Genomic DNA, 45667 nt, shown 5'->3' with positions numbered 1-45667 from the left:
ACCTACCTGAAGCTGAACCGCGAGGAAGAAGAACAACTTTACCGTGAATTGGGTAAAATGGACAAAAAGGAGGTTGACGCCATTATGCAAATAACCACCAGCTGGCATGAAAAAGGCCGTGCGGAAGGCCGTGTGGAAGGGCGTGTGGAGAAAGCGCGGGAAATCATTTGTAAATATCTGTCCCGTAAGTTTGGGGATAAGTCGGCCGGCTTGAAGCAAAAGGTCGAGCGGATGACCGATTTAGAAACGCTGGACTATATCCTGGAGCAGCTGTTTGCCGCCAGCACCCTGGAAGAAGCTCGGGTCATCATCAATAACGGCGTTAAAGGAGATAAACTGCCTTAAGAAATATTAGTGGGGGGGCTTCCCCATATTTGGCCCTGGACCGTGACCATAAATGGGGATTATTCAGTGACCAATAATGCCCCTTTTTAGGAAAACGACAGAGCCGGATTTTTATTGGACACGGACTTTTTGATTGATTTAATATCCTGTGTTCTAAAAAAATGCCGGACTCTTGGAGACGCATGCTTCGCACCTGTTAAGTTCCTTAAAATTTAATATTTTCATATCGAGGAATGCTGGCAAGCTTCTCATGATTTTTGCGTTTTTACCCCACAAATCATTGCCCGCCTTACGGAAAAATGTTACAATAATGCCGCGAAAGAGCCAGTCAGGGTCTTTCCCCGCAAGCATCCAGGGGGGTGAAATCGATGAAGGCGGCACTTGCAGAGACCGCCGCTGCCGGCGAAAAAAATACACCTTCCCCACGTTGAGAATCAGTAACCCGCTGGAACCAACCGGAGACTGAGATCAGAAGCGGACTCTCTCCCCCCGTATTCTGTGTTCGTGCCCTTAAAAAACGCCGGACTCCTGGAGACGCCGCTGGCCGCGGCGGAGCTTGCGGTTTCCGGGTGGTGATTGGTAACGCTGGGGATATGACTGAACCAGTAAAAGGTGGTCGGCATGTGTGGAGTACCGAAGCAATTATTAGCCCGGCTTGTCCTTGGGCTGCTTATCTTTCATCTAATCGTTCCTTCTCCCGCCCGGGCCGCCCAGGGTCTGACCGTCTATTCCCCGGCCGAACAGAAGGGGAAACCGGCGCAGTTTATCTGGCAGTTGTCCGGGGTGGGCCGCCTTTCGGGGGACATAATGGTTGGCCCCAACGGCCTTTTATACCTCCCCGTAGGCAACAAACTGGCGGCGGTGGACACCCGGGGGCGGGTGGTCTGGGAGGCGGCCGGTCCGGCGGGGGGAAGGATGGGCCGGCCGGTTTTCGGTCCCGCCGGTTCTATTTTTTTACCGGGGAGTACCGTGGTGCAGGAAATAAAAATTAACGGGGCGGCAGGATGGAGTTTCAGTGCCTTCCAGGGTTCCACGGCACCCGGGCCTGCCTGGTTGTCTTCAGGTCCGCGGGGTTACCTTTACCTGCCCCTGCCTGCAGCATTGTACGCCGTGGACACCATTGGCCGGTATAAATGGGCGTTGTTACACTGGGATGCCGGCGATCTGTACCGGGCCGTCCCCCTTAAAGACCGGGCAATTGACGGTTGTGCCGGCGACGAGCGGGCGGTATACGTGGTTTGCAGCCGCAGGCAGGCTGGATCGACCCTGCTGGCTGTGGACGGTGCCGGGAAAATCCTCTGGCGTTACTGGCTGGGAGAGATAAAGGAGGTCCACCTGGTTCCGGGAGGCGACGGCGTTCTCTATGCAACGGTTAATCCGTCGAAACTCGACAGGTTGAATAAAGGGAAGGTATATGCTTTCCGGCCGGAGGACAGCGGCCGGCCCGCCTGGAGCCAGACCATACCCTTCGACGACCTGACCGCTCCGGTTCTTTCCCCGGATAAAACCCTTTATTTCACTGCCGGGGGACGTATTTATGCCCTGGATGCGCAAACCGGGCAGCAAAAATGGTATCAGCCGCTCTTGAATCTGATTTCAGCCCCGGCGGTGGACGGCAGGCGGAACAGGATTTATGCCGGAACTTCCGACAAACGCCTGCTGGCGGTCAATACCGAAGGGCGGTTGATCTGGGACCTGGATCTGGACGGGGCCGTCAGCAGGCCGCCGCTTGTGGGCCCGGACGGTTACCTGTACGTAGTCACAGACAAAGGGAGCTTGTACAAAATACTGGATACCGGCAATCCCTAGTTACGCAAATCCAAGATGCAAAAGAATTGCCCGGCGCACCAGTTTCTGAACTTTGCCGTCGGTGAGCACGCCGCATTGCTCCGCCAATCTTTCTTTGGCAAACAAATTGCAGGATAAAAACCGGGGTTGGGACGGCATAAGCGGCGCATGCCCCGCCATTAAGCAGGAGATTGTAAGGCCTACTTCGTTATGTTATACTTAATGTAATACAGGGCAGGAGTGTGATGTAAATGACCACTGGAAATTCTAAAATCACAGCCGTAAGGTTGCCTTTGGGGATCGTCCAGAAAATTGACGCCCTGGTGGGTAAAGGGAATCGCTCCCGGTTTATAGCCGCGGCCATCGAAAAAGAGCTCAAACGCAAAGCGCGTCTTGCCCATATCGCGGGTGCGGAAGGTTTTATCGCCGACGATTTAGACACCCTGGCTTTTGTTAACCGCTTAAGGGCTGCAGACGAAAGGAGAAAATAATGATTTCGGAAAATGACAGAGCGGGATTTTTATTGGATACGGACTTTTTAATTGATTTAAACCGGGGCCGGCGGAATAATTTAAGGGTCAGGGCAGAAAAGCTGCTCCTCGAGATTAACCAGGAAGATCTCTTTATTTCCAGCGTTGTGGTCACAGAATTTATGACGGGTGTACCGCAGCCGGTGCAGGAGCAGGTGGAGAAAATGCTGCGGGAACTTTACTTTTACCTTACTCCCACTTTCGAAGAGGCGGCTTTGGCCGGACGGTTGAGGCAGGAGTGGCTTTCCAGGGGTTATACCCTGGCCATCGCGGATGTGACCAACGCTGCCCTGGCCATTTCCAGGAACCTGGTCCTGGTTACCAGAAACCTTTCCCACTACCCCTTCGAACAATTAGTAATTAAAGGCTGGTAAAATAGTTTAGTTTCTATGGGTATACGTGGTTTGCAGCTTTATTTCACTGCCGGGGGACGTATTTATGCCCTGGATGCGCAAACCGGGCAGGAAAAATGGTACCAGCCGCTCTTGAATCTGGTTTCAGCCCCGGCGGTGGACGGCAGGCGGAACAGGATTTATGCCGGAACTTCCGACAAACGCCTGCTGGCGGTCGGCACCGGAGGGCGGTTGATCTGGGACCTGGATCTGGACGGGGCTGTCGACAGGCCGCCGCTTGTGGGCCCGGACGGTTACCTGTACGCAGTCACAGACAAAGGGAGTTTGTACAAAATACTGGATGCCGGCAATTCCTGGCGCCGTTCAAGTAGGTGTTCCTGATATGAGGCGATTTCATCTCCAGTTTGTCCTGCTGATGGCGGGAATGATTGCAGGGATTATGTTCATTTTGCCTCCCCGGGTGGCAGCGGGGGAGTCGGCCGGAACAGAATGGTTTAAGGATATACGGAACCACTGGGCCAGAAGCCATATCCTGCGCCTGGCCGCCCTGGATCTGGTCCGGGGTTATCCCGATGCCACCTACCGGCCCCAGCGCCCCCTCACCCGGCTGGAGCTGGTGGCCCTGGTGATGCGGGTGGGCGATTTCGAAAAGGCCGCGGCAGAGGCGGCCCGCCGGGGAACCCGGAGGCACACCGTTGAGGCTGCCGGCACGCCTTCGCCTGCTGGAAGCCCTATCCCCCGCGTTCCCTGGGGCCAGGATTCCTTTACCCTGGCAGTAAAAAAGGAATTTTTGCCCCCGGAGTGGGTGGCATCCTTTAATCCGGATAAACCGGTAACCCGGGCCGAAGTGGCCGCTTTACTGGCCCGGAGTTTTTACCTGGCCGTACCGGAAGAGGGAGACACTTCCGGCAGTGCCCCTTCCACCGGTGACTTTCCCGACATCGACCGGGCACCCGCCCTGTACCAACCCTACATCCGGGCCGTGGCTGCAGCCGGGATCATGTCCGGGTATTCCGATGGCACTTTCCGTCCCGCCCACATATTGAACCGCGCTGAAATGGCGGTCATTCTTTCCAGCCTGCTGGACCGCAACTGGGTTAAAGTGCCGGCGGGCCGTCGGCTGGAGGGTTGGGTTTCCAGTGTGCGTATGGACCCGAAAGGCCTGGAACTGGAGCTCACCTCCCTGGCCGGGGTGCAGAAGTTGCGGGTAAGTCCAGATTATCATTGCTTCGCCGGCGGCAGGGAATGCACGCTGCTCCAGGCCGGCAACCACCGGGTGGAAGTTATCCTGGACGGCCGCCGGCAGGTGCGCTGGGTCAACCTGCTGGAGGAACGGAAGACAGCAGGTAATACAGAGAAAGTAACCGGTTCGGTGAAGTCCGTAGTCCTGGGTGAAGATAACCTGCTGGTATTGAACGATTTGAACTGCGAGGATCGCATTTTTTCTCTGGCCTGGGATGCGGTGCTGGTGGGGAAAAGGGCCAAACAGGATTTCCGCTCCCTCAAACCGGGCGTCTTCGTGGAAGTGGAGCTTGACGGCGGCCAGGTAAAGCGGGTTACCCTGCTCGAGGTAAAAAAGATCTCGGGTACCGTAGGTACACTCACCGGCAAAACGCTGGGGCTGCTGGGCAGGTCCAGCCAGAAGGGCAACCCGGATCGCTTCGATTACTGGGACCGGGCCAGGATAGTGGACAGGGAAGACCGGCGTGCCGGGGGCGTTATGCGGGGAGACCGGGTGGAAATTACCTACCTCGATCCCATCCCTGGGGAGATTCAGGACGAACGGGTGCTGCAAATTAAGATAACCTCCCGTCCCGGCCTGAAAAAACAAACGGGCAAACTGCAGGCCATCAAAACAACTGGAGGGACTTACCGCATTGTTCTGGAAAAGGACAGGGAGTATGATGTGGACCCCGCGGTGAGGGTAACTGATCCCTCGGGCAACAGAATTGCCTTTTCCGACCTGGACCGGTACATCAAATCCCGGATTGAGCTGTGGCTGGATGGAGCCGGCGTGGTTATGGAGATCCGGATTGCAGGTGAATAGCATACTTCGCACCTGTGATGCTGGAAAAGGGAGAGGTGGCGAAAGCCCGTCAGTATTTGGCCAGAATCGATGATCCGGAATTTGAAAAGGAGCATGCCGAAAAGCTTGAAGCTCTGGAAAGGGAAATAGAGCGTAAGGAAAATGCTGTTCTCCTGTCGGAAATGCCGGAAATGATTATGCGGGCGTATGAGGAAGATGAGCGCCGGAAAATAGAAGAGAAACCTCTGCCCGTGGACGCTCCCCTCTCCCGGGAGTTGAAAAACATGCCCGCCCACTGGCTGGAGGGTGCCTGCATATATTACGGCTTCGAGCCCGCGCGGCAGCGCCGGCAGCGGGAAGAGCAACTGCGGCAATTTCTTTCCCGACGCGATAACCTGGAAAAGGCGGTGGGGGAACTGGAAGAGGAGGAAAGAGAGCTTTTAAAATACCTTTTGCAGCGGGGCGGCTGGAGCCGGTTGAATGCTGTTACCCATAACATTTACGCCACCGGAGGCAATTACGCCCACTCTTATTACTCCTTCAAAAACATGTCCCTGACCATGCCAGCGAACAGGCGCAAGTCATCGAGATTATTTCGTAAAATCCCATACAGGATTTCGGGGTCGATTCTGGCGTAATCGTGAACGATAACGTTACAAAATTGCGCCATTTTTTTTAAGTTCTCCAGCCTGGCAGGGGGAAGAAACCCCGCTTCCGTAAGAACAACCATGATGTCTTTATAGTCCTGGGGCTCGCGAAGCTGAGAGTCGGCAATAATATGGTTGCCGATATCCAGGCAGGCTTCAACAGCCAGGTGAAGGGTTCGCTCAATGTATCGCCTGATTATTTTGTTTTGTTTCAATTCCTTTAAGCTTACCTGCTGCTGAAGACAATTCACCCCCTCCGGTTGTCAGCGGGGCTATCCTGACAGCCAGCCGTTACAGAATTGCTCCTATTTTCGGCAGGAATCGCCGGCCCCCTGCCGAATTATGACCGGAAGGGAAAGCCAGCCGTGGAGAACATTTTAAACATCCCGTACGCTGCTGGAAACGAGGTGAACTAGCACACTGACCGACGGAGGACGGATCGCCCGGGCCACGGTGCTGGTCATGGGCGCCACCATTTTGAGCAAAATCATGGGCTTCGGCCGGGAAGCGGTCCTGGCGGCGGCCTTCGGCGCCAGCGCGGCCACCGATGCTTATCTGGTGGCCATGATCATCCCGGTTCTTCTCTTCGGCCTGGTGGGCACCACCATTACAACGGTGGGCATTCCTTTTTTCAGCGAGTACCTGCACCGGGCGGAGAAAAGGCCCGAGCTGCCGGAACTGATCTGGACCTGCTTCCATGCCGTCACCGGTATCCTGCTGGTCGTCGCCCTGCTGGGAATACCGGCGGCTCCCTGGCTGGTGGTCATCCTGGCCCCGGGGTTCGGCCCGGAGCAGGCGGAGCTTACCACCCGGCTGGTGCGGGTGCTGCTGCCCATGGTGGTGATCATGGGTATGGTGGGCTGGGCCCAGGGGGTGCTCAACGCCCACCAGCACTTTGCCGCCCCGGCCTTCATGGGCATCCCTTACAACATCATCATGATCACAGGCATCCTTTTAGCCGGGGCTTACGGGGGTATTGCCGGTGTGGCCTGGGCCACGGTGCTGGCCACGGCCAGCCAGTTTTTCATCCAGGTGCCGGCCCTCTACCGGCGGGGCATCACCTACCGCCCGGTCTTCAACCGTCGCCACCCGGCCTTGAAAAAAATGCTCTGGCTGGCCGGGCCGGTGCTGATCGGGGTGGGGGCAAACCAGCTGAACGTAATTGTGGACCGCATGCTGGCTTCCGGCCTGGCCGAGGGCAGTATTTCTGCCCTGAATTACGCCCAGCGGGTTTTGAACCTGCCCCAGGGTCTTTTTGCCGTCCCCCTGATTACCGTCCTCTACCCCGCTTTGACCGAGCGCAGGGCTTTAGAGGATGCCGCCGGGTTCCGGGCCGGATTGGTCCGGGGCCTGCGGGTGCTGGCCTTTGTGCTGGTTCCCCTGACGGTGGGCATGATGGTTCTCCGGGAAGACCTGGTGCGGTTTATCTTCCAGCGGGGCGCCTTTGACAGCCGGGACGCCGCCATGACGGCCGTGGCCCTTTTCTTTTACACTCCCGGCCTGCTTTTTTTGATGTGGCGGGAGTTCCTCAACCGGGCCTTTTACGCCCTGCAGGATACCTGGACTCCCATGACCACCGGCCTGGCGGCTGTAGCCGTGAACATTGCCCTGAACCTGATCCTGGTCCGGTACCTGGGCCTGGCCGGGCTGGCCCTGGCCACTTCCGCTGCCGCCGGGGTGGGCTGCCTTCTTTTGTTCTGGCTGCTCCGCCGCCGGCTGGGACATATCGGCGGCAGGGTCCTGGTGGGGCAGGTGGGGCGTGTTCTGGTGGCCTCCCTGCTGATGGGGCTACTGGTGTGGTGGCTGGACGGGCGGGGCCTGGCTCTGGCGGGCTGGCCGCTGCTGGAAGGGCTGGTGGGGCAATTCATGGGTGACAGCCCGGGCGATTTTGTGCTGCAGGGCCTGCGCCTGGGGGTACTTATCGCTGCCGGGGGGTGTTTTTACTTCCTGAGCTGCTGGCTGCTGCGGGTGGGCGAGGTATACTACGCCCTGGAACTGGCCCGGAACATCCTGTGCCGTTTCCGCCCGGCAGCCAGAGGAAAGGCGTAAGAAGTGCGGTTCCTTCCCTGATGCTGCCATTGGGCCGCAAATCAAGAGGGCGACGGCCGCCCCGCAGTGCCGGGGTTGGCCGCCGCCCTTTATTTTGGCCCTCTAGTTGTTGATTGCAAAGAGGGGGTTGATAACCAGGCCGGTAATCAGCTTGGGGTAGAAGAAGGTGGATTTCTGGGGCATTTTTTCACCGCTGGCGGCTACAGCCGTGACTTCCTCCACCAGGGTGGGATTTAAAAAGAAGGCCAGCTGGTATTCACCTTCATCCACGGCTTTCAGTGCCTCCACCTCTTCCCTGGTGTAGGTAAGGTGGCTTTCTTTGGCCCTCTGTTCGCCACCGATGCCCAGCAGGCGGTCCAGGATCAGGTGATGCAGCACCGAAACGTCCAGCCCCTGCCAGGCGGCGGAATGATCAGCGGGCATCAGGCGGGTTAATGCCCCTTCATCCCGCAGGGTAAGGAAGTACAGCCGCCCGCTGCCGCAGTACAGGCCGAAACAATGGCGGCGGGTGCGGGGGTCGGCCGCGGGCCGGACGTCCCCGGTGAAGCCTCCCCGGGAGGCCAGTTCCCTGATGAAGCCTGTAAAATTGCTGCGGTCGGGAGCCAGGGGGAAGGCATCCACCTGGAAGTGTTCCTGAATCCTGCCCAGGAGTTTATCCACATCCAGGTTGACCACATTGCGCACCAGGCGGTGGGTGGGCAGCACCACCAGGCCGGGGTCGTACAGGTTGACCAGGGTCATCATCACGTAATCGTAAGGCCTTGCGCCTTCCGGGTCGCCTTCTTCCCGCCGCCTTTCCCGGCTGTAAGCCAGGGCAGTTTCGTAACGGTGGTGGCCGTCGGCAATGTAGACGCGCTTGCCGGCCATGGCCTGCTGCACCTGCTCAATAATTGCGGGATTTGAAATTACCCACATCCGGTGACCGTGGCCGTTTTCATCGGTGAACTCCAGATCGGGCCGGCGGTTCCTTTCCCCCCTCAGGAGGCCGTCCACGGTCATTTCCTCATCGGCATAAAGGCCGAAGATGGGACTGAAGTTGGCCCGGCAGGCCCGCATCAAGTCCAGACGGTCGGCCTTGTGCTTGGGCAGGGTTTCTTCATGGGGCAGGATTACGCCCTTCTCGTAGGGTTCCAGCTTCACGGCGCAGAACATCCCGCTGCGCACCAGGCGCCTGCCCCCCACATCGAATTCCTGCTCGTACAGGTAGAGGGACGGTGATTTGTCCGGCACCAGCACGCCTTTTTCCAGCCAGGCGTTAAAATCAGCCGCCGCCCGGGTGTAGCGGTTGTTGTTTTCGTTATCACCGGGGTAAACCTTCCCGTATTCCAGGCGGATGATGTTGTATGGGTGGCGCTGGTAGTAGCCGTCCTGAGCTTTTGCGTCAATGACATCGTAAGGGGGGGTTACCAGATCGGCCAGAGGTCCCACGCCGGGAGCATAGCGCAACCCCCTGAAGGGTTTGATTTGGGCCAATTTTTTCTCACTCCTTGTCTGGCTGTTTTTTTCTCGTCCAGCGGTTGCTGTCCCGCTGCCGGTATTTCTGCATCATGCGGAGAAAGGCATCTTCCAGGTCAATGCCCAGGGAGTTGGCATAGCAAACGATGATGAAAAGCACGTCGGCCAGCTCCAGGGCCAGGTCTCCCGGGGGATCCCCGGGTTTTTTGGGTTTCTGGCCGTATAAATGGTTGACCTCCCGGGCCAGCTCGCCCACCTCTTCGGTCAGGCGGGCCAGCATGGACAGGGGGTGCCAGTAGCCTTCTTCAAACTGGCTGATCCAGCGGTCCACTTCCTGCTGCATTTCCCTGATTTCCACACCAATCTCTCCCACGTTCATATTTTTAAGGCGTTTCGTACAGTGATTTTAACCGGTTCTTACCTCTGCCATTATAACCCGCCGGACTCCAGGTGAAAAGAGCTATTTATGCGGGTTTCATAGGTAAGGGCCATATTATTCAAGAGATGGTCATATTTTCCCCTGCCGGAACATATTGTTTACACAGCAGGAAGGAGGGAAAAGCCTTGGAACCGGCACGCGGCCCGCGCTGGCTGATCTTGCGCCGCAAGTACCTGTTATTTGTTCTGGGCCTGCTTCTTTTCTTACTGGCTCTCTGGGGACTGAGGGGGGGACTGGCTCCCGAGCCGGAAATAGCTCCCGAACAGCTGCTGGCGGAAGCCCTGGAGAAAACGGCCTCCAGCAAAAGTTTTCGCTACCGGGTGGAAGCCAGGCTGGGCGAGGACGGGGTTCTCAGCCGGGTGGAAGGGGAGCGGCAGGCTCCGGATCGCATACATATCAAGGGCACCATGTACAACAGCCCCGTGGAGTTCATCCAGGTGGGGGATACCACCTACATGCGGGATCTGTGGACCCGGAACTGGCTCACCCTGGAGGGAAACCACCTGGCCCAATCGGAGCTGTTTGTGGCCGAATTTAACCCCCTGGGTTTCTTAAAATTTAAAGATGTGGCCGGAGCCCGCTACGGGGGCAGGGAAAAACTGGAGGACAGGCAGATGCTGGTGTTGGAATGCCAGCCCCTTCTGGACAATTCTTACCTGGAATTGAAATACACGGATTTTTACTGCAAGTTATGGATTGATCCCGGGGACCACCGCATTCGCCAGGCTGTCCTGGAGGCCAGGGGGCCGGATAATAAAGCGGGCCTTTCGGTGGGCCTGAAGCTGTGGGATTATGACCGGGAGATGCAGATCAACCCGCCGGTATAATTTTCGACGAATAATTGACGCTGCCCCATTTTTCTTTTATTATAAATTAAGGATTTCTCAGTGAGCGGCACTGCTGCTGCATTTTTTATTTTCAGGAGTGATTTTACTTGCACGGAGATATGGAAAGGGTACTGATTACCGAAGAGGAGATTGCCCGGCGGGTGCGTGAGCTGGGGGAGGAAATTTCCCGGGACTATGCGGGGAAGGAGCTGCTGGTGGTCGGCATTTTGAAGGGCGCCGTCATTTTTATGGCCGACCTGGTGCGCTGTCTGACCATCCCGGTACGCCTGGACTTTATGGCCGTTTCCAGTTACGGTGCCTCCAGCGAGTCTTCAGGGGTGGTGCGCATATTAAAGGACCTGGAGCAGAATATCGAGGGGCTGGACGTGCTGATCGTCGAGGATATTGTCGACACCGGCCTGACGCTGAACTACCTGCGGGAAAACCTGCTCACCCGCGGGCCGGCCAGCCTGAAGATCTGCACTCTCCTGGACAAGCCCAGCCGGCGCAAGGTTGATGTGCAGGTTGATTACAATGGTTTCGTGATCCCCGATGAGTTTGTGGTCGGCTACGGCCTGGATTACGACGGCCGCTACCGCCACCTGCGGGATATTCTGGTTTTAAAACGGGAAGTCTACAGCGGTAAAAAAGAGGGCGATAATTAAACCGGATATTTTTTAAGCTCTGGAACCGGGAGGTTATCCACACCATGTCCATTCAAGACCGGCAGGAGATGGTTATTGTCCTGGACTTCGGGGGGCAGTACAGTCACCTCATTGCCCGCCGCATCCGGGAACTGAGGGTTTTCTGTGAAATGCTTCCCTATAACACGCCTCTTAAAGAAATAACGGGGCACCGGCCCCGGGGAATAATTTTTTCCGGGGGGCCGGCCAGCGTTTACCAGCCGGGAGCACCTGCCGTGGATCCGGCCATATATGATCTGGGCATACCCATCCTGGGCATTTGCTATGGGATGCAATTGATGACCAGGCAGCTGGGAGGGGTCGTCACCCGGGCCGAACACCACGAGTACGGCAAAACCGACCTGGAGATAATTGACAGCCGGGACCTGTTCTGCGGCCTGGGGCCTGTTGAGCAGTGCTGGATGAGCCACGGCGACCGGGTGGAAGCCCCACCGCCGGGGTTTGAGGTCGTCGCCCGCACAGAGCAGGCTCCCGTGGCCGCCATGGCCGATCGGAAGCGCAAGCTTTATGCCGTCCAGTTTCACCCGGAAGTCATCCATACACCCAGGGGCCAGGACATCCTGCGCCACTTCCTTTATGACGTTTGCGGCTGCCAGGGCAATTGGACCATGGGCTCCTTTATTGAAGAGTCCATCAGGGAAATCCGCGCCCGGGTTGGGGACAGGCGCGCCATCTGCGCCATCAGCGGGGGCGTGGATTCCTCGGTGGCTGCCGTGCTGGTTCACCGGGCCATCGGCGACAGGTTGACCTGCATTTTTGTGGATCACGGGCTGCTGCGCCGGGGCGAGGCCGCCCAGGTGGTTGAAGTCATCCGGGGGAAGTTTCACATCCCGCTGATCCATGTGGACGCCAGCCAGCGTTTTCTGGGCCGCCTGAAGGGAGTAACCGACCCGGAACAAAAACGCAAGATCATCGGCGAGGAATTCATCCGGGTCTTTGAGGAGGAGGCCGCCAAGCTGGGCGAGGTGGACTTCCTGGTCCAGGGAACCCTGTATCCCGACGTGGTGGAAAGCGGCACGGCCACGGCGGCGGTTATCAAGTCCCACCACAACGTGGGCGGCCTGCCCGAGAACATGCATCTGGAACTGATAGAACCCCTGCGCTGGCTTTTTAAAGACGAGGTGCGGGAGCTGGGCAGTGAGCTGGGGCTGCCCGAAGAGGTGCTGTGGCGCCAGCCTTTCCCGGGGCCGGGGCTGGCCGTGCGTATACTGGGGGAAGTTACCCCGGAAAAACTGGAGATCCTGCGCCACGCCGACGCCATTGTCAGGGAGGAAATTTACCAGGCCGGCCTGCACCGGCAGATCTGGCAGTACTTTGCCGTGCTGCCCGACCTGCGCAGCGTGGGAGTGATGGGGGATGGCCGGACCTATGCCTATACCGTGGCGGTGCGGGCCGTCCACAGCCAGGACGGCATGACAGCAGACTGGGTGCGCCTGCCCTATGAGGTGCTGGAGCGCATATCCAGCCGCATCGTCAACGAAGTGGCAGGGGTAAACCGGGTGGTTTACGACATTACTTCCAAACCGCCGGCCACCATTGAATGGGAGTAAAAAGGTTATTGACAACCGCGTTCCTGCCTTGCTAAGATACCCTTGAAGGGTGGATATATTTCCCGTGAAAAATAAAGCCCGAGAAAGTGTACCTAGGGTTCCACACCCGGAAAGGGTGGTTCGGTCCGAGCGGTACAGGCCCGGAGGAGTTCTTTTCCGGGTTACACCGGCAGGGAGAAAAGCCCAGGCGGTAGGTTTCTCACACCCATGGAAACCTGCCCGCCTGGGTTCTTTGTTTGGTCCGGGGTGCGGGACGTTTGCAGCGGGGAAGCAGGGCTGCCGGGACAAGCCATAATCCAGTTTTGAAGGAGGAGATAAGAAGTGCTGGAAAAATTTTTTAAACTGCGCCAGTACAATACCAGTGTGCGCACGGAGATTATTGCCGGGCTGACCACCTTTATGACCATGGCCTATATCCTGTTCCTCAACCCCAACATTCTGGCCGCCACCGGCATGGACAAAAACGCCGTTTTTTTCGCTACTGCCGTCAGCGCCGGCCTGATTACCATCGCCATGGGTCTGCTGGTTAATTACCCCATTGCCCTGGCGCCCGGCATGGGCCTGAACGCCTATTTTGCTACCGTGGCCGCCCAGCACGTGGGTATGCCCTGGCAGGTGGCCCTGGGTGCGGTGTTCATTTCCGGCATCATCTTTATTATCCTTACCGCCACCCGGGTCCGCCAGTTGCTGGTGGTAGCAGTTCCCAATTCCATCAAGCAGGCCATAATTGCCGGCATCGGGCTGTTCATCACCATGCTGGGCCTGAAGATGGCTGAATTCATGGTCATTAAAGCCGGCCCGGTAATCCCGCCCACCATGGAAGCCCTTTCCCGGGAGGGCGGCATCGCCACCCTGCATTTCTTTGAGTGGAACATTTTCCTGGGTAGCTTTGCCAATCCCACTGCTCTGCTGGCCCTGATCGGGCTGGTCATAACCGCCCTGCTGATGGCCAAGAGGGTCAAGGGAGCCCTGCTTCTGGGGATTATCCTCACCACCCTCATCGGCATTCCCCTGGGCGTTACCCAGGTACCGGCTAATTTCCAGCCCTTTGCCCTGCCTGACTTTTCCCGCCTGGCGGTGGGCAAGCTAGATCTGGCCGGGGCATTAAGCGTGGGTATCTGGACGGTGGTTTTCACCTTCACTTTTGTCGAGCTGTTCGACACCTTTGGTACCCTGGTCGGTACCGCGGGCAGGGCCGGGCTTCTTGATGAAAATGGCCAGTCCCCCCGTCTGGGCCGGGCCATGATGGTTGATGCCTGCGGGGTGGCTTTCGGTGCCCTCATGGGTACCAGTACCGTTACCGCCTACATTGAAAGTGCGGCCGGTATTTCCGAAGGTGGCCGCACCGGTCTTACGGCCATAACCACGGGTATTTTATTCCTGCTGGCCCTGATCCTGGCGCCCATTGCCGGCCTGATACCGGGAGCGGCTACCGCCCCGGCGCTGATCATCGTCGGCCTGCTCATGGCCCAGGCCATCAAGGGAATTAACTTTGAAGACTTCACCGAGGGAATGCCGGCCTTCTTGACCATAGTCCTGATGCCCTTTACCGGCAGCATTGCCAACGGTATTGCCGCCGGGATCATCTTTTACACCCTGCTCAAGGTGGTAAGCGGGCGGACCCGGGAAGTGCACTGGCTGATGTGGATCCTCACTATTCTGGTGCTGGCCCGCTATCTGTTCCTGGCCGAACACTAATTTTGTAGATATGGGGTGAAACCATGACCAGACCGCTGGTTGGCATCGTTGTGGGCAGCGACTCCGACCTGCCCGTGATGAAAGAGGCCGTGGACATGCTGGAGAAATTCGGCCTGCCCTGTGAAGTGAAAATATCTTCTGCCCACCGGGCGCCGGAGCTCACCGCCGAATACGCCCGCTCGGCAGTAAAACGGGGCCTGGCGGTGATCATCGCTGCCGCCGGTGTGGCCGCCCACCTTCCGGGGGTTATTGCCGCCCACACTCCTCTGCCCGTCATAGGCGTGCCCATTAAAAGCGGCCCCTTAAACGGGGTGGACGCCCTTTATTCCATAGTCCAGATGCCCCCGGGTATTCCCGTGGCCACGGTAGCCATCAACGGAGCCCGGAATGCGGCTATCCTGGCGGCTCAGATTATCGGCGCCAGCAACCCGGAGGTGCGGGAAAAGGTGCAGCGCTACAAGGAGGAGCTGGCCCGGGCGGTGGAGGAAAAAGCCCGACGGCTTGAGGAACTGGGTGTGGCCGGTTATCTGGAGCAAATGGGAGGGGCTAAGGGATGATCGAGCGTTACACCCTGCCGGAAATGAAAGCCATCTGGTCTCAGGAAAACAAGTTCCGCAAGTGGCTCGAGGTGGAAATCTATGCCTGCGAAGCCATGGCCGAAATGGGGCTCATCCCGGAGGAAGCCTTCCGGCAAATCCGGGAGCGGGCTCGATTTAACGTCAAGCGGATTGAAGAAATAGAAGCCGTGGTCAACCACGACGTCATTGCCTTTCTCACCTGTGTGGGGGAGTATGTGGGCGATGCAGCCAGGTATATCCACCTGGGCCTCACCTCCTCCGATGTACTGGACACGGCCCTGGCCGTGCTGATGAAGGAAGCCGGCCAGCAGATTTTGAAGCGCCTGGAAGAGCTCCGGGAGGTGCTCCTGGAGAAAGCTAAAGAGCACCGCCATACCCTGATGATAGGACGCACCCATGGCGTGCACGCGGAGCCCATTACCTTTGGCCTGAAAATGCTCCTCTGGGTGGCCGAAACGGAGCGGAATATTGAACGCATGAAGCGGGCCGTCGATGTGATCAGCGTGGGCAAAATTTCCGGAGCGGTGGGTACTTATGCCAATGTTGATCCCCGGGTGGAAGCCCATGTCTGCCGCCGCCTGGGCCTGCGTCCGGCCCGGATTTCTACCCAGATCCTTCAGCGGGACCGTCACGCCGAGTTTATGACCACCCTGGCCGTCATCGGCAGCTCCCTGGACAAGTTTGCCACGGAAATTCGCAACCTGCAGCGTACAGATATCCTGGAAGTGGAGGAATACTTTGCCAGGGGACAGAAGGGTTCTTCAGCCATGCCCCATAAGCGCAATCCCATCACCGCCGAGCGCATCAGCGGCCTGGCCCGAATCCTGCGGGGTAATGCCCTGGCTGCCCTGGAAAACGTGGCCCTCTGGCATGAGCGGGACATTTCCCATTCTTCGGTGGAACGGGTGATCATTCCTGACAGCACCATCACCCTTGATTATATGCTCCACAAGATGACGGCCATCATGAAGAATCTCCTGGTATACCCGGAGAAAATGCGCCGGAACCTGGAGCGCACCCACGGCCTGCTGTTTTCCCAGCGGGTGCTCCTGGCCCTGGTAGAAAAAGGCCTGTCCCGGGAGCGGGCCTACGAGCTGGTTCAGCGCAACGCCATGCGCTCCTGGCGGGAAGGCGTCAGCTTTAAGGAGCTTTTGATGGAGGATGCGGATATTGCTTCTGTTCTCACCTCCCGGGAAATAGAGTCCCTGTTTAACTATGATTATCACCTGCGTCACGTTGACGACATCTACCGGCGTTTCGGCCTTTAAATTTGCTCAATGGGGAGGATTGGCATGCAAAAGGGAGAATTGCTTTACGAAGGCAAAGCCAAGAAGGTATACCGCACAGACGATCCCGGTGTCTACCTGGTGGAATATAAGGATGATGCCACCGCCTTCAACGGTTTGAAAAAGGGTGTCATTTCCGGCAAGGGCGAGTTAAATAACAAAATTTCAGCCCACTTCTTCCGTCTCCTGGAAGGAAAAGGAATTGCCACCCATTTTGTGAAACAGGTGGGCGAGCGCGAAATGCTGGTCCGGGCGCTGGAGATCATCCCGGTGGAAGTGGTGGTCCGCAACATAGCTGCCGGGAGCCTGGCCAGGCGCCTGGGGATGGACGAGGGTACAGCCCTTCCCCGCCCGGTGGTGGAGTATTACTATAAAAGTGATGAACTGGGCGATCCCATGATAAATGACGATCATATTGCCGTGCTCAATCTGGCCACCGGGGAAGAAATGAGCGCCATTAAAAAAGTAGCCCTGTCGGTCAACGAAATCCTGCGCTCATACCTGACCCCGCGGAACCTGGAACTGGTGGACTTTAAACTGGAATTCGGCCGCCATGAAGGAAAAATTCTCCTGGGAGACGAAATTTCTCCGGATACCTGCCGTTTCTGGGATACCCGGACAAAGGAAAAGCTGGATAAGGACCGTTTCCGCCGGGATCTGGGCGGTGTTGAGGAGGCCTATCAGGAAGTTTGGCGCCGGCTGGTTGGTTAAACCGGCCGGCCGCAAAAACGGGGGGAGGGAGAACGGTGCGAACCGCAGGAATGTGGTGGAAGGACAAACCAAAGGAAGAATGCGGTGTTTTCGGGATCTACGCCCCCGGAAAGGATGTGGCCCGCCTCACTTATTATGGGTTGTATGCCCTGCAACACCGCGGGCAGGAAAGCGCCGGCATGGCCGTAAGTGACGGCAGGCAGCTGCGGCTGCACAAGGCCATGGGGCTGGTGCCGGAGGTGTTTCAGCAAAGGGATCTGAATGAATTGAAGGGCCATATAGCCATCGGCCATGTGCGTTATTCGACCACGGGTTCCAGTTCACCTATAAATGCCCAGCCCCTGGTTTTCAGCTATGCCGGGGGCATGCTGGGCCTGGCCCACAACGGTAACCTGACCAATGTCGGTGAATTAAGGGCCAGGCTGGCTTCCACGGGTTCTGTTTTTCAGACCTCCACCGACAGCGAGGTTATTGTCAATCTCCTTGCCCGTTACGGCCAGGCCAGTCTGGTCGATGCCATCATGAAGTGTATGATTGACCTCAAGGGGGCCTATTCCCTGGTCATCCTCACCGGCGATAAACTCCTGGCAGTGCGGGATCCCCACGGTTTTCGTCCCCTTTGCCTGGGCACCCTCCCCGGCGGAGGCCATGTGGTGGCCTCGGAATCCTGCGCCCTGGATACCGTGGGTGCCCGCTGGGTGCGGGATGTGGCCCCGGGGGAAATAGTGATCATTGATGAAAACGGTCTGGCCAGCCTGCAGGGTGTGCTGCCCCGCCGGCGGGCCCACTGTATATTTGAATATATTTATTTTGCCCGGGCCGACAGCCTGATGGACGGCTTCAACGTCAACCGGGTGCGCCGGGAGATGGGGCGGCAGCTGGCCCGGGAATATGCCATAGATGCCGACCTGGTCATCCCCGTTCCGGATTCCGGGATAGCCGCTGCCCGGGGTTATGCTGAAGCCTCGGGGATACCCTTTGAAGAGGGGTTGATGAAAAACCGCTATATCGGGCGGACTTTCATTCAGCCCACCCAGGACCTGCGGGACCTGGGAGTGAGGCTGAAGCTCAACCCCATCCGGGATGTGCTGGCCGGCAAGAGGGTGATCATGGTGGATGACTCCCTGGTCCGGGGCACAACCAGCAGCAAATTGATCGCCATGCTGAGGGACTGCGGGGTGAAAGAGGTGCACCTGTGTCTCTCTTCTCCTCCCGTGGTGCACTCCTGCCATTACGGTATTGATACCTCCAACGAGGAGGAACTGGTGGCTGCCCGCATGCCCCTGGAAGAGATTCGTCGCCTGATCAATGCCGACGGCCTGTATTACCTGAGTATTGATGGTCTCCTATCGGTTTTTGGTGAACGACGTGACGACTTTTGTACCGCCTGTTTTACAGGAGATTACCCGGTAGCCGTAACGCAGTCCGGAAAAGCGGGAAAATTCAGCCTGGAATAGGAGGCGAGGCGCTGTGTCCCCGGAAAAGAAGCAGGGGCTTACGTATGCCGAAGCGGGAGTGGATATCGCTGCCGGCAACAGGGCGGTGGAGTTAATGAAGGAGAGCGTACGCAGCACCTTCCGCCCGGAAGTGCTTGCGGAAATCGGGGGATTTGGAGGGCTCTTTGCCCTGGACACCACCCGCTATCGCCACCCGGTTCTGGTATCCGGCGCCGATGGAGTGGGTACCAAGCTGAAAATTGCCATGCTCATGGACCGTCATGATACCATTGGTATAGATGCCGTGGCCATGTGCGTCAATGACATTCTGGTCCAGGGAGCCGAGCCCCTGTTTTTCCTGGACTACCTGGCCGTGGGCAGGCTCGTGCCTGAAAAGGTGGCGGCAATTGTATCCGGTGTGGCCGAGGGCTGCCGGCAGGCCGGTTGTGCCCTGATCGGCGGGGAAACAGCGGAAATGCCCGGCTTTTATGCTCCCGGGGAGTACGACCTGGCGGGGTTTGCCGTGGGAGTGGTGGAAAGGGAGCGCATTATCGACGGCTCTTCCATCCGCCCCGGCGACCGGCTGATCGGCCTTCCTTCTTCCGGGCTGCACAGCAACGGTTATTCCCTGGCCCGGCGGGTGCTGCTGGAGGTGGCCGGGTACGGCGTGGAAACCTACCACGAGGATCTGGGGCGCACGGTGGGCGAGGAAATGCTGGAACCCACCCGTATTTACGTTCGCACGGTGCTGCCGCTGCTGGAACAGTTCGACATCCGGGGGATGGCCCATATAACCGGTGGCGGTCTTACCGAAAACATACCCCGCATCCTGCCCCGGGGTACAGCGGCGGTTGTGGAGCGCCGGTCCTGGCCCGTACCTCCGGTATTCTCCCTCATCCAGTCCATAGGACGGGTAGCGGAGGAAGAAATGCTGCGTACCTTCAATATGGGCCTGGGCCTGGTGATGGTTGTTCCGGAGGAGCAGGCCGGTGCTGTGCTGGAATACCTGTTGCAAAGGGGTGAAAAAGCCTACCTCGTGGGTGAAATAGCCGGGGGCGAGCGGGAAGTAAAATATGTTTGAGTCGGGGGGAGGTATATGAAAATATTACGTTTGGGCGTCCTGGCTTCAGGAAGGGGCTCCAATCTCCAGGCCATCCTGGACGCCATTGACGCCGGGCAACTGGCGGCCGAGGTGGTGGTGGTGATCAGTGATAACGGGGAGGCCAGAGCCCTGGAACGGGCCCGCCTCCGCGGCATACCGGCCATTCATATTAACCCGGCCCGATTTCCCGATAAACATACTTATGAGGAAGCCATTGTGGACACGCTAAAAAAACACCAGGTTGAACTTGTCTGCCTGGCCGGTTACATGCGCCTGGTGGGCAGGGTAATGCTGGAGTCATTCCCCAACCGGATTATGAACATTCACCCGTCCCTTTTACCGGCTTTTCCCGGGTTGCACGCCCAGCAGCGCGCCCTGGAATACGGCGTCCGGTACAGCGGCTGTACGGTGCACTTTGTAGATGAAGGGATGGATACCGGCCCCATCATCCTGCAGGCCGTGGTTCCGGTATTAGCCGGCGATACCCCCGAGACTCTGGCCGACCGCATTCTGGAGCAGGAGCATCGCATTTATCCCGAAGCCATAGCTCTATATGCCGCTGGCCGGCTGGAATTGAGGGGCAAGCGGGTATATATTAAGGAGTCGTGAAGGAGGTTCAATATGCGTGCCCTGATCAGCGTCTCGGATAAAACAGGGGTGGTGGATTTTGCCCGGGGGCTTGTCGAACTGGGGGTGGAAATCGTTTCCACCGGGGGAACCGCCCGGACCCTGAAAGAAGCCGGTCTGCCTGTTACTTATATCTCGGAAGTGACCGGTTTTCCGGAGATTTTGGACGGCCGGGTGAAAACGCTGCACCCTGCCGTTCACGGAGGTATCCTGGCCCTGCGTACTCCGGAACACCTGAACCAGTTGGAGGCTCATCACATTACGCCCATTGATATAGTAGCCGTCAACCTGTACCCGTTCAGGGAAACCATTGCCCGTCCCGGAGTAACCCTGGAGGAAGCCATTGAAAACATCGATATCGGCGGGCCGGCCATGGTCCGGGCAGCAGCAAAAAACCACCGTTACGTGCTGGTGGTGGTTAATCCAGCCCGTTATCCCCAGGTGCTCAAAGCCCTGGCAGAAGGGAATATCAGCCCGGAGCTGCGCCTGGAACTGGCCCGGGAGGCTTTTGCCCATACTGCGGCTTACGATAGCGCCATTGCTGCTTACCTGCAGAAGCAAAGCCAGGGGGATGAGACCTTCCCGCCGGCCTGGCACATTTCCGTTGAACTGGTCCAGCCCCTGCGTTACGGGGAAAATCCCCACCAGAAAGCCGCCTTTTACCGCGATCCCACCGTTACCGGCCCCTGTGTGGCCAATGCCGTACAACTCTCCGGTAAGGAACTTTCCTTTAATAATATCCTTGACCTCAATGCCGCGCTGGAACTGGTGCGTGAATTCATCGATCCCACCGTGGTAATTATCAAGCACAACAACCCCTGCGGGGCGGCCAGTGCCGATGAGCTGGCCACAGCCTACCGCCTGGCCTATGAAGGCGACCCCGTGTCTGCCTTTGGTGGCATTGTGGCCTGCAACCGTACGGTGGATGAGGAAACGGCCAGGCAGATGGCCTCCATATTCCTGGAAGCCATAATTGCTCCTGATTTCACTCCGGAAGCCCTGGATATTCTGGCCCGGAAGGCCAACCTGCGCCTTTTGAAAACCGGCCCCCTGACCGGCCCTTCCAGCGACCGGCTGGATATCCGCAAGGTTAACGGCGGGTTACTCATTCAGGAGGCCGATCTGGAACTCACCCGCCCCGATGAGGTCCGGGTGGTTACGGAAAAACAGCCCACCGCGGAGCAGCTGGCCGAAATGGCCTTCGCCATGGCCGTGGTTAAACACGTCAAGTCCAACGCCATAGTAATTACCAGGAACCGCCAGCTTATCGGTGTGGGAGCGGGGCAGATGAACCGGGTGGGTGCAGCCCGGATTGCCCTGGAACAGGCGGGCAAGAAAGCCAGGGGTGCGGTACTGGCCTCCGACGCCTTTTTCCCCTTCCGGGATACGGTGGACGAGGCGGCTAAAGCCGGGATTGCAGCCATTGTTCAACCCGGAGGTTCCGTAAGGGATGAGGAATCCATCGCCGCCTGCAACGAACACGGTATTGCCATGGTTTTCACCGGTATGCGCCACTTCAAACATTAGTGCCAAATGGAGGGACTGGATACATGAAAGTGCTGGTGGTGGGCGGCGGCGGCCGGGAGCACGCCCTGGTGTGGAAATTAAAACAAAGCCCCCGCGTGAAGGAGATTTACTGTGCCCCGGGCAATGCCGGTATTGCTTCCCTGGCCCGCTGCGTGCCCATCGGGGCGGAGGACATCCCCGCCCTGGTGGCTTTTGCCAGGGAGGAAAAAATTGACCTGACGGTGGTGGGACCGGAAGGTCCTCTGGCCCGGGGCATTGTGGATTCCTTTAACCGGGCAGGACTGGCCATTTTCGGCCCCACCGCCCGTGCCGCTGCCATCGAAAGCAGCAAGGTGCTGGCCAAAGAAATCATGGCCAGGTACGGTATTCCCACGGCGCGTTTTGCCACCTTCACCGATCCCGGCGAGGCGGCTGGCTACATCAGGCAGCTAAACGCTCCCTGTGTGGTCAAAGCTGACGGGCTGGCTGCGGGTAAGGGAGTAATTGTCTGCCAGACGGTGGAAGAAGCCCTGCAGGCGGTAAAAGAGATTATGGTGGACGGCGCCTTTGGCGATGCCGGCAGGCAGGTGGTGGTGGAGGAATACCTTACCGGCCAGGAGGTGAGCGTTCTCGCTTTTACCGATGGGGAAGCAGTCCATCCCCTGCTGCCTGCCCAGGATCACAAGCAGGTATACGACGGCGACCGGGGTCCCAATACCGGCGGTATGGGTGCCTATGCTCCTGCTCCCGTCTTAACGCCGGAAAATTACCGGGTTGTTCTGGAGGATATCCTTATCCCTGCGGTAAGGGCCCTGGCTGCCGAAGGGCGGCCTTACCGGGGGGTGCTTTACGCAGGGCTAATGGTCACCGGCGAAGGTCCCAAAGTCCTGGAATTCAATGCCCGCTTTGGTGACCCGGAAGCCCAGCCCCTGCTCATGCTTCTGGAAACCGACCTGGTAGAAATTATGGAAGCCGTGCTGTCGGGAAACCTGGCAGGGAAGGAAATTCGCTGGCGGCCAGGCTCGGCCGTGTGCGTGGTGCTGGCCTCAGGAGGTTACCCCGGCGCCTACCGCAAGGGTTATCCCATCTCCGGCCTGGAACAGGTACCTCCGGATGTAGTGGTCTTTCATGCCGGCACGGCCATGGAGGAAGGCCGGGTGGTTACCGCCGGAGGCCGGGTTTTGGGGGTAACCGCTGCGGGGGAAACCCTGCCCGAGGCTATGGAGAAGGCCTATGCCGCCGTGGAAAAAATACACTTTGAAGGCATGCACTACCGCAGGGATATCGGGCACAAAGCCCTGGGGCTACGGGCGCAGCTCCTGTAATATTAAAGCGCAGCAACTGGAGGTAAATGACCCGGCTCTATTCGAATTTTCAGGGGTACCGGAGGATGAAGGTGCCCCTTTAATTTTGTAAAGAAGAAAAGGATTTTTTCCCCGCCTGTCGAAGTCTACTGGAAAGAACCCTGTTCCCTTTGGGAATAATCTGAATAAGACCAGGGGGAGTGGCCAATGGCATATTCGGGTAAACTGAAGGACCCGTCACTGGACGAGTTATTTCAAGCGATCCTTACACTACGGGATGTGGATGAATGCTACCAGTTTTTCGAGGATATTTGCACCGTTGCCGAACTTAAAGCCATGGCCCAGCGCCTGGCCGTAGCCAAGATGCTGCAGGAAAACCGTACCTATACGGAAATCGCCGCTCAAACGGGAGCCAGCACGGCCACCATCAGCCGGGTTAAGCGCTGCCTGAATTACGGAGCCGACGGTTATAAACTGGTTCTGGCCCGGCTGGCCGGTGGGGATCAGAACAGGCAGAAGTAAGTATTGACATAAAGGCCCCGTAAATTTATTATGATATCATAATAACAATTTAACTAGTTAAAGCAGTGGAGTTAGATGGACTCCGGGCAGGTTAAAAGGAGGACTGGCGGTTGATTAAAATTTTTTCTGCTGACGATCCGGCTCTGGAACAGCACCTGACCCGTCATCCGGCCGGTCAGGAAGAAGCTGCTGCCAGGGTAAGGGAGATCCTTTCCGGGGTACGGGAGAGCGGGGACCAGGCTCTGTGCCGCTATACGGTCCTTTTTGACGGGGTTACCCTTACTCCCGGGGAACTTAAAGTTAAACCGGAAGAAATTCAGGAGGCCAAAGACCGGGTTGAAGAAAGCTTTTTAGAGGATCTGGCCTTAGCTGCGAGAAATATCACTGCATACCACCGGCGCCAGCTGAGCGGTTCCTGGATGGAGCCGGATGCGGGAGGCCTTCTGGTGGGCCAGCTTGTTCGGCCCCTGTCCCGGGTAGGGATTTACGTGCCTGGTGGTACGGCGGCCTATCCTTCTTCGGTGCTGATGAATGCCCTTCCCGCGCGGGTGGCCGGGGTTAAAGAAATTGTGATGGTTACACCCCCCAACCGCGAGGGGAAAATCAGCCCGTATATCCTGGCAGCGGCCAGTGTGGCAGGAGTAACGGAAATTTACAGGGTGGGCGGGGCACAGGCCATAGCCGCCCTGGCCTATGGTACACAAACCATCCGGCCCGTGGACAAAATCGTCGGTCCGGGAAACCTTTATGTTACCCTGGCCAAACAGCAGGTTTTCGGCCTGGTGGACATAGATATGCTGGCGGGGCCAAGTGAAGTCCTGGTAATTGCTGACGATACGGCTGATCCCCGCTATGTAGCCGCAGACATGCTTTCCCAGGCCGAACACGATACCCTGGCCCGGGTCATGCTTCTCACCCCGGACCGGCGGCTGGCACAATCCGTCAGGGAGGAACTGGAGCGCCAGCTCGGCGTTCTGCCGCGGCGGGAAATTGCCGCCAGTTCCCTGGCCAGTCACGGGGCTATTATTTTGACCCGGGACATTGCCCAGGCCGTTGCTCTGGCCAACCGCATTGCTCCGGAACACCTGGAACTGATGGTAAGGGAGCCCTTTTCCTGGCTGGGACGCATTACTGCTGCGGGAGCGGTTTTCCTGGGGACCTATGCTTCAGAGCCGCTGGGAGATTATCTGGCCGGCCCCAGCCATGTTCTGCCCACAGGAGGTACCGCCCGTTTTTACTCCCCCCTAGGGGTGGACGCCTTTTTAAAAAGGATCAGCGTCATTTCCTGCTCCCGGGACGCATTCCTGAAAATGGCCCCCAGCGTTATCCGCCTGGCCCGGGTGGAAGGGCTGGATGCCCATGCCAGGGCCATAGAAGTGAGGTTGAGCGGGGCCTGCCGGGGGAGTGAGAACAATGAATGATGCCTTTAATCCCGCCTTGCTGGTACGTCCGGACCTGGAAGGGCTGGTGCCCTATGAAGTACACATCCACCATAATGTAATTAAACTAGATGCCAATGAGAACCCCTATGATTTTCCGCCGGCTGTCCGGGAGGAAATCGGGCGGGAACTGGTGAACCTTACCGTGACCCGTTATCCCGATCCCCTGGCCGGCGAACTGGTGGCCCGGCTTTCCGCATACACCGGTGTACCGGCCGAAGGCATCCTGGCAGGTAACGGCTCCGATGAATTAATCCTTACGCTGCTTTTAACTTTTGGTACTGGAGGCCGGGTGATTATCACCCCTCCCACCTTTTCCATGTACGGGGTACACGCCCGGATAGCAGGAGCCAGGCCGGTTGACGTACCCCGCAGGGAGAATTTTGCCCTGGATGTGCCGGCTATTATCGCCGCAGCCGGACATCCTGAAACCAGGGTCATCTTCCTGTGCTCTCCCAACAACCCTACCGGGAACGCCACCCCGCTGGAAGAGGTGGCTGAAATACTGAAGAACACCCGTGCCCTGGTGGTGGTGGACGAGGCTTACCAGGAATTTGGCGGGAAAAGCAGCATACCCCTTTTGCGGGAATACCCCAACCTGGTGGTTCTGCGCACCTTTTCCAAAGCCTTCGGGTTGGCCGGCCTGCGGGTTGGTTATTTGCTGGCCGATCCGGCAGTAATTAAACAGTTGCTGCGCACCAAACAGCCTTTCAATTTGAACTCTTTTTCCCAGCTGGCTGCCTGTAAGGTCATGGAGCACCGGGAAGAATTTAACCGGCTGATCGGGCAGATTCGGCAGGACCGGGAGGAATTGTACCGGGAAATGGCTGCCCTGCCCGGGGTCGAGGTTTATCCCAGCGCAGCCAATTTTATTCTTTTTCGCACCCGGCGGCCAGCTGAGCAGGTATACCAGGAACTGCTGGCGAACGGTATATTAATTCGCAACGTACATGGACCCGGGGTGGAACAATGCCTGCGGGTAACTGTTGGAAAAAAAGATGAAAACCGGCTATTCCTGGAAAAGTTAAAAATGATTTTGGGGTTGCAGGAGGTGGGAGAAAATAAATTTGCAGCAGAGAGTGGCCGGAGTTAAGCGCCGCACCGGAGAGACGGAAATCCAGGTTCGGCTGAACCTGGATGGTCAGGGCATTTACCGGGTAAAAACGGGGGTTGGTTTTCTTGACCACATGCTCTGCCTGTTCACCCGGCATGCCGGCTTTGACCTGGAGCTGGAGGCCAGGGGGGATCTGGAAGTGGATGCCCATCATACGGTGGAAGATACGGCCATCTGCCTGGGGCGGGCATTAAAGGAGGCCCTGGGTAATAAAGAAGGCATCAGCCGTTACGGGCACGCCCTTTTACCCATGGATGAGGCCCTGGTGCTTCTGGCAGTGGACTTGAGCGGCCGGGGCTATCTGGCCTGTGAAGTTTCCCTGCCTTCACCCAGGGTGGGAGATTTTGATACGGAGCTGGTGGAAGAATTCCTGCGGGCCCTGGCCATGAACGGGGAATTTACCCTGCATGTGCGCCTCCTGGCCGGCCGGAACACCCATCATATTATTGAAGCCATTTTTAAGGCCCTGGGCCGGGCTTTGAAAGCTGCCGTCGCCCTGGACCCCCGGATGGCAGGAGTGCCTTCCACGAAAGGGTTGCTGTAGGGTAATGGCGGGGGAGGAGTAAAGTTTTGATTGCTATTATTGATTATGGAATGGGAAACCTGCGGAGCGTGCAGAAAGCTTTTGAAAAAGTAGGTTACAGGGCTGAGGTGGTACAGGAACCGGCCCGGGTGGGACAGGCCCGGGGGATAGTCCTGCCGGGCGTGGGGGCTTTCCGGGACGCCATGGAAAATCTTAAAGCTGCCGGCCTGGACCGGGCAGTTAAAGAGGCGCTTGCTGCGGGTAAGCCTTTTCTGGGTATATGCCTGGGGCTGCAGCTCCTGTTTGAAATAAGTGAGGAATTTGGCTCAACGCCGGGGCTGGGTATTTTCCCCGGCTGGGTACGCCGCCTTCGCTGGGGAGTCAAAATTCCCCATATGGGGTGGAACAGCGTATATTTTCAAAAGGAGACTCCCTTAACACGGGGGATTTCCGATGGGGCGCAATTTTATTTCGTACATTCATATTATGTGGACCCGGGGGAACAGGACCTGGTGGCGGGGGTAACTACCTATGGGCAGCCCTTTACCTCCATGGTCAATCGGGGTAACGTTTTTGGCATCCAGTTTCACCCGGAAAAGAGCAGCACCCTGGGGCTAAAAATTTTGCAAAACTTTGGGGAGTTGGTGGCCAAATGTTGATTATCCCGGCAATTGACCTGCGGGCAGGCAAATGTGTGCGACTGGTTGAGGGGCGGCTGGACAGGGAAACGGTGTACTCCGATGATCCCGTTGCTGTAGCCCGTCTCTGGGAGGATCAGGGGGCCCGCTGGCTGCATGTGGTGGACCTGGATGGGGCTTTTACCGGGGAGCCCAAAAACTGGGAAATGATCCGGGGTATCCTTTCAGCTGTGCGCATACCCGTGCAGGTGGGGGGAGGCATCCGGGACATGAAGGTAATCGAGCAGTTGCTGGATATGGGGGCTGCCCGCGTCATCCTGGGCACGGTGGCAATTATCAATCCCGGTCTGGTGGCGGAAGCCTGCAGCCGGTACGGAGAGTCCATCGTGGTCGGTATCGATGCCCGCAATGGCAAAGTGGCTATTGAAGGTTGGGGAGTGACGGCAGAAAAGAATGCCCTGGACCTGGCCAGCGAGATGAAGAGCCTGGGAATCAAACGGGTGGTGTTTACCGATATCTGGCGGGACGGGACGCTGAAAGGTCCGAACCTGGCCGTGGTAGAAGAAGTAGCCCGGTCCACGCAATTGAAAATTATTGCTTCCGGCGGGGTTTCCAGCCTTTCCGACCTGCGGGCACTAAAGGCTATGGAGCCTCTAGGGGTGGAAGCGGTAATCATCGGCAAGGCTCTCTACCAGGGTGCCATTAATTTACGGGATGCCCTGGAAATTACCAGTGAAGAATTGGAGGGGCAGGTGTGTTGACCAAGCGTATTATTCCCTGCCTGGATGTGACCGATGGCCGGGTGGTAAAAGGAACCAATTTTATTAACCTGCGGGATGCCGGGGATCCCGTCGAGCTGGCCGCCTTTTACGATCGGGAGGGGGCCGACGAGCTGGTCTTTCTGGATATCACAGCTTCAGCCCAGGGCCGTAAAACGGTTCTGGATATGGTATACCGTACGGCGGGGGAGGTATTCATCCCATTCACCGTGGGAGGAGGAATAAGCTCCCTGGAAGATATCCGTTCCATTTTATCTGCTGGAGCGGACAAGGTGTCCATCAACACCGCGGCGGTAAAAAACCCCGGTCTGGTTGCGGATGCGGCCCAGAAATTCGGCAGCCAGTGCATTGTGGTGGCCATTGATGCCCGCCAGGTGGCACCGGGTAAATGGGAAGTGTACATTCACGGCGGGCGCACACCCACCGGGATTGATGCCGTGGAGTGGGCCCGGCAGGTAGAAGGATTGGGTGCGGGAGAGATCCTGCTTACCAGTATGGATAGGGATGGTACAAAAGACGGTTATGACCTGGAGTTAACCCGCGCTGTGGCCAGGGCAGTAAATATTCCGGTAATAGCTTCCGGTGGAGCGGGCACCCTGGAGCATATTGCCGAGGTGCTGACTGCCGGTGAGGCCGATGCTGCCCTGGCGGCTTCCATTTTCCACTTTGGCCAGTATTCCATCCGGCAGGTGAAGGAATATCTTAAAGAGAAGGGAGTACCCGTGCGACTGACTTGATCGGGGTACACTATGATGAAAGAGGACAGGAGGAAAAACAATGACCTTTGATCCGGGGTGCTTGAAGTATGATCGCAATGGTTTAATTCCGGCCATCATTCAGGACAGCAGTACCGGTACCGTGCTGATGATGGCCTATATGAACAGGGAAGCGCTGGAAAAAACCATGGCCACCGGCGAAACCTGGTTCTGGAGCAGGAGCCGGCAAAAATTATGGCATAAGGGAGAAACGTCGGGGAACGTGCAGAAAGTCCAGGAGATAACCTATGACTGCGACCGGGATACTCTTCTGGTCAAGGTCAAACAAACGGGAGCCGCCTGCCACGAAGGTTATTACACCTGCTTCCACTACCGATTGAATCCGCAGACAGGACAGGTGGAAGTAATAGGGGAACGGCAGTTTGACCCGGAGGAGGTATACGGCCTGGGAACCCGGCCGGAGGCCGGCCTCCCGGAGTCGGGACAGGGCGCCAGCCCGTCTCCTGTTGCCCTGGAAAAGGAATCACAGGACGAAACTGAAGAGGGTGAGGAAAGTCAAACAGCAGTTGATGCCCGGATTCTGGAAGAATTGTACCGGGTAATTAAAGAACGGCAGGAGAAGCGCCCCTCCGGTTCCTATACCGCCAAACTATTTAACAAGGGCCTGGATAAAATGCTCGAAAAACTGGGAGAAGAAACCACCGAGCTGATCATAGAGGCCAAAAACCGGGACAGGGAAGAGGTTATTGAGGAAAGCGCCGATGTTCTCTACCACTTGCTGGTGGTCCTGGCCGAGCAGGGGATAACGCCGGCGGAGGTTTTTGCCGAGCTGGCCGGGCGGCGGAAGGATGATTAATTGGATAAGGTTTGGTTTTGTTGCTGGTAACGGGCCTTACGGCCTGATGAAAAAAATTTTCCCGGTCTTGCTACTAAATGCGCCGGGTTTTTCTTTTGATGGTACCGGAAGGGCAGGGGCTGTGGTATAATGCACCCTGGATGGGAAGTGATCGCCAAAATGGATCTGCTTAAAAATTTAAATGAAGCGCAGAGAGAAGCGGTACAGCACATGGAAGGCCCCCTTTTGGTGCTGGCAGGGGCGGGCAGCGGTAAAACCCGGGTGTTGACCACCCGTATCGCCTATCTCCTGCAGCAGGGGGTGGAACCCCACCATATCCTGGCCATCACCTTTACCAACAAAGCGGCCCGGGAAATGAAAGAACGGGTTGAGGCCATGGTTCCCCATGCTGCCCGGGACCTGTGGGTTTCCACCTTCCATTCGGCCTGCCTGCGCATCCTGCGTACGCAAGCCCGTTTTCTGGGTTATGCCGGTGATTTTGTGATTTACGACGAGCATGATCAGCAGACCGTTCTTAAAGATTGCCTGAAAGAGTTAAACCTGGACGAGAAAAAATTTCCGCCCCGGTCTGTAGCCGCGGCCATTTCCGGGGCGAAAAATAAACTGCTGGATCCCGATGCTTACCAGGAAGAAGCCTCGGATTTCTTTTCCCGGCAGGTGGCCCGCATTTACGTCCTGTACCAGGACAAGCTGTTTCGCAATAATGCCCTGGATTTTGATGACCTGATCATGCTCACGGTGCGCCTTTTCCAGGAAAACTCCGCGGTTCTGCGCTACTATCAGAACCGTTTCCGTTACATCCTGGTGGACGAGTATCAGGATACCAACCACGCCCAGTACGTGCTGGTGAACCTCCTGGCCCGGGAGCACCGTAACCTCTGCGTGGTAGGGGATCCGGATCAGGGTATTTACAGCTGGCGGGGGGCGAATATCCAGAACATCCTGGATTTTGAAAAGGATTACCCCGATGCCAGGATCGTTAAACTGGAGCAAAACTACCGTTCCACCCAGACCATTCTGGATGCGGCCAACCACGTTATCCGCCGCAACCGGGGACGCAGGGAAAAAAGGCTCTGGACGGCTGCCGGTGCGGGAAGCCCGGTGGTGGTCTACCTGGCCCATGACGAGCGGGCCGAAGCCAATTACGTGGCCGACCGCATTACCCGGCTCCACCGCCGGGGAGTGCCCTACCGGGATATGGCGGTGCTTTACCGCACCCACGCCATGTCCCGGGTGCTGGAAGAAGTCCTGCTGCACCGGGGAATCCCCTATACTATCGTGGGCGGCCTGCGCTTCTATGACCGTAAGGAAATTAAGGACCTGCTGGCCTACCTGCGGCTGGTGGTCAATCCATCAGATACGGTAAGCTTGAGGCGCATCATCAACGTGCCCCGGCGGGGTATCGGGGAGGCTTCCCTGAAAAGGCTGCTCGACTTCAGCGCGTCCAGGGAAATCCCGGTTCTGGAAGCCCTGGCCAGGGTGGAGGAAATTCCCGGCCTGACCAGAAGCGTGCGGGCGGCCTGCCTGGAACTGGCCCGTCTTTTCGGCTGGCTTTATGAACAGCAGGGCAAGTTAACTGTAACCGACCTGGCCTGGGAAGTGCTCCAGAGGTCGGGGTACTGGCAGGAACTCCTGGCTGACAATACGGTGGAGTCCCGCACCCGGCAGGAAAACCTGAAGGAATTCCTCTCGGTGACCCGGGCTTTCGACAGCCAGGAGGGGGAACGGGATTTGAGCACCTTCCTGGCCGAGCTGTCCCTGGTGAGCGACATTGACGGCTACGACGGGGAGGCCGACCAGGTGGTGCTGATGACCCTGCACAGCGCCAAGGGTCTGGAATTCCCGGTGGTCTTTCTTATAGGAATGGAGGAAGGAGTTTTTCCCCATTCCAGATCCCTGGTGGAGCCGGCGGAACTGGAAGAGGAAAGGCGCCTGTGCTATGTGGGCATTACCCGGGCCAGGGAAAGGCTTTATTTAACCCACTGCTGGCAGCGCACCCTTTATGGTGCTACCCGTCATAATGACCCGTCCCGCTTCCTGGAGGAGATACCGCCACACCTGGTTACGGCCGATGACCCCCTTGATGGCGGTTACGGGGCAGGCCAGCTCCAGATCATCTCCAAAGGGGCCGGGCCGTCCCGGATGGCGGCCGGAGAAAGGGCCCGCCGTCAGGTTTGTGCCTTTAGCCCGGGTGACCGGGTCAGGCACCGGAAGTGGGGCCAGGGTACGGTGGTCAATGTCAGGGGACAGGGGGAAAATGCAGAATTACAGGTGGAATTTCCCAACCTGGGTACCAAAACCCTTCTGGCCCGCTATGCTCCTCTGGAGCGGCTTTAAAGTCTGCCCGGCAGTCATGAGGGCAATAATATAAATATGCTCGAAACTTCTATGGAGGTTTTAAATGACCCGGCTGCTGATTGTGGCCCTGCTGACGGCCATTATTCATATGATTAATACTCTCATTTATTCCGTTCGCCTGGCCGGTGTCCGCACCCAGCGTCTGGCCACGGCTCTCTCCCTTTTCCAGGTAATCTTTCTGATTGCCAGCACAGCAAATTTAATTCAGGCCCCCCTGATGTCCTCTATTGTTGAACATGCCATTAATGCCGGCTTGAAGCATGCGGGAGGGGGGAATCTCCTGGCCGACCCCTATTACCAGGCCCAGCTGTCCAGGTTGAATATGGAAATCCGCCTGGTTATCCTGGCTGCCACCGGGGGAACCATTATGGGGGGGCTTCTGATACCCACCTTTGTCAGTGTATTCACCCGGGGGATTATGCTCCTGGAGGATCTGGGTTCTGTACCGCGGATGATTTATAAAATGATCGTATCCCCGCGGCAGCTTTTAGCCATGGCCAGGAAGGTTAAGCTACCCGGGGCGGGCCATTTCCGGGATGCCCTGCGGGGGCCGTTGAAAATACCGCGTTATTTTCTGCTGGCCAACATATTAATCACCGGCATCTGGACTACCGGCGTGCTATCAGCCCTGTATGCAGGGGCATTAATACCCCAGTTCCGCTCTACGGCCACCCTTACTTCGGGGATTGTGAACGGCGTGGCCGCTGTTCTGGCGGCCACTGTGGTGGATCCTACGGCAGCCATGATTACCGACCAGGCTATGCGCGGGGTGCGCCCGGAGGCTGATGTAAAGCAAATGGCTGTTTACCTGGCCTTAACCAGACTGGCAGGTACCCTTTTAGCCCAGGTGCTTTTTATTCCCGGGGCTCTGCTGATCCGTTTTGTTGCCGAGCTGATTACCTGAATCCGGTTTCTCTTGGGGGGTGTATTTTTGGACAGCGCCTTGGAAAAAGCCCGCCGGCGGATTGAAGAGTTGCGCCGGGAAATTGAATACCACAATTACCGTTATTATGTCCTGGATGATCCGGCAATTTCCGATGAACGTTACGACGCCCTGATGCGGGAACTGATTAAACTAGAAAGCAAGTACCCCTCCCTGGTCACTCCCGACTCACCCAGCCAGCGGGTGGGGGGGAAGCCCCGGGAAGGCTTTGCCACCGTTCGCCACCGCATCCCCATGCTCAGCCTGGCCAATGCTTTTGATCAAGGAGAATTGCGGGACTTTGACCGCCGGGTGCGTTCATCCCTGCCCGGGGAGAGGGTGGAGTATGTGGTGGAGCTGAAAATAGACGGGCTGGCCGTTTCCCTGCGCTATGAAAACGGCCTGCTGGTTGCCGGGGCCACCCGGGGGGACGGGGAAACGGGCGAGGATGTTACTGCCAACTTGAAAACCATTCGTGCTGTTCCCCTGCGCCTGCGTCAAACCGTACCCCTGCTGGAAGTGCGGGGAGAAGTGTACATGTCCAAAGATGCCTTCAGGCACCTGAATGAGGCCCGGGAGGAAGCGGGAGAGCCCCTCTTTGCCAACCCGCGTAACGCTGCTGCAGGCAGCCTGCGCCAGCTGGATCCGGCCGTAACGGCTTCCCGCCAGCTGAGCATTTTTGCTTACGGCCTCGGGGAAGTGGAAGGAGTTGATGTACGTACCCACGCTGAAGTTCTCTCCCTGCTCAGGGAAATGGGTTTTCCCGTTAATCCTCACTACCGTCTTCTGCCAGATATTGAAGCAGTTATAGATTACTGCAGCCGGTGGCAGGAAGAGCGTTTCAACCTTCCTTATGTTATTGACGGCCTGGTTATAAAAGTTAATTCCCTGGAGCAGCAGGCCCGGTTAGGGGCCACCATGAAAAGTCCCCGCTGGGCCGTTGCCTTCAAATTTCCGGCCGAACAGGCCAGAACCAGAGTGCAGGATATCATCCTGCGGGTGGGACGTACCGGAGTACTGACTCCTACTGCCATTCTAAAACCGGTTCGCCTGGCCGGCACCACCGTCAGCCGGGCTACACTGCATAACGAAGATATAATCAGGGAGAAAGACATTCGAATTGGAGACATGGTAATCGTTCAGAAAGCCGGTGATATAATCCCGGAAGTGGTTGCGGTAATCCCGGAGGAGCGAACCGGGGACGAAAAACCTTTTGTCATGCCTCACCATTGTCCCGAGTGCGGTGCAAAAGTCGTACGCCCGCCGGGGGAGGTGGCAACCCGCTGTACCAATATCGCCTGCCCGGCCCGGCTGAGGGAAGGATTGCTGCATTTTGTTTCCCGCAACGCCATGGATATTGCCGGCCTCGGGCCGGCAGTGATTGGCCAGTTGCTGGCAGCCGGGCTGGTACGGGATCCGGCGGATCTTTACGCCCTGCGCCTGGAAGATCTGGTACCCCTGGAACGCCTGGGTAAAAAATCGGCACAAAACCTCCTGGAGGCCATTGAAAAGAGCAAGTCCAACCCTCTTTACCGCCTGATTTTCGCCCTTGGCATCCGTCACGTGGGGGAAAGGGCCGCCCGCATTCTGGCACGGCGTTTCGGTTCCCTGGATCGGCTCTGCCGGGCTACCCGGGAAGAATTGCTGGCAATTCCGGAAATCGGACCCAAAATTGCTGATAGCATCCTTACCTTTTTTGCCCAGGAACAAAACCGCCGGGTGCTGGAAAAGCTGGTGGCTGCCGGTGTCAATATCCGTGAGGAGGTGGTTGACGAACCCGGGTACAAGCCCCTGGCGGGGAAAGTTTTTGTCCTTACCGGCACGCTGGAGCACTTTACCAGGCAGGAAGCTCGGGAACTGATTGAGCGCCTGGGCGGGCGCGTAAGCTCCAGTGTGAGCAGAAAAACCGATTATGTGGTGGTGGGAGAGGAGCCTGGTAGTAAATATGAGAGGGCCCTGGCCTTGGGCATCCCCATCCTGCGGGAAGAAGACTTCCGCCGCCTGGTGCAGGACTGAAAGTTGCAACCTCCCCCATGGAGCGCTATAATGTTGTCATTTAAAGTCTTGAAAGTAAGGAAGGTGCTGGTATGATAACCATCAAGGACGTGGAGCATGTGGCCCTTCTGGCCCGCCTGGAATTGAGCGAAGAAGAAAAGCAAATGTATACCAAACAGCTGGACGCTATCCTGGAATACGCCCAGGTGCTGAACGAGCTTGATACCGATGATGTACCACCCACCGCACACGTGCTGCACCTGAGAAATGTCTGGCGGGAAGATGAAGTGGGCGAACACCTGCCGCCCGATGAAGTGCTGGCCAATGCTCCGGAAACGGAAGGACAATTCTTCAAAGTGCCGCGGATAGTATAAGGAGGGAGTCCTGTTGGAGTTATATTACCTCACCGCCCACGAACTGCACGATTTGCTCCTTAAAAAGGAAGTCAGTGCCGAAGAAATCTGCCGCGCCGTTTTTGACCGTATTGATGCCGTGGAAGAAAAAGTCAAAGCCTATGTAACCCTGACCAGGGAAAGGGCCTTTGCCCGGGCGCAGGAAATCGATCGTAAGATTGCTGCCGGCGAGGCGATCCCACCCCTGGCCGGTATCCCGGTAGCCATCAAGGATAATATATGTACCCGCGGTATTCGTACCACCTGTTCTTCTAAGATGCTCTACAATTTCGTACCCCCCTATAACGCTACGGTGGTGGAAAAGCTGGAGGCCGCCGGGACGGTAATGGTGGGAAAAACCAATATGGACGAGTTTGCCATGGGCTCTTCCACGGAAAATTCGGGTTTCTTTGCCACTGCCAACCCCTGGGACCCGGAAAGGGTGCCGGGAGGGTCAAGTGGCGGTTCTGCCGCAGCGGTAGCGGCTGGAGAAGCCATTACCGCCATTGGTTCCGACACGGGAGGTTCCATCCGCCAGCCGGCCGCGTTTTGCGGGGTAATCGGCTTGAAACCCACCTATGGAGCAGTTTCCCGTTATGGGCTGGTGGCCTTTGCTTCTTCTCTGGATCAAATTGGTCCCTTTACCCGGGATGTTACCGACTGCGCTCTGATGCTGAACGCCATTAGCGGGCACGATCCCCTGGATTCCACTTCGGCACCGGGTGATGTTCCCGACTTCACGTCCTGCTTGAAGGATGACGTAAAGGGTCTGAAAATTGGCGTACCCCGGGAATATATAGGGGAAGGCATTGACCCGGCTGTAAAAGAGGTTGTGGGACAGGCTTTAAAATTGCTGGCTTCCCTGGGAGCGGAAATCGAAGAAACTACTCTGCCCCACAGCCGTTATGCCCTGCCCGCCTACTACCTGATTGCCACGGCGGAAGCCAGTTCCAACCTGGCCCGCTATGACGGGGTCCGTTACGGCTACCGGGCGGAAGACGCCCGGGATGTGGTGGATATGTTTATGAAGACCCGCAGCCGGGGTTTTGGTCCGGAAGTCAAGCGGCGCATCATGCTGGGTACATATGCCCTCTCTGCAGGCTATTATGATGCTTATTACTTGAAGGCTCTGAAGGTCCGCACCTTGATCAAACAGGATTTTGATCGGGCCTTTGAAAAGTTTGATGTGCTCCTGGCTCCTACTACCCCGACTCCAGCTTTTAAACGGGGAGAGAAAATGGATGATCCCCTTCAGATGTACATGTCTGACATCTGCACTCTGGCGGTAAACCTGGCCGGCATACCCGGAATATCTATTCCGGCCGGGTTTGTGAACGGCTTACCCGTAGGCATGCAGTTAATTGGCAAGCCCTTCGATGAGGGCACCCTGTTGCGGGTAGCTTACACTTTCGAGCAGCATGCGGATTATAGCCGCCGCCGGCCGTCTCTATAGGGAGGGAAGCAAGCCTTGACTGAATATGAAACCATTATCGGTCTGGAAGTACATGTGGAGTTAAAAACCAAAAGCAAAATTTTTTGCCCGTCTTCGACGGAATTTGGTGGAGACCCCAATACCCATGTCTGCCCGGTTTGCCTGGGATTGCCGGGAGTGCTGCCGGTTCTAAATAAAAAGGTGCTGGAATACGCCATCAGGGCGGCCCTGGCCCTGAACTGCGAAATTGCGGAGTACTCCAAGTTCGACCGTAAAAACTACTATTACCCGGATTTACCTAAAAATTACCAGATATCCCAGTATGACCTGCCCCTGGCCAGAAACGGCTACCTGAACATTGAAGTGAACGGGCAGACCAGGCGAATAGGTATCACCCGCATCCACATGGAAGAGGATGCGGGAAAGCTGATCCACCAGGGTACCATTGCCACTTCTCCCTATTCCCTGGTGGACTATAATCGCACCGGGGTACCGCTCATTGAAATAGTCTCCGAGCCGGACATGCGCTCTCCCGAGGAGGCCAGGGCTTACCTGGAAAAATTGAAGACCATTATCCAGTATACCGGGGTTTCCGACTGCAAAATGGAGGAAGGATCATTACGCTGCGATGCCAACGTATCCGTACGTCCCAAAGGAAGCCGCGAGTTCGGAACCAAAACGGAAATTAAAAATATGAATTCCTTTAAAGCCCTGCAGCGGGCCCTGGCTTACGAAGTGGAACGGCAAATTGCCGTCCTTGAGGAAGGCGGCCGCATCATCCAGGAAACCCGTACCTGGGATGAGAGTAAAGGGGTAACCCTGCCCATGCGCAGCAAGGAAGAGGCCCACGATTACCGCTACTTCCCCGAGCCGGACCTGGTACCCCTGATCATTGACCGCCGCTGGGTGGAGGAAATCAGGGCTACACTACCCGAACTTCCCGACGAGCGGCGCAACCGCTACATCAAACGCTACGATCTGCCGGCTTATGATGCCACCGTACTTACCGCCACCAAGGAAATGGCCGATTATTTTGAGGAGTGTGTGGCCCTTTATCCCAACGCCAAGGCGGTCAGCAACTGGATGATGGGAGACCTCGCACGCCTGTTGAATGCCCACAATATGGATATTACCCAATGTAAGGTTTCGCCACGGCAGCTCACCGACATGCTCAAGCTGATGGACAGGGGTACCATCAGCGGGAAGATAGCCAAAACGGTTTTTGAAGAAATGTTTACCACCGGCAAGGACCCGGAACAGATTGTACAGGAGAAGGGGCTCGTGCAGATTACCGACGAGGGGACCATTGCTGCTGTGGTGGATGAAGTGCTGGCCAGCAACGCCAAGGTGGTGGAGGACTACCTGAAAGGAAAGGATCGGGCCTTTGGCTTCCTGGTGGGGCAGGTAATGAAGGCCACCCGGGGCAAAGCCAACCCGGAGCTGGTCAACCGCCTGCTCAGGGAAAAACTCCATTCCAGCTAATAAAATCGGGCAATCGAGCAGGAGGGGGCGGCCAGCTCCCTCCTCTCAAACCTCCGCCATCTACACAGATAGCCTTTACAGGAGTAAAATCCGGCGATTCCAGGATCCCGGCAGACAAGTTATTCCGGGTCAAAATTAAAAATGTAACCTGTACCCCGTACAGTTTTAATCAGACGGGGCTTACCCGATTCATCTGCCAGTCGTGCTCTCAACCTGCTGACGTAGATATCCACCGTTTTGCGCCCACCGAAAAAATTTTGACCACATAAGTGATCCAGTATTTCATCCCGGCTAAATACCCGATTGGGGTTTTGAGCAAATAAAAGTAACAACTCATATTCGCGCGGCGATAATTTAATATACCGGCCATTCTTTTTTACCTGCCGTGCGGCAGGGAAAATTTCAATATTATTAAATGTGATAACATTCTGTTGAGCGGCAGGCAGTGTGCGGCGCAGTGTCGCCTTTACCCTAGCCAAAAGCTCCCTTGAGTCGAAAGGCTTAACAACATAGTCGTCGGCACCTGTTTCCAGTCCTTTGATTATGTCCTCTCTTTCGTTACAGCCGGTAATCATAATGACAGCCACTTCCGGGTGACTGCCTCGCAGCTTGCGACAAACCTCATAACCATCCATTCCCGGCAGTATTAGATCCAGCAACACGAGAAGGGGCTTCGCTTTTGCTGCCAAATCCAGGCCTTCCTCACCGGTAGCTGCTTCGTATACGGTGAAACCATTCTGTTCCAAAACCATACGCAGATAATCCCTTGTTCCCGGCTCATCCTCTACGACAAGGACGTTTTTCCCCATCATTTCACTCCTTTCCCTTTATCTGATATTAAAACTTTTCGACATAGTTCCGTTATTTCCTCTCTATTTAAAATTTGTTACCAAATATTTACCAAAATTTTACCATTTTGAAACCATTTAAGGAGATAATTACTGTATAATAGTAACGTCAACAAAATGACGAGGAGGTGGGGCACAACCTGATGTAGAGAATGGTGGGTTGCGAGCTCAGCGATGTTATCCACCAGGGCAAATGCTTCTGTTCACCGTGTCCGGCGCATAATTTTCCAGTTAGCTTTACTGTTGGCGTTTACAATGAACATTACTATTCTTAGGGATCACGTCGATACCGACAAAAAGTTTGTCCAACAAGGTTCACCGCACTTCCAGAAAAATCAAGCCGGGTACAGGACTTGGATTCCCCTTGGGAACTGCCTTACTCACCCTCGTAATCAGTACTCAATCCGGCCCTGGGGGTGTACAAATGGGTAACTGCAAATCCCATCACCAGTTGGCCGGGATATACTCAACATCAGGGCCATGGGGAGATAACAATAATAATAAGGAGGTTGTGTTTTGTGAAGTGCAAATTAAAATTAAAAGCAATTAGTTTATTACTGGTTCTTGTTATTGCTTTGTCCTTTAGCACAACTGCCTATGCTGTGCCGTCAAACACTTTAAGCAGTTTCTCTAATACTTATGAATTCAAAAATGATGTTTTACAACTCGAGAAGGATGCAAATAGTCTCAGTACTACTGCTACTAAGGATGGAGAAGTACAACCTGCTGGAAAGCTTGGATTCCTGGTTAAGTTGGCGCTTCAAACCATTAAAAGCGCTATTAAGTATGGCGGCGAGGTTTTAGAATATATTCTAAAAAGGTTAGATCCAGATACGGCAAATTATTTAACAAACAATATTTCTAAAATCACGAAAGCTTTGGACAACGTTATTAAGAAGATTGATGATGCTCAAGATTATGCAACGGCAACCATAAGAAGTATGTTGTTTACAAGTTTAACTTCGGTTGGTGTGCCTGGATACTATGCATTACCTATAGCCGATGCTATAGCAAGAACTGTAGACTGGTTATTACTATAGACGATTAGACCTAATTGTTAACTGGATATAAACAATCAAATTAGGAGAATAAAGGAGGAAGACATTCCTCCTTTATTCTCCTGGCGTTGATTCAATTTATTAGTGCGACAACCACAGAATTTAATCAACCATACAATGGGGGGGAATAAACTTGGAACATAAACTTGAAGAGTTACAAAAAATTATTTTTCAGCAACAGAAAAAGATCGATGAAATGCAAAATAAAATAAACGAGCTGTCAGATTATATTTTACGCCTATCTGTATGCAAAGTCACAAATCCCAAATACCCATATTATGATTTTATTGTGTCTTATCAAATATCCCCGGAAAAGCAAGATAAAATTGATTTACTTTTCATATTACTATCAGATAAATTTAATGGTAAAAAAATACAAGAGCGCTTTAGAAAAATTAAAGATTATCCTACAGATTTTTTATTTTCCAACGAACCTCTCAAATATAAAGATGTAAAAGAGGCTCTTGCCAAAATTCTGGGTGCCATAAGCGATGAAGTGCCACTTATGTTGATCAAAAATTTAAGAGATCAAGGTTTCCATGTGGCATTATGTGACTATTTATTATCCCAATGTACTGCGGACAATCAGCAGGATAAATGATAGATACTGTCGTATAACTCTCGGGACGGCGGTCATCCCCCGTCGCTCCGTGCCACGGGCCGGACGAAACATCGGCCTGCCTCGGAGTAAACAAGAACGTAAAATGTTTTGTGTAATGGTTAAACTCATGGTTAAACTCAAGTTTGAAACTTTAGCGCCCCATACATTTCCAACGAAGCTGGAAACCCAGTAAAATCAAGGGTCTTAGTTGGCGGAATCCCCAAAAATTGCTAAAGTGTAGTGCCACGTCTGTAAATATTTAGTTTTTCTAACCTGCCTTAACATGGTATAATATCTATGCCATGTATGCCAGAACAAAAACTTTCACCAACAAGGATGGCTCAAAAAGAACCTATGTCCAGATAGTCGAAGCCGTCAGGGAGCACGGCAAAGTGCGCCAGAAAGTGGTGGCCAACCTGGGCCGCATCGACGAACTTCAGAAAGGCAGCCTTGACCAGCTCATTGCCAGCCTGGCTAAATTCTCAAAAACGAAATGGATACAGGCCGAAGCTGATAAACTGATGGTTCACAGTGCCAAGGAATGGGGGTTGGATTTAATTTTCCGGCATCTGTGGGAACAACTTGGCCTGGACTTTATCCTGAAACGCCATTTCTCCCAGGCATACACCTGCAGCCAACTGGCTGAGGCCGTCTACGCCATGGTGCTGAACCGGATCAGCGACCCGCTTTCCAAACGGGGCGTTAATGAATGGCTCAAAGAAGTTTACCGGCCGTCCTTTGACCAGCTGGAACTGCACCATTTTTTACCGTGCCCTTGATTTTCTGGCCGAATATAAAGAGAGGATAGAACTGGACCTTTTTGACAGCACCAGAAACCTGTTCGACCTGGAAGTGGACATGATTTTCTGGAACACCGTAGCGTGCACCTTGTAACCAAAAAAGGGCTCATTCTTTTTCTTGAAGCCCCAGCGGACATCGGGTCGGCAAAGCTGCCCACTCCTTCACCGTTTAGCACCCTCTCGTAAAGGGCCAGCTCTTCTTTCAGTGCAGGATCCTCTTTGTGCTGCTTGAGTTCGGGCTACCAGTTCCCGGCCCACTTCCTTTTCTGCCGCCAGGAGCTCAGCCTGGGAAGAATAAACGGATCGCATAACCGGTTTAAAACCATGGCAAACAGGGCTTCTTCAAAGGGAGAGGTCTTTTCCGTGCGATTCAGGATACGCCGCACACAGGGGCCCAGTCCCAGCTTTTCTTTCCACAGGTTGTGGAAGATTACTACGATTTTTATAAATCGCCGGTTTTCTGACAGTTGCTTTTCATTCTGGCAGTGCTTTACAACATAATATGCCCATTTTTCAAGGCTTCGCGGATTTTGGGGGGTAAAATAACAGTTTCTGGCTTTCAAACTCGAGGAAGAAGGACTTAAATGCCTTAAATATTCGCCCCAGCTTGCCTACTGGTGCGGCTTTAACATCAGAAAGTCTTCACCCTCATCAACCGTATTTTACCGGTTTCTCGCTGACTTAAAGGAGCAGGCGGGTTAGGAACTTCTGGAACAGACGGTACAGAGTTTGGTAACCAAGACGGCAAAGCTGGCTGCATCAGAAGGGAAAATTGTCCTGGACAGTTCGGCATTCCCGCCCGCGAAAGGACACTACGGAAAAAGGATGGCCTTTTGGTTCTCCCAGGGATAGAGAAAAAGAATAGGGGCAACTCGATGAAAGTTACCCTCTATCCCCGGCAGACCCCCGCCAGGCGCCCGGGTTGCTCTCAAGCATTGCCCTATCCTCCTGGCGAGTCGGTTTGTTACCGACTTTCCGAAAAGCTACCTAACTAAATCGACTCAACTACTGAATCGACTCAACTATCCTTACCAACTCTTGCTTAGATAACCCCGTGGAATCATTCAACAAATAGGTCATGCCCCCTTCCTCCCAGCTGATAGCCCGCTCGATTACTTGCTGCGGCTTTTGCCCGTATTTGTTCAGCGTAATTTCACTTTCATACCAGCATGCATTCCTACCCCCAACTTTTATTTCTTCGCACCTGAAGCCAGGCTTAAATTTCATGCCGATTTCAGATATGATATAAACCAATGTTGGCGAGCTGTCGACATTTCCATAATCAAACCTCGTGCGAACCAGGTTGTCTTCATTCCCACCGTCAAACCTCATGCGTACCTCGTGCTTGCCGGTGGCCACAAGCTTTCCGTCTTGAGCCTTCATATATTCGCCAACCCAGATTCTTTTTGGCAACCCATACCCGTCAGGAAAACATGCAGGCACCTTGATCTTAAACCCGATTTCCCTTTCAGCTTCCGCAAGGGTTGTGTATGGTACATAACTTACAGGTCCGCTTGCCTTGGCCCGGTTTCTCAAAACAGCTTCCCGATGCGCCTTGATGGCCGCGCTGTCCAGGCCCTCACTAGCCGTAATGGTAATGGTACCACTATCATCATTTTGTTGCCTCACCATCCAAATCTTGTTCAATATATTGGCCTTTTCGTCTGCCCAAGCCCGTAAACCCGGCGAGACTGCCAGTGTAATAACGCCACCAAAAATGGTTAAGCAGGCTGCTACAGCAACGGCCTTTTTCCAGTTAAATATCCAATTGTAGGGCAAGGCCCTTTTTCTCTTCCCCAGAAGCACCGCATTCCGCACCTTCGACCCCATATCCTCGGGCGGATTTATTTTTTCGGACATAGTGATCAACGCACTTTTGATCAGCTGTTCAAACTGTTCTTGTTTAAACATTGAGAATACACTCCTTTCTTGATTGGTTATCCTCACTGCTGGCAGTATTCAAGCCTTTTTCCTGCAGGAAAGCTGCTATCAGCTTCCTGGCGTTATGAAGGCGGGACTTGACTGTACCTTCCTTACAGCCGAGAACACTGGCTATTTCACTGATGGAAAAGTCATTGAAGTAGCGAAGTGTTATTACCACTTTGAGGGGTTCGCTCAACGTGCTGACAGCCTGGTATACCGCTTCTTTAGCTTCATTTTTTTCAAATGCTTCTTCTAGGTCATAATGATGTAACTGAACCGCATTAAAGTTATTGTCTAGATTATCAATTTGCAACAACCTTCTGTTTTTAGCAGCCATCTTCCGTCCGGTTCGAAGTAATATTTTATAAAACCATGTCTTAAAAAACTCAGCCTTTTTTAGCTGTTTAATTGAATAAAAGCATTGAATAAATGTTTCTTGGGCAATATCCTCCGCTAGATCCTGCCGCCCTGTAACCAAATACGCGGTACGGACAGCCTGAGCACCAAATCTTTCAACTAGGAGTTCGAATGCATTGATATCACCAGATTGGCATCGTTTGATCAGTTCAACATCTTTCAATGTCACATCTCCTTTCCTGCCGGAAGTTCCTTCTACAAATCAAGTGGACTCTATTGTCAGGCTAGAGTTTAAAAGTAATATCTCCCATTAAAGTCTCGTTCTGCTCATTCTGGATTGAAACAGATAAAGTACCGGCTAACCCCGTTGTTCCATACTTCCTTGAACCATAAGGTTTTCTTTTACCCGGGTATAGGGGCAATGAGGTTTTTAAACTCGAGTTAAACATTTTTATTAAAAGTTAAAGAGTCCAACATGTGTTCAGTAGACCATGTAGGTAGATTGATTATGGTTATCAGGCTATTTGCACTGCCATCTCTATAATATAATAATATCCCTGGTGGTAGCCACCTCCTTATCTGTTAAACTCAACTTAGGAGTAGGATGCTCAACTAAGTTGGCAAAATATAGTTCAAAGTTTCCGGGAAAAGGATTTCACCTCCTGGCTGTTCGATTGCTTAAAAAAGAGCTACCTTTCCTGGATCAAATTTGCAGACTGCGGTTTATAGAAGGGTTGTGCTTCGAGCACCACGTTAGATAAGGCCCACTGACCAGTCTGCAGCCAATCTTATATACCGGAGGTTCTCGACATGTACTTCGTAGGAATTGACTGGTCTGACCTGCATCATGACGTAGCTGTACTCAATGAAAAGGGTCAAGAGCTTAAGTATTTCACCATCCCTCACAACAGGAAAGGCATGGAATTATTAAAGGAAAGGCTCTTGAGCATCGATCCCGAACCGGAAAATTTCGCCTGCCTGCTCGAAACCAAAAACGGTCTTCTGGTGCAGTTTCTGCTGGAAGCCGGCTTTCCAGTTTACCCGCTTAATCCGAAGATTGTGGATTACCGGCGAAAGCCCTCCGGGGCAAAAAGCGACCCCATCGATGCCCGGCTGCTGGCCAACATCAGCCGCTCCGATCTGGCGCAGTTGAAGAGGCTTAAGCCAGATGCGGAACTAATCGCGGAACTAAAGATGCTCACCCGGGACCAGGAAAGTCCAGGTAGTGGGCGATTCTTTGCCTGGCCTCGCGGGGACTGGCGTAGTCGTGCAGGTAAACTTCTTCGTATTTCAGACTGCGCCAGAGGCGCTCGACAAAGATGTTATCTGTAGCTCTACCCTTGCCGTCCATGCTGATTTGGACCCCTGCATTTTTTAAAAGCTCTATGTACTGCGGACTGGTGAACTGGCTTCCCTGGTCACTGTTCATGATTTTCGGCCGGGACCGGGCCAGGGCCAGTTTAACCGCTTCCAGGACAAAGGAAATCTCCAGCGAGAGGTCCATCTCCTAACTGACCACATAACGGGAGTACCAATCCATGATTGCTACCAGGTACACCCAGCCCTTTTGCAGACGAATGTAGGTAATATCTATGCCCCACACCTGGTCTGGATGGGTGATTTCGAGTGTCAATTCTCACTTTGATTTAGCCCAACCCCTGCCCATTTTCGCAGATTGAACAATCTGCAACTATTTCCGATACCAGAATAATCTGCAACTGCTTCGCAAATTGTGCTGGTATTTCAGGTCAGTCAGTCCGTCTATTCACCAGAATATGACAACCAGTGACTGACCCCTTTTCTTCCGGCTGTGGAACAGGTAGAATATTTGCTGGAAGTGACCGCCATGCAGCAGATATTTTACACGCCTGTACCGCCGGAAGAATACGCCCGCCTGGGCAAAGATTTTCCCTTTCCCCAACCACTCTCATGCCCCAACCCCGGTTGTCTG

At 55.3% G+C, this 45667-nt stretch carries 41 protein-coding genes, 4 pseudogenes and 1 riboswitch; of the genes and pseudogenes, 38 read left to right on the top strand and 7 right to left on the bottom strand.

Going from position 1 to position 45667, the window contains the following annotated elements:
- The 7 genes and pseudogenes from BUB44_RS09820 to BUB44_RS09790 all read left to right on the top strand — a co-directional run.
- Positions 1 to 345 (top strand): annotated as a pseudogene (locus BUB44_RS09820) (DUF4351 domain-containing protein); the annotation flags it as partial.
- A gap of 621 nt (positions 346 to 966) precedes the next feature.
- Positions 967 to 2154, top strand: coding sequence for an outer membrane protein assembly factor BamB family protein (locus tag BUB44_RS09815; protein ID WP_073165776.1), 1188 nt, complete (start codon positions 967 to 969; stop codon positions 2152 to 2154).
- Positions 2155 to 2384: 230 nt separating this feature from the next.
- On the top strand, positions 2385 to 2624 hold the full coding sequence (locus tag BUB44_RS09810; protein ID WP_073165774.1) for a YlcI/YnfO family protein: 240 nt from the start codon (positions 2385 to 2387) through the stop codon (positions 2622 to 2624).
- A gap of 32 nt (positions 2625 to 2656) precedes the next feature.
- Entirely contained in the window at positions 2657 to 3037 is a 381-nt protein-coding gene (locus BUB44_RS09805) for a PIN domain-containing protein (protein ID WP_207545645.1), read from the top strand.
- 30 nt (positions 3038 to 3067) lie between these two features.
- Positions 3068 to 3397 (top strand): outer membrane protein assembly factor BamB family protein, encoded by a 330-nt coding sequence (locus BUB44_RS09800; protein WP_073165768.1) that lies wholly within the window; start codon positions 3068 to 3070, stop codon positions 3395 to 3397.
- A 1-nt stretch (position 3398) separates the two neighbouring features.
- Positions 3399 to 5063: an S-layer homology domain-containing protein gene (locus BUB44_RS09795; protein WP_073165766.1), complete on the top strand. Its 1665-nt coding sequence runs from the start codon at positions 3399 to 3401 to the stop codon at positions 5061 to 5063.
- Between the two features lie 14 nt (positions 5064 to 5077).
- Entirely contained in the window at positions 5078 to 5680 is a 603-nt protein-coding gene (locus BUB44_RS09790) for a hypothetical protein (RefSeq protein ID WP_207545644.1), read from the top strand.
- Here the strand turns inward: BUB44_RS09790 and hepT are convergent.
- Positions 5575 to 5940, bottom strand: coding sequence for a type VII toxin-antitoxin system HepT family RNase toxin (gene hepT / locus BUB44_RS16115; protein ID WP_073165764.1), 366 nt, complete (start codon positions 5938 to 5940; stop codon positions 5575 to 5577). The two genes, BUB44_RS09790 and hepT, sit on opposite strands and share 106 nt — an antisense overlap.
- A 202-nt stretch (positions 5941 to 6142) precedes the next feature.
- Between hepT and murJ the strand changes: the two genes are divergently transcribed.
- On the top strand, positions 6143 to 7738 hold the full coding sequence (gene murJ / locus BUB44_RS09780) for a murein biosynthesis integral membrane protein MurJ (RefSeq protein ID WP_278247942.1): 1596 nt from the start codon (positions 6143 to 6145) through the stop codon (positions 7736 to 7738).
- A gap of 102 nt (positions 7739 to 7840) precedes the next feature.
- On the opposite strand, the gene BUB44_RS09775 is transcribed toward murJ, so the two are convergent.
- Entirely contained in the window at positions 7841 to 9211 is a 1371-nt protein-coding gene (locus tag BUB44_RS09775; RefSeq protein WP_073165760.1) for a DUF1015 domain-containing protein, read from the bottom strand.
- Positions 9212 to 9218: 7 nt separating this feature from the next.
- Positions 9219 to 9551, bottom strand: coding sequence for a nucleotide pyrophosphohydrolase (locus BUB44_RS09770; RefSeq protein WP_073165758.1), 333 nt, complete (start codon positions 9549 to 9551; stop codon positions 9219 to 9221).
- Between the two features lie 206 nt (positions 9552 to 9757).
- Here BUB44_RS09770 and BUB44_RS09765 point away from each other — a divergent pair, with 206 nt between their 5' ends.
- The 26 genes from BUB44_RS09765 (at position 9758) to gatB (ending at position 38129) form a co-directional block, all read left to right on the top strand.
- Positions 9758 to 10459, top strand: a complete 702-nt coding sequence (locus BUB44_RS09765; protein WP_073165754.1) for a hypothetical protein — start codon at positions 9758 to 9760, stop codon at positions 10457 to 10459.
- 107 nt (positions 10460 to 10566) lie between these two features.
- Entirely contained in the window at positions 10567 to 11124 is a 558-nt protein-coding gene (gene hpt / locus BUB44_RS09760; RefSeq protein WP_073165753.1) for a hypoxanthine phosphoribosyltransferase, read from the top strand.
- Positions 11125 to 11168: 44 nt separating this feature from the next.
- Positions 11169 to 12713 carry a glutamine-hydrolyzing GMP synthase gene (gene guaA, locus BUB44_RS09755; RefSeq protein ID WP_073165752.1) on the top strand — a complete coding sequence of 515 codons (1545 nt, stop codon included), beginning with the start codon at positions 11169 to 11171 and terminating at the stop codon, positions 12711 to 12713.
- 81 nt (positions 12714 to 12794) lie between these two features.
- Positions 12795 to 12905, top strand: a riboswitch (guanidine-I (ykkC/yxkD leader).
- A 129-nt stretch (positions 12906 to 13034) separates the two neighbouring features.
- Positions 13035 to 14411, top strand: coding sequence for an NCS2 family permease (locus BUB44_RS09750; RefSeq protein ID WP_073165751.1), 1377 nt, complete (start codon positions 13035 to 13037; stop codon positions 14409 to 14411).
- A 23-nt stretch (positions 14412 to 14434) separates the two neighbouring features.
- Complete coding sequence (gene purE, locus BUB44_RS09745; RefSeq protein WP_073165746.1) at positions 14435 to 14968, top strand: 5-(carboxyamino)imidazole ribonucleotide mutase; 534 nt, start codon at positions 14435 to 14437, stop codon at positions 14966 to 14968.
- On the top strand, positions 14965 to 16257 hold the full coding sequence (purB, locus tag BUB44_RS09740; RefSeq protein ID WP_073165731.1) for an adenylosuccinate lyase: 1293 nt from the start codon (positions 14965 to 14967) through the stop codon (positions 16255 to 16257). Before purE ends, purB begins: the two co-directional genes overlap by 4 nt.
- A 24-nt stretch (positions 16258 to 16281) precedes the next feature.
- Complete coding sequence (gene purC / locus BUB44_RS09735) at positions 16282 to 16986, top strand: phosphoribosylaminoimidazolesuccinocarboxamide synthase (RefSeq protein WP_073165725.1); 705 nt, start codon at positions 16282 to 16284, stop codon at positions 16984 to 16986.
- Positions 16987 to 17036: 50 nt separating this feature from the next.
- The gene (gene purF / locus BUB44_RS09730) at positions 17037 to 18443 is read left to right on the top strand and encodes an amidophosphoribosyltransferase (RefSeq protein WP_073165724.1); all 1407 of its coding nucleotides are present in this window, start codon (positions 17037 to 17039) and stop codon (positions 18441 to 18443) included.
- Positions 18444 to 18456: 13 nt separating this feature from the next.
- Positions 18457 to 19503 (top strand): phosphoribosylformylglycinamidine cyclo-ligase, encoded by a 1047-nt coding sequence (purM, locus tag BUB44_RS09725; RefSeq protein ID WP_073165723.1) that lies wholly within the window; start codon positions 18457 to 18459, stop codon positions 19501 to 19503.
- 15 nt (positions 19504 to 19518) lie between these two features.
- The gene (gene purN / locus BUB44_RS09720) at positions 19519 to 20133 is read left to right on the top strand and encodes a phosphoribosylglycinamide formyltransferase (protein WP_073165721.1); all 615 of its coding nucleotides are present in this window, start codon (positions 19519 to 19521) and stop codon (positions 20131 to 20133) included.
- A 12-nt stretch (positions 20134 to 20145) separates the two neighbouring features.
- On the top strand, positions 20146 to 21678 hold the full coding sequence (gene purH, locus BUB44_RS09715) for a bifunctional phosphoribosylaminoimidazolecarboxamide formyltransferase/IMP cyclohydrolase (protein ID WP_073165719.1): 1533 nt from the start codon (positions 20146 to 20148) through the stop codon (positions 21676 to 21678).
- Between the two features lie 23 nt (positions 21679 to 21701).
- Positions 21702 to 22982 (top strand): phosphoribosylamine--glycine ligase, encoded by a 1281-nt coding sequence (gene purD / locus BUB44_RS09710; RefSeq protein ID WP_073165718.1) that lies wholly within the window; start codon positions 21702 to 21704, stop codon positions 22980 to 22982.
- Positions 22983 to 23168: 186 nt separating this feature from the next.
- Positions 23169 to 23483, top strand: coding sequence for a YerC/YecD family TrpR-related protein (locus BUB44_RS09705; RefSeq protein WP_073165717.1), 315 nt, complete (start codon positions 23169 to 23171; stop codon positions 23481 to 23483).
- 110 nt (positions 23484 to 23593) lie between these two features.
- Entirely contained in the window at positions 23594 to 24904 is a 1311-nt protein-coding gene (gene hisD / locus BUB44_RS09700) for a histidinol dehydrogenase (RefSeq protein WP_073165715.1), read from the top strand.
- Positions 24897 to 26015, top strand: a complete 1119-nt coding sequence (gene hisC / locus BUB44_RS09695; RefSeq protein ID WP_073165711.1) for a histidinol-phosphate transaminase — start codon at positions 24897 to 24899, stop codon at positions 26013 to 26015. The genes hisD and hisC overlap by 8 nt, the downstream gene beginning before the upstream one ends.
- Positions 25990 to 26580: an imidazoleglycerol-phosphate dehydratase HisB gene (gene hisB / locus BUB44_RS09690; RefSeq protein WP_027356405.1), complete on the top strand. Its 591-nt coding sequence runs from the start codon at positions 25990 to 25992 to the stop codon at positions 26578 to 26580. The genes hisC and hisB overlap by 26 nt, the downstream gene beginning before the upstream one ends.
- A gap of 26 nt (positions 26581 to 26606) precedes the next feature.
- A complete protein-coding gene (gene hisH, locus BUB44_RS09685) occupies positions 26607 to 27218 on the top strand; it encodes an imidazole glycerol phosphate synthase subunit HisH (RefSeq protein ID WP_073165708.1) in 612 nt (203 codons plus the stop codon).
- On the top strand, positions 27212 to 27958 hold the full coding sequence (gene hisA, locus BUB44_RS09680) for a 1-(5-phosphoribosyl)-5-[(5-phosphoribosylamino)methylideneamino]imidazole-4-carboxamide isomerase (protein ID WP_073165705.1): 747 nt from the start codon (positions 27212 to 27214) through the stop codon (positions 27956 to 27958). The genes hisH and hisA overlap by 7 nt, the downstream gene beginning before the upstream one ends.
- Positions 27952 to 28713: an imidazole glycerol phosphate synthase subunit HisF gene (gene hisF / locus BUB44_RS09675; RefSeq protein ID WP_073165702.1), complete on the top strand. Its 762-nt coding sequence runs from the start codon at positions 27952 to 27954 to the stop codon at positions 28711 to 28713. Before hisA ends, hisF begins: the two co-directional genes overlap by 7 nt.
- 40 nt (positions 28714 to 28753) lie before the next feature.
- A complete protein-coding gene (hisI, locus tag BUB44_RS09670) occupies positions 28754 to 29548 on the top strand; it encodes a phosphoribosyl-AMP cyclohydrolase (protein ID WP_073165700.1) in 795 nt (264 codons plus the stop codon).
- Between the two features lie 159 nt (positions 29549 to 29707).
- The gene (gene pcrA / locus BUB44_RS09665; RefSeq protein ID WP_073165781.1) at positions 29708 to 31885 is read left to right on the top strand and encodes a DNA helicase PcrA; all 2178 of its coding nucleotides are present in this window, start codon (positions 29708 to 29710) and stop codon (positions 31883 to 31885) included.
- Positions 31886 to 31949: 64 nt separating this feature from the next.
- Positions 31950 to 32810, top strand: coding sequence for a lipid II flippase Amj family protein (locus tag BUB44_RS09660; RefSeq protein WP_027356399.1), 861 nt, complete (start codon positions 31950 to 31952; stop codon positions 32808 to 32810).
- A 27-nt stretch (positions 32811 to 32837) separates the two neighbouring features.
- The gene (ligA, locus tag BUB44_RS09655; RefSeq protein ID WP_073165698.1) at positions 32838 to 34844 is read left to right on the top strand and encodes an NAD-dependent DNA ligase LigA; all 2007 of its coding nucleotides are present in this window, start codon (positions 32838 to 32840) and stop codon (positions 34842 to 34844) included.
- 71 nt (positions 34845 to 34915) lie between these two features.
- On the top strand, positions 34916 to 35197 hold the full coding sequence (gatC, locus tag BUB44_RS09650; protein ID WP_073165696.1) for an Asp-tRNA(Asn)/Glu-tRNA(Gln) amidotransferase subunit GatC: 282 nt from the start codon (positions 34916 to 34918) through the stop codon (positions 35195 to 35197).
- A gap of 13 nt (positions 35198 to 35210) precedes the next feature.
- Complete coding sequence (gene gatA, locus BUB44_RS09645; RefSeq protein WP_073165694.1) at positions 35211 to 36668, top strand: Asp-tRNA(Asn)/Glu-tRNA(Gln) amidotransferase subunit GatA; 1458 nt, start codon at positions 35211 to 35213, stop codon at positions 36666 to 36668.
- A 15-nt stretch (positions 36669 to 36683) separates the two neighbouring features.
- The gene (gene gatB / locus BUB44_RS09640; RefSeq protein ID WP_073165682.1) at positions 36684 to 38129 is read left to right on the top strand and encodes an Asp-tRNA(Asn)/Glu-tRNA(Gln) amidotransferase subunit GatB; all 1446 of its coding nucleotides are present in this window, start codon (positions 36684 to 36686) and stop codon (positions 38127 to 38129) included.
- A 119-nt stretch (positions 38130 to 38248) separates the two neighbouring features.
- Here the strand turns inward: gatB and BUB44_RS09635 are convergent, their stop codons facing one another.
- Positions 38249 to 38941: a response regulator gene (locus BUB44_RS09635; protein WP_242655942.1), complete on the bottom strand. Its 693-nt coding sequence runs from the start codon at positions 38939 to 38941 to the stop codon at positions 38249 to 38251.
- A gap of 554 nt (positions 38942 to 39495) precedes the next feature.
- On the opposite strand from BUB44_RS09635, the gene BUB44_RS09630 reads away from it, so the two are divergent.
- The 3 genes and pseudogenes from BUB44_RS09630 to BUB44_RS09620 form a co-directional block, all read left to right on the top strand.
- Positions 39496 to 40017 carry a hypothetical protein gene (locus tag BUB44_RS09630; protein ID WP_073165676.1) on the top strand — a complete coding sequence of 174 codons (522 nt, stop codon included), beginning with the start codon at positions 39496 to 39498 and terminating at the stop codon, positions 40015 to 40017.
- Between the two features lie 151 nt (positions 40018 to 40168).
- Positions 40169 to 40636, top strand: a complete 468-nt coding sequence (locus BUB44_RS09625; RefSeq protein WP_242655941.1) for a SlyX family protein — start codon at positions 40169 to 40171, stop codon at positions 40634 to 40636.
- Between the two features lie 302 nt (positions 40637 to 40938).
- Positions 40939 to 41518: pseudogene (locus BUB44_RS09620) on the top strand (IS1634 family transposase); the annotation flags it as partial.
- A 923-nt stretch (positions 41519 to 42441) separates the two neighbouring features.
- Here BUB44_RS09620 and BUB44_RS09610 read toward each other — a convergent pair.
- Both BUB44_RS09610 and BUB44_RS09605 read right to left on the bottom strand, forming a co-directional pair.
- Positions 42442 to 43347 carry a hypothetical protein gene (locus BUB44_RS09610; RefSeq protein ID WP_073165667.1) on the bottom strand — a complete coding sequence of 302 codons (906 nt, stop codon included), beginning with the start codon at positions 43345 to 43347 and terminating at the stop codon, positions 42442 to 42444.
- On the bottom strand, positions 43340 to 43939 hold the full coding sequence (locus BUB44_RS09605; RefSeq protein ID WP_073165664.1) for an RNA polymerase sigma factor: 600 nt from the start codon (positions 43937 to 43939) through the stop codon (positions 43340 to 43342). Before BUB44_RS09605 ends, BUB44_RS09610 begins: the two co-directional genes overlap by 8 nt.
- Positions 43940 to 44526: 587 nt before the next feature.
- Here BUB44_RS09605 and BUB44_RS09600 point away from each other — a divergent pair.
- Positions 44527 to 44934 (top strand): annotated as a pseudogene (locus tag BUB44_RS09600) (IS110 family transposase); the annotation flags it as partial.
- On the opposite strand, the pseudogene BUB44_RS09595 reads toward BUB44_RS09600, so the two are convergent.
- Positions 44915 to 45331 (bottom strand): annotated as a pseudogene (locus BUB44_RS09595) (transposase); the annotation flags it as partial. The pseudogenes BUB44_RS09600 and BUB44_RS09595 overlap by 20 nt on opposite strands.
- Positions 45332 to 45667 lie beyond the last annotated feature (336 nt).

The organism is Desulfofundulus australicus DSM 11792 (assembly GCF_900129285.1).
Taxonomy (GTDB): domain Bacteria; phylum Bacillota; class Desulfotomaculia; order Desulfotomaculales; family Desulfovirgulaceae; genus Desulfofundulus; species Desulfofundulus australicus.
Note: the sequence above shows the minus strand (reverse complement) of the source record. Positions and strands in the feature narration are given on the sequence as shown.

Bases quoted from the DNA above. Each gene is read 5' to 3' on its own strand.
- BUB44_RS09815 (WP_073165776.1), top strand. From the start codon at position 967: ATGTGTGGAGTACCGAAGCAATTATTAGCCCGGCTTGTCCTTGGGCTG.
- BUB44_RS09810 (WP_073165774.1), top strand. From the start codon at position 2,385: ATGACCACTGGAAATTCTAAAATCACAGCCGTAAGGTTGCCTTTGGGG.
- BUB44_RS09795 (WP_073165766.1), top strand. From the start codon at position 3,399: ATGAGGCGATTTCATCTCCAGTTTGTCCTGCTGATGGCGGGAATGATT.
- guaA (WP_073165752.1), top strand. From the start codon at position 11,169: ATGTCCATTCAAGACCGGCAGGAGATGGTTATTGTCCTGGACTTCGGG.
- purE (WP_073165746.1), top strand. From the start codon at position 14,435: ATGACCAGACCGCTGGTTGGCATCGTTGTGGGCAGCGACTCCGACCTG.
- purB (WP_073165731.1), top strand. From the start codon at position 14,965: ATGATCGAGCGTTACACCCTGCCGGAAATGAAAGCCATCTGGTCTCAG.
- purC (WP_073165725.1), top strand. From the start codon at position 16,282: ATGCAAAAGGGAGAATTGCTTTACGAAGGCAAAGCCAAGAAGGTATAC.
- purF (WP_073165724.1), top strand. From the start codon at position 17,037: ATGTGGTGGAAGGACAAACCAAAGGAAGAATGCGGTGTTTTCGGGATC.
- purN (WP_073165721.1), top strand. From the start codon at position 19,519: ATGAAAATATTACGTTTGGGCGTCCTGGCTTCAGGAAGGGGCTCCAAT.
- purH (WP_073165719.1), top strand. From the start codon at position 20,146: ATGCGTGCCCTGATCAGCGTCTCGGATAAAACAGGGGTGGTGGATTTT.
- purD (WP_073165718.1), top strand. From the start codon at position 21,702: ATGAAAGTGCTGGTGGTGGGCGGCGGCGGCCGGGAGCACGCCCTGGTG.
- BUB44_RS09705 (WP_073165717.1), top strand. From the start codon at position 23,169: ATGGCATATTCGGGTAAACTGAAGGACCCGTCACTGGACGAGTTATTT.
- hisC (WP_073165711.1), top strand. From the start codon at position 24,897: ATGAATGATGCCTTTAATCCCGCCTTGCTGGTACGTCCGGACCTGGAA.
- hisA (WP_073165705.1), top strand. From the start codon at position 27,212: ATGTTGATTATCCCGGCAATTGACCTGCGGGCAGGCAAATGTGTGCGA.
- hisI (WP_073165700.1), top strand. From the start codon at position 28,754: ATGACCTTTGATCCGGGGTGCTTGAAGTATGATCGCAATGGTTTAATT.
- pcrA (WP_073165781.1), top strand. From the start codon at position 29,708: ATGGATCTGCTTAAAAATTTAAATGAAGCGCAGAGAGAAGCGGTACAG.
- BUB44_RS09660 (WP_027356399.1), top strand. From the start codon at position 31,950: ATGACCCGGCTGCTGATTGTGGCCCTGCTGACGGCCATTATTCATATG.
- gatC (WP_073165696.1), top strand. From the start codon at position 34,916: ATGATAACCATCAAGGACGTGGAGCATGTGGCCCTTCTGGCCCGCCTG.
- BUB44_RS09635 (WP_242655942.1), bottom strand. From the start codon at position 38,941: ATGATGGGGAAAAACGTCCTTGTCGTAGAGGATGAGCCGGGAACAAGG.
- BUB44_RS09610 (WP_073165667.1), bottom strand. From the start codon at position 43,347: ATGTTTAAACAAGAACAGTTTGAACAGCTGATCAAAAGTGCGTTGATC.